General features: G+C 41.7%; 49 protein-coding genes, 2 rRNA genes and 1 pseudogene (1 of these 52 only partly in view). 20 read left to right on the top strand and 32 right to left on the bottom strand.

From position 1 onward, the window contains the following. The 4 genes from QE429_RS04345 to QE429_RS04330 form a co-directional block, all read right to left on the bottom strand. Positions 1–1000, bottom strand: a 23S ribosomal RNA gene (locus QE429_RS04345) (it extends 1936 nt beyond the left edge of the window). A gap of 200 nt (positions 1001–1200) precedes the next feature. Continuing rightward, positions 1201–2738 (bottom strand): 16S ribosomal RNA (locus QE429_RS04340). Together the 16S and 23S rRNA genes form the textbook arrangement of a ribosomal RNA operon. 377 nt (positions 2739–3115) lie before the next feature. Continuing rightward, complete coding sequence (locus QE429_RS04335) at positions 3116–3919, bottom strand: phosphotransferase family protein (protein WP_307284489.1); 804 nt, start codon at positions 3917–3919, stop codon at positions 3116–3118. A gap of 118 nt (positions 3920–4037) precedes the next feature. Then, positions 4038–4607: a cysteine hydrolase family protein gene (locus tag QE429_RS04330; protein WP_307284487.1), complete on the bottom strand. Its 570-nt coding sequence runs from the start codon at positions 4605–4607 to the stop codon at positions 4038–4040. Positions 4608–4729: 122 nt separating this feature from the next. Between QE429_RS04330 and QE429_RS04325 the strand changes: the two genes are divergently transcribed. Then, positions 4730–5257, top strand: a complete 528-nt coding sequence (locus tag QE429_RS04325) for an ECF transporter S component (RefSeq protein WP_307284485.1) — start codon at positions 4730–4732, stop codon at positions 5255–5257. A gap of 448 nt (positions 5258–5705) precedes the next feature. On the opposite strand, the gene QE429_RS04320 is transcribed toward QE429_RS04325, so the two are convergent. The 3 genes from QE429_RS04320 to QE429_RS04310 all read right to left on the bottom strand — a co-directional run bounded on the left by QE429_RS04320 (position 5706) and on the right by QE429_RS04310 (position 8335). Beyond that, complete coding sequence (locus QE429_RS04320; RefSeq protein ID WP_307284483.1) at positions 5706–6026, bottom strand: hypothetical protein; 321 nt, start codon at positions 6024–6026, stop codon at positions 5706–5708. A 156-nt stretch (positions 6027–6182) separates the two neighbouring features. Next, positions 6183–6371, bottom strand: a complete 189-nt coding sequence (locus QE429_RS04315; RefSeq protein WP_307284481.1) for a hypothetical protein — start codon at positions 6369–6371, stop codon at positions 6183–6185. Between the two features lie 1196 nt (positions 6372–7567). Beyond that, positions 7568–8335, bottom strand: coding sequence for an SDR family NAD(P)-dependent oxidoreductase (locus tag QE429_RS04310; RefSeq protein WP_307284479.1), 768 nt, complete (start codon positions 8333–8335; stop codon positions 7568–7570). A gap of 129 nt (positions 8336–8464) precedes the next feature. Here QE429_RS04310 and QE429_RS04305 point away from each other — a divergent pair, with 129 nt between their 5' ends. The 5 genes from QE429_RS04305 (at position 8465) to QE429_RS04285 (ending at position 11492) form a co-directional block, all read left to right on the top strand. Continuing rightward, positions 8465–8836: a MerR family transcriptional regulator gene (locus QE429_RS04305; RefSeq protein WP_307284477.1), complete on the top strand. Its 372-nt coding sequence runs from the start codon at positions 8465–8467 to the stop codon at positions 8834–8836. A gap of 4 nt (positions 8837–8840) precedes the next feature. Then, positions 8841–9278: a LytTR family DNA-binding domain-containing protein gene (locus QE429_RS04300; protein WP_307284475.1), complete on the top strand. Its 438-nt coding sequence runs from the start codon at positions 8841–8843 to the stop codon at positions 9276–9278. Positions 9279–9292: 14 nt separating this feature from the next. Next, the gene (locus tag QE429_RS04295) at positions 9293–9727 is read left to right on the top strand and encodes a DUF3021 family protein (protein ID WP_307284473.1); all 435 of its coding nucleotides are present in this window, start codon (positions 9293–9295) and stop codon (positions 9725–9727) included. A gap of 163 nt (positions 9728–9890) precedes the next feature. Continuing rightward, complete coding sequence (locus QE429_RS04290; protein ID WP_307284471.1) at positions 9891–11195, top strand: alpha/beta hydrolase; 1305 nt, start codon at positions 9891–9893, stop codon at positions 11193–11195. Positions 11196–11273: 78 nt separating this feature from the next. After that, on the top strand, positions 11274–11492 hold the full coding sequence (locus tag QE429_RS04285) for a spore germination protein GerPB (RefSeq protein WP_307284469.1): 219 nt from the start codon (positions 11274–11276) through the stop codon (positions 11490–11492). A gap of 90 nt (positions 11493–11582) precedes the next feature. Here the strand turns inward: QE429_RS04285 and QE429_RS04280 are convergent, their stop codons facing one another. From QE429_RS04280 to QE429_RS04245, 8 genes are all read right to left on the bottom strand, one after another. After that, a complete protein-coding gene (locus QE429_RS04280; RefSeq protein WP_307284467.1) occupies positions 11583–12590 on the bottom strand; it encodes a ketoacyl-ACP synthase III in 1008 nt (335 codons plus the stop codon). Positions 12591–12774: 184 nt separating this feature from the next. Further along, positions 12775–13173, bottom strand: coding sequence for a VOC family protein (locus QE429_RS04275; RefSeq protein ID WP_307284465.1), 399 nt, complete (start codon positions 13171–13173; stop codon positions 12775–12777). 131 nt (positions 13174–13304) lie between these two features. Then, positions 13305–13652, bottom strand: a complete 348-nt coding sequence (locus QE429_RS04270; RefSeq protein ID WP_307284463.1) for a VOC family protein — start codon at positions 13650–13652, stop codon at positions 13305–13307. A gap of 247 nt (positions 13653–13899) precedes the next feature. Beyond that, positions 13900–14118, bottom strand: a complete 219-nt coding sequence (locus QE429_RS04265) for a helix-turn-helix domain-containing protein (protein WP_307284461.1) — start codon at positions 14116–14118, stop codon at positions 13900–13902. A 10-nt stretch (positions 14119–14128) separates the two neighbouring features. After that, positions 14129–14608, bottom strand: a complete 480-nt coding sequence (locus QE429_RS04260; RefSeq protein WP_307284459.1) for a DUF2975 domain-containing protein — start codon at positions 14606–14608, stop codon at positions 14129–14131. A 29-nt stretch (positions 14609–14637) separates the two neighbouring features. Next, positions 14638–15120, bottom strand: coding sequence for a DUF2975 domain-containing protein (locus tag QE429_RS04255; RefSeq protein WP_307284457.1), 483 nt, complete (start codon positions 15118–15120; stop codon positions 14638–14640). A 207-nt stretch (positions 15121–15327) separates the two neighbouring features. Then, complete coding sequence (locus QE429_RS04250; RefSeq protein ID WP_307284455.1) at positions 15328–15687, bottom strand: YciI family protein; 360 nt, start codon at positions 15685–15687, stop codon at positions 15328–15330. Between the two features lie 677 nt (positions 15688–16364). Beyond that, positions 16365–17477: a glycosyl hydrolase family 18 protein gene (locus QE429_RS04245; protein WP_307284453.1), complete on the bottom strand. Its 1113-nt coding sequence runs from the start codon at positions 17475–17477 to the stop codon at positions 16365–16367. A 208-nt stretch (positions 17478–17685) separates the two neighbouring features. Here QE429_RS04245 and QE429_RS04240 point away from each other — a divergent pair, with 208 nt between their 5' ends. Beyond that, positions 17686–18480 carry an HAD family hydrolase gene (locus QE429_RS04240; RefSeq protein ID WP_307284451.1) on the top strand — a complete coding sequence of 265 codons (795 nt, stop codon included), beginning with the start codon at positions 17686–17688 and terminating at the stop codon, positions 18478–18480. 99 nt (positions 18481–18579) lie between these two features. On the opposite strand, the gene QE429_RS04235 is transcribed toward QE429_RS04240, so the two are convergent. From QE429_RS04235 to QE429_RS04220, 4 genes are all read right to left on the bottom strand, one after another. Beyond that, a complete protein-coding gene (locus QE429_RS04235; RefSeq protein WP_307284449.1) occupies positions 18580–20271 on the bottom strand; it encodes a metallophosphoesterase in 1692 nt (563 codons plus the stop codon). A gap of 254 nt (positions 20272–20525) precedes the next feature. Further along, positions 20526–22154, bottom strand: coding sequence for a glycosyltransferase family 2 protein (locus QE429_RS04230; RefSeq protein WP_307284448.1), 1629 nt, complete (start codon positions 22152–22154; stop codon positions 20526–20528). A gap of 196 nt (positions 22155–22350) precedes the next feature. Beyond that, positions 22351–23277 carry an AEC family transporter gene (locus QE429_RS04225; protein ID WP_307284446.1) on the bottom strand — a complete coding sequence of 309 codons (927 nt, stop codon included), beginning with the start codon at positions 23275–23277 and terminating at the stop codon, positions 22351–22353. Positions 23278–23415: 138 nt separating this feature from the next. Continuing rightward, positions 23416–24288 carry a LysR family transcriptional regulator gene (locus QE429_RS04220; protein WP_307290725.1) on the bottom strand — a complete coding sequence of 291 codons (873 nt, stop codon included), beginning with the start codon at positions 24286–24288 and terminating at the stop codon, positions 23416–23418. 188 nt (positions 24289–24476) lie between these two features. On the opposite strand from QE429_RS04220, the gene QE429_RS04215 reads away from it, so the two are divergent. Next, positions 24477–24791 carry a hypothetical protein gene (locus QE429_RS04215; RefSeq protein ID WP_307284443.1) on the top strand — a complete coding sequence of 105 codons (315 nt, stop codon included), beginning with the start codon at positions 24477–24479 and terminating at the stop codon, positions 24789–24791. Positions 24792–24947: 156 nt separating this feature from the next. After that, positions 24948–25232, top strand: coding sequence for a DUF3784 domain-containing protein (locus tag QE429_RS04210; RefSeq protein ID WP_307290724.1), 285 nt, complete (start codon positions 24948–24950; stop codon positions 25230–25232). A 429-nt stretch (positions 25233–25661) separates the two neighbouring features. On the opposite strand, the gene QE429_RS04205 is transcribed toward QE429_RS04210, so the two are convergent. Together QE429_RS04205 and QE429_RS04200 are read right to left on the bottom strand one after the other, a co-directional pair. After that, positions 25662–26204, bottom strand: coding sequence for an HXXEE domain-containing protein (locus QE429_RS04205; RefSeq protein ID WP_307284441.1), 543 nt, complete (start codon positions 26202–26204; stop codon positions 25662–25664). 52 nt (positions 26205–26256) lie between these two features. Beyond that, positions 26257–27210: a Gfo/Idh/MocA family protein gene (locus tag QE429_RS04200; RefSeq protein WP_307284440.1), complete on the bottom strand. Its 954-nt coding sequence runs from the start codon at positions 27208–27210 to the stop codon at positions 26257–26259. 187 nt (positions 27211–27397) lie between these two features. On the opposite strand from QE429_RS04200, the gene QE429_RS04195 reads away from it, so the two are divergent. Both QE429_RS04195 and QE429_RS04190 read left to right on the top strand, forming a co-directional pair. Then, complete coding sequence (locus QE429_RS04195) at positions 27398–27835, top strand: GNAT family N-acetyltransferase (protein ID WP_307284437.1); 438 nt, start codon at positions 27398–27400, stop codon at positions 27833–27835. Between the two features lie 561 nt (positions 27836–28396). Continuing rightward, positions 28397–29227, top strand: coding sequence for an STAS domain-containing protein (locus QE429_RS04190; protein ID WP_307284434.1), 831 nt, complete (start codon positions 28397–28399; stop codon positions 29225–29227). Positions 29228–29608: 381 nt separating this feature from the next. On the opposite strand, the gene paiA is transcribed toward QE429_RS04190, so the two are convergent. Then, positions 29609–30127: a spermidine/spermine N(1)-acetyltransferase gene (paiA, locus tag QE429_RS04185; protein WP_307284431.1), complete on the bottom strand. Its 519-nt coding sequence runs from the start codon at positions 30125–30127 to the stop codon at positions 29609–29611. A 128-nt stretch (positions 30128–30255) separates the two neighbouring features. Here paiA and QE429_RS04180 point away from each other — a divergent pair, with 128 nt between their 5' ends. Then, on the top strand, positions 30256–30438 hold the full coding sequence (locus QE429_RS04180) for a hypothetical protein (RefSeq protein ID WP_307284429.1): 183 nt from the start codon (positions 30256–30258) through the stop codon (positions 30436–30438). A gap of 196 nt (positions 30439–30634) precedes the next feature. On the opposite strand, the gene QE429_RS04175 is transcribed toward QE429_RS04180, so the two are convergent. The 3 genes from QE429_RS04175 to QE429_RS04165 form a co-directional block, all read right to left on the bottom strand. After that, positions 30635–31885 (bottom strand): M28 family peptidase, encoded by a 1251-nt coding sequence (locus tag QE429_RS04175; protein WP_307284426.1) that lies wholly within the window; start codon positions 31883–31885, stop codon positions 30635–30637. A 510-nt stretch (positions 31886–32395) separates the two neighbouring features. Next, entirely contained in the window at positions 32396–33181 is a 786-nt protein-coding gene (locus QE429_RS04170) for a putative protein N(5)-glutamine methyltransferase (RefSeq protein WP_307290723.1), read from the bottom strand. A gap of 100 nt (positions 33182–33281) precedes the next feature. Then, entirely contained in the window at positions 33282–34478 is a 1197-nt protein-coding gene (locus QE429_RS04165; RefSeq protein WP_307284424.1) for a YhgE/Pip domain-containing protein, read from the bottom strand. A 170-nt stretch (positions 34479–34648) separates the two neighbouring features. Between QE429_RS04165 and QE429_RS04160 the strand changes: the two genes are divergently transcribed. Then, positions 34649–35287 (top strand): TetR/AcrR family transcriptional regulator, encoded by a 639-nt coding sequence (locus tag QE429_RS04160; RefSeq protein WP_307284421.1) that lies wholly within the window; start codon positions 34649–34651, stop codon positions 35285–35287. On the opposite strand, the gene QE429_RS04155 is transcribed toward QE429_RS04160, so the two are convergent. Then, positions 35284–36543, bottom strand: coding sequence for an MDR family MFS transporter (locus tag QE429_RS04155; RefSeq protein WP_307284419.1), 1260 nt, complete (start codon positions 36541–36543; stop codon positions 35284–35286). The genes QE429_RS04160 and QE429_RS04155 overlap by 4 nt on opposite strands. A gap of 95 nt (positions 36544–36638) precedes the next feature. Here QE429_RS04155 and QE429_RS04150 point away from each other — a divergent pair, with 95 nt between their 5' ends. The 3 genes from QE429_RS04150 to QE429_RS04140 all read left to right on the top strand — a co-directional run bounded on the left by QE429_RS04150 (position 36639) and on the right by QE429_RS04140 (position 40307). After that, positions 36639–38363: an ABC transporter substrate-binding protein gene (locus tag QE429_RS04150; protein ID WP_307284416.1), complete on the top strand. Its 1725-nt coding sequence runs from the start codon at positions 36639–36641 to the stop codon at positions 38361–38363. 122 nt (positions 38364–38485) lie between these two features. Continuing rightward, a complete protein-coding gene (locus QE429_RS04145) occupies positions 38486–39040 on the top strand; it encodes an RNA polymerase sigma factor (protein WP_307284413.1) in 555 nt (184 codons plus the stop codon). Then, entirely contained in the window at positions 39027–40307 is a 1281-nt protein-coding gene (locus tag QE429_RS04140; protein WP_307284411.1) for a DUF4179 domain-containing protein, read from the top strand. The genes QE429_RS04145 and QE429_RS04140 overlap by 14 nt, the downstream gene beginning before the upstream one ends. Before the next feature lie 21 nt (positions 40308–40328). Here the strand turns inward: QE429_RS04140 and QE429_RS04135 are convergent, their stop codons facing one another. From QE429_RS04135 to QE429_RS04125, 3 genes are all read right to left on the bottom strand, one after another. Continuing rightward, positions 40329–41183 carry a MurR/RpiR family transcriptional regulator gene (locus QE429_RS04135; RefSeq protein ID WP_307284408.1) on the bottom strand — a complete coding sequence of 285 codons (855 nt, stop codon included), beginning with the start codon at positions 41181–41183 and terminating at the stop codon, positions 40329–40331. A gap of 602 nt (positions 41184–41785) precedes the next feature. Further along, positions 41786–42478 carry an N-acetylmannosamine-6-phosphate 2-epimerase gene (locus QE429_RS04130; protein WP_307284407.1) on the bottom strand — a complete coding sequence of 231 codons (693 nt, stop codon included), beginning with the start codon at positions 42476–42478 and terminating at the stop codon, positions 41786–41788. 739 nt (positions 42479–43217) lie between these two features. Next, positions 43218–44753, bottom strand: coding sequence for a maltose/glucose-specific PTS transporter subunit IIC (locus QE429_RS04125; protein ID WP_307284404.1), 1536 nt, complete (start codon positions 44751–44753; stop codon positions 43218–43220). A gap of 283 nt (positions 44754–45036) precedes the next feature. Here QE429_RS04125 and nagA point away from each other — a divergent pair, with 283 nt between their 5' ends. The 3 genes and pseudogenes from nagA to QE429_RS04110 all read left to right on the top strand — a co-directional run. Then, positions 45037–46236: an N-acetylglucosamine-6-phosphate deacetylase gene (nagA, locus tag QE429_RS04120; RefSeq protein WP_307284403.1), complete on the top strand. Its 1200-nt coding sequence runs from the start codon at positions 45037–45039 to the stop codon at positions 46234–46236. Further along, a complete protein-coding gene (gene nagB / locus QE429_RS04115) occupies positions 46233–46964 on the top strand; it encodes a glucosamine-6-phosphate deaminase (RefSeq protein ID WP_307284400.1) in 732 nt (243 codons plus the stop codon). The genes nagA and nagB overlap by 4 nt, the downstream gene beginning before the upstream one ends. A gap of 57 nt (positions 46965–47021) precedes the next feature. Then, positions 47022–47483, top strand: a pseudogene (locus tag QE429_RS04110) (PTS sugar transporter subunit IIA); the annotation flags it as partial. A 74-nt stretch (positions 47484–47557) separates the two neighbouring features. Here QE429_RS04110 and QE429_RS04105 read toward each other — a convergent pair. After that, complete coding sequence (locus QE429_RS04105) at positions 47558–50020, bottom strand: molybdopterin oxidoreductase family protein (protein ID WP_307284397.1); 2463 nt, start codon at positions 50018–50020, stop codon at positions 47558–47560. A gap of 16 nt (positions 50021–50036) precedes the next feature. Beyond that, complete coding sequence (locus QE429_RS04100; RefSeq protein WP_307284394.1) at positions 50037–50441, bottom strand: hypothetical protein; 405 nt, start codon at positions 50439–50441, stop codon at positions 50037–50039. Positions 50442–50627: 186 nt separating this feature from the next. Between QE429_RS04100 and QE429_RS04095 the strand changes: the two genes are divergently transcribed. Beyond that, positions 50628–50786, top strand: coding sequence for a hypothetical protein (locus tag QE429_RS04095; RefSeq protein WP_307284391.1), 159 nt, complete (start codon positions 50628–50630; stop codon positions 50784–50786). Between the two features lie 30 nt (positions 50787–50816). Here the strand turns inward: QE429_RS04095 and QE429_RS04090 are convergent, their stop codons facing one another. After that, positions 50817–51020, bottom strand: a complete 204-nt coding sequence (locus tag QE429_RS04090) for a hypothetical protein (protein WP_307284389.1) — start codon at positions 51018–51020, stop codon at positions 50817–50819. Positions 51021–51202: the final 182 nt, after the last annotated feature.

Genomic DNA, 51202 nt, shown 5'->3' with positions numbered 1-51202 from the left:
CGCAGTCTGACTCCCACGGATAAGTCTTTGGCATTCGGAGTTTGTCTGAATTCGGTAACCCGATGAGGGCCCCTAGTCCAAACAGTGCTCTACCTCCAAGACTCTAACAACGTGAGGCTAGCCCTAAAGCTATTTCGGAGAGAACCAGCTATCTCCAAGTTCGATTGGAATTTCTCCGCTACCCACACCTCATCCCCGCACTTTTCAACGTGCGTGGGTTCGGGCCTCCATCCAGTGTTACCTGGACTTCACCCTGGACATGGGTAGATCACCTGGTTTCGGGTCTACGACCACATACTCATTCGCCCTATTCAGACTCGCTTTCGCTGCGGCTCCGTCTCTTCAACTTAACCTTGCATGGGATCGTAACTCGCCGGTTCATTCTACAAAAGGCACGCTATCACCCATTAACGGGCTCTAACTACTTGTAGGCACACGGTTTCAGGAACTATTTCACTCCCCTTCCGGGGTGCTTTTCACCTTTCCCTCACGGTACTGGTTCACTATCGGTCACTAGGGAGTATTTAGCCTTGGGAGATGGTCCTCCCTGCTTCCGACCGGATTTCACGTGTCCGGCCGTACTCAGGATCCACTCAGGAGGGAACGAAGTTTCGACTACAGGGTTTTTACCTTCTCTGACGGGCCTTTCCAGGCCGCTTCATCTACCCCGTTCCTTTGTAACTCCATGTAGAGTGTCCTACAACCCCAAGAGGCAAGCCTCTTGGTTTGGGCTATGTCCCGTTTCGCTCGCCGCTACTCAGGGAATCGCGTTTGCTTTCTCTTCCTCCGGGTACTTAGATGTTTCAGTTCCCCGGGTATGCCTTCAATACCCTATGTATTCAGGTAAAGATACTGTTCCATTACGAACAGTGGGTTTCCCCATTCGGAAATCTCTGGATCAAAGCTTACTTACAGCTCCCCAAAGCATATCGGTGTTAGTCCCGTCCTTCATCGGCTCCTAGTGCCAAGGCATTCACCGTGCGCCCTTTCTAACTTAACCTAAAAGGTTTATTACTCTATATATAATAGAGAGAAAACTAAAATGGCGATTACTCGATGTTTCTTGACTTTCTTCTTTACGATTATCTAGTTTTCAAAGAACGAAGTTCTGAGAGAAATTGCACTCTCAAAACTAAACAAACAGAAAACAATCAAACAAACATGTTTTGTCTGGCTCATAGGTCCAGCTTATATCCTTAGAAAGGAGGTGATCCAGCCGCACCTTCCGATACGGCTACCTTGTTACGACTTCACCCCAATCATCTGTCCCACCTTAGGCGGCTGGCTCCTTACGGTTACCCCACCGACTTCGGGTGTTACAAACTCTCGTGGTGTGACGGGCGGTGTGTACAAGGCCCGGGAACGTATTCACCGCGGCATGCTGATCCGCGATTACTAGCGATTCCGGCTTCATGTAGGCGAGTTGCAGCCTACAATCCGAACTGAGAATGGTTTTATGGGATTGGCTAAACCTCGCGGTCTTGCAGCCCTTTGTACCATCCATTGTAGCACGTGTGTAGCCCAGGTCATAAGGGGCATGATGATTTGACGTCATCCCCACCTTCCTCCGGTTTGTCACCGGCAGTCACCTTAGAGTGCCCAACTGAATGCTGGCAACTAAGATCAAGGGTTGCGCTCGTTGCGGGACTTAACCCAACATCTCACGACACGAGCTGACGACAACCATGCACCACCTGTCACTCTGTCCCCCGAAGGGGAAAGTCCTATCTCTAGGAGTGTCAGAGGATGTCAAGACCTGGTAAGGTTCTTCGCGTTGCTTCGAATTAAACCACATGCTCCACCGCTTGTGCGGGCCCCCGTCAATTCCTTTGAGTTTCAGCCTTGCGGCCGTACTCCCCAGGCGGAGTGCTTAATGCGTTAGCTGCAGCACTAAGGGGCGGAAACCCCCTAACACTTAGCACTCATCGTTTACGGCGTGGACTACCAGGGTATCTAATCCTGTTTGCTCCCCACGCTTTCGCGCCTCAGCGTCAGTTACAGACCAGAAAGCCGCCTTCGCCACTGGTGTTCCTCCACATCTCTACGCATTTCACCGCTACACGTGGAATTCCGCTTTCCTCTTCTGCACTCAAGTCCCCCAGTTTCCAATGACCCTCCACGGTTGAGCCGTGGGCTTTCACATCAGACTTAAAGGACCGCCTGCGCGCGCTTTACGCCCAATAATTCCGGACAACGCTTGCCACCTACGTATTACCGCGGCTGCTGGCACGTAGTTAGCCGTGGCTTTCTGGTTAGGTACCGTCAAGGTACCGGCAGTTACTCCGGTACTTGTTCTTCCCTAACAACAGAGCTTTACGACCCGAAGGCCTTCATCGCTCACGCGGCGTTGCTCCATCAGACTTTCGTCCATTGTGGAAGATTCCCTACTGCTGCCTCCCGTAGGAGTCTGGGCCGTGTCTCAGTCCCAGTGTGGCCGATCACCCTCTCAGGTCGGCTACGCATCGTCGCCTTGGTGAGCCGTTACCTCACCAACTAGCTAATGCGCCGCGGGCCCATCTGTAAGTGTCAGCCGAAACCGACTTTCAGCTTTTCCACATGTGAGGAAAAGGATTATCCGGTATTAGCTCCGGTTTCCCGAAGTTATCCCAGTCTTACAGGCAGGTTGCCCACGTGTTACTCACCCGTCCGCCGCTAACCACCGAAGTGGTTCGCTCGACTTGCATGTATTAGGCACGCCGCCAGCGTTCGTCCTGAGCCAGGATCAAACTCTCCAAGAAAGTTGATTAGCTCATTTTGTTACGTTGGCTAACTTCAATTATGAAGTTAAATGTTATTGTTTGTTGACGTTTTGTTTGTTTAGTTTTCAAAGAACAATTCCAGTAATTCCAGCGTCGCTCAGAAGCGACTTCGTTATCTTATCAAGTTATCAACTCGAAGTCAACAACTTTTTTAAGATACTTTTTTCAGCGTCGCTGACTAGCAGCAACAGAAATTAATATTATACTATAATAATAATTTCGTCAACCCTGATTTTTATTTTTTTCGAAACAACCAAAATAATTAGTGTTGTCCGCATCAGGAATTACTATATTACTATCACCCATCCCTTATGTCAATAGCTTTTCAATTTTTCTCGGTTAAGCAAAGAATTGGCCTAAAAGAAATCATATAAACCATTAACAAAAAAATCATATTCCTTAGGAGTAATGATTTTGCCCCCATATCCTTCAAAGAAGATTTGTTGATCTACTTCATTCTCGAATGCACGAGGTTTAGGTCGAATAGCTAATGAAACATCATATCTTGGATCTCCATATGCACCGCCTCCCCAATCGATTACACCAGTAATGATTCCGTTATTCACTAAAACATTATCAATAGTATAGTCACCGTGGATGAGCGTCTGCTCGAATTTAGCAGGACGATTCATTTTTATTCTTTCTAATAACTTTTCCGTTCCATCCGCCCTCCCATATTTTAAATTAAATTCCGCCTGTTCTAGCATTTGATCCAACCACGGTTGTTCGTGTTTAAATTCTTTCGGCCACGGAGTTAAATGAATATGGGAAAGGGTCTTTCCAAAGTTAAAGATCATTTCCCTCCTTTTCTCCTCATTCTTCTCGTTGAATAAAGCCGTTCTTAACGTTTCCCCCTCCAAAAAATCTAATAGAGCCCATGATTGACACTTATTCTTATCCACAAGATATCTCCTCACTACCGGAAGTGGCAATGCGGTTTCCCTACTCAAAAGATTGATCACCGCGACTTCTTGATCTAGCCACAAACCAAAAAACTCTCCCTTCGTCCTTTTTAAGGCGTAAATCCCATTCGCTGTTTCAATAATTCCTACATTAGAGGTATAGCCTTGTCGTGGAAATCTTATCGAATAGATATGTCCCACATATTCTTTTATTTCAGTAGGGATTTCATTCATATGTATAGGTTCCAATTTGTTCACTCCAAAAATTGTATAAGATTTTACTATTAATTTCTGATGTCATTAGATAATCCCTTCTTTTTGATTAAAAAAATGTCTGCTCCACTCGAACAGACATTTTCCCTTTCCTATATTTAAATTAATTCAAGCTGCCAATCCAACTATCAACCGTTTGCACATCTGCTTGGCGTGGAAACACTTTTTCCATCAGCACGCTGTGAACTTCAGGGTCTGCATCTAGACAGGCATCAGATAGCACCGTAAGGGAATAATCTTTATCTGCCGCTTCCCTTACCGTTGATAAAACGACTCCACTAGTGGAGATACCGCTAATAACAAGGGTATCGATTTGTTGTGCACGAAGGATGACTTCAAGATTGCTGCCTGCAAATGCACTAATACGGTATTTTGTAATAATTGGTTCCTCCGGTCTAGGCTGAACCGATTCGTGGATTTGTGTGGATGAATCATTGAGAGTCATTCCGCCAGATTTAGAAATAGCAGAGAATATTTTGTTGGCTGGACTGACCTCTGGATACCCTTCACTGAACCCCACTCGAACAAAAATAACAGGCATTTGGTTTTGACGCGCAGCTTCTACAGCTTTTTGAAACGGCTGAAGGACTTCTTTATTTTCGGCGAAGCGTGATACAATTCCGTTTTGAAGGTCCATTACTAACAATGCCGCTTTTCCATTTTGTTTTTCCATATGCTAAAATCTCCTATTCATTAAGTTTTACACAAACTAAATCTATACCAATAAATAGATTTATGTATTTATTAAGTACCTGTTTATATGATATTATTTTAAAAAAAAGAAGAGGTTATCATATGAATACTACCATATCACAGACAGGAACAACTTCGAAAACAAGAACCATTGTCATCAATGCCCTTTTCATCGCGTTAACCCTGGTAGCCACGATGTTTATTAACATTCGGCTCCCATTAATGGGGAACGGAGGTCTCATCCATTTGGGGAATGTGCCTCTGTTTATCGCAGCCTTGGTTTACGGCAAGAGAACAGGATTCATCGCAGGCGCCTTCGGAATGGGATTGTTTGATGTCATCTCCGGTTGGGCCATCTGGTCACCTTTTACCTTTGTCATCGTAGGAACAATGGGCTTCTTAGTTGGCTTGATTTCTGAAAAGATGCCTGGCAATCGAGTTCTTGTCAACACACTAGCCATCGCAACAGCCCTAATCATCAAAGTGGTTGGCTACTATTTTGCGGAAGTAATCCTTTACGGCAACTGGGTCCAGCCGTTCGGCTCCGTCCCTGGTAACATCATGCAGGTAGCAATAGCGGGTATCATCGTCGTTCCTCTAGTAGGGCGCTTGAAAAAAAGAGCAAATTAGTAAGAAAAGCGCAAGCGCCTTGGTCAGCCCAGACAGGCAAATGTTCTTCGGCAAGAAAAGTCGCTCTTTGACTTTACTTGCCGAAAGTTATTTGACCCGAGGGGCTAGGCGCTGGAGCTGGTCAATTATCAAAGTCGAATCTATCGATTATTAAACGAAGAGAGGGTCACTCCCCTCTTTTTTTTGCGGCTTAAAATTTAGCTGTTTTGGATTAGCATGCATGAAGTTTGTCGAAAGAACCACTAGGCGTTCCCCGAAAATACTTCATAATAAGTGAAATTTCTTGGGAAATGACTTTTTTCGAAGTCATTTTGTCGAAGTTTTGTTCTATAAAAGGAGGCAATAATTAAAAGATTTTGTGGGATTTCATTAAATTGTGGTATGCCTAGTTTGCAAATTTCGGCGACTGAGGTAAATCATGATGATGAAAAAAGTAGTAAGCGATTCCTTAGAGTTGTAAATGACTTTTAAGTTTAGCTAATTCTCTTTCATTTTTCACAGCCTTCTCCCATATATGATCCTGGTTGGCTCGTATATCAATAAGTATACGATTAGTTGCTACCTGTTCTTTTTTAACTTCTTCCATATCATTTTTAACTGTTTGTATTTCATGCTTCATCTCTTTAATCTCTACCTTCATATCCTTAATGTCTACCTTCATCTCTCGCATTTCTTCTTTCATCACTTGAAACTCATTGCTTAAGGTACCTACAATTTTAATGAGGTTTGTAAGCATGTTTTCCATGCGATCAAGTTGCTTCAGCTCCATTCGTTACACCTCCTTTTTTTATGATTATACTACCCCCACCCACCAATATCCATCATATCTCGACTTTCTCCACAACGAACAATGGGGATTTTTATAAGGTCAAAAAAGCGCCAGCCCATTTAAGGCTGACGCTCTCCTATTATGGAACAACATTCCCTAGCGAGAACTTTGCTTTCTATCCAAATAAGACATATAAATCGTAAGTACCCCTGATAAAACCGCTCCTCCTGCAGCAATCAGGATTCGCCATACTAAGGGTACTTCCGAATGGAATTTCCCTAGCATCCATGTTGCTATGATGGCAACCAGAATCATGGTAGGAACGGCAATTTTCCATTGATTCATGAACACACCTCCTCCGTTCCATTTGTACGTGGCCAACGGGAACAACTTTTATATAAACCTCATTATACTAGAACTAAAAAGAATCCCAATCAGAAACTCACTGTATGGTCATTTTAACTTGTAAATAGCCAAGTGGGAAGATTTCTTGTCAAACTAAGTGATTTTTATCCAATATAAAAAGACCATCATTTAGACGGTCTTTAATAAAAATAATGGATACACTTAAACCTTCGGACAATGTTTCTAGTCTTATGACGTACTCTGTCAGAACTCCACCCGTCTTCTGACAATCTTTCTCCTTTTTCCGCCTACTCTGTCAGAACTTCGCTTACCTTCTGACAATGTTTATCTTTTTACGACCTACTCTGTCAGAACTTCACTTACCTTCTGACGGTCTTTCTCCTTTTCACACCTACTCTGTCAGAACTTCCCCTGCCTTCTGACAGTCTTTCTCCTTTTCACACCTACTCTGTCAGAACTTCTCCTGTCTTCTGACAATCTTTCTCCTTTTAACGCTTACTCTGTCAGAACTTCGCCTGCCTTCTGACAAACTTTCTCCTTTTCACGCCTACTCTGTCAGAACTTCTCCTGCCTTCTGACAATCTTTCTCCTTTTAGCGCCTACTCTGTCAGAACTTCGCCTGCCTTCTGACAATCTTTCTCCTTTTAACGCTTACTCTGTCAGAACTTCTCCTGTCTTCTGACAGTCTTTCTCCTTTTCACACCGACTCTGTCAGAACTTCTCCTGTCTTCTGACAGTCTTTCTCTTTTTTACACCTACTCTGTCAGAACTTCGCCTGTCTTCTGACAATCTTTCTCCTTTTCACACCTACTCTGTCAGAACTTCACTTACCTTCTGACAATCTTTCTCCTTTTCACGCCTATTCTGTCAGAACTTCTCCTGCCTTCTGACAGTCTTTCTCCTTTTCACGCCTACTCTGTCAGAACTTCTCCTGTCTTCTGACAGTCTTTCTCTTTTTTACACCTACTCTGTCAGAACTTCGCCTGCCTTCTGACAGTCTTTCTCCTTTTAACGCTTACTCTGTCAGAACTTCCCCTGTCTTCTGACAATCTTTCTCCTTTTCACGCCTACTCTGTCAGAACTCCACCCGTCTTCTGACAATCTTTCTCCTTTTTACACCTACTCTGTCAGAACTTCGCCTACCTTCTGACAATCTTTCTTCCATTCCACCTACTTTAACTTCTCAACCGTACAGCATAAGGATAAATCGGATCCCTTAATTGAAATTCATACGTTACCCCATCGACAAGTCCAACTACTTTTTCGCTGTCGTATAAATCCAGCATGAATCCAGCCATTTCTTTCGCTGTATGGTATTTCGGCAGAAGTCCTTCGAATTTTACATTTTCCTCTAGGTCATTCGAGACTTTGGCAAATTCCGTCTCTGTTGCGGCAGGAGCTAGTACTTTTGCTTGCAGGCTTGCCCCTTGTTCTTTTAATTCATGAGCAAGACCTTCAGTAAAAGCACTTACATAGAATTTAGTAGCACAATAGGTGATGGCGTTGCCGACAATCGTATATCCTCCACCCGACGAAACGTTTATCAATTGCGTACCTTCAACGGTAGCATAATCACGTACAAAAAGAGACGTTAATATCGTTAATGCTTCAATATTTAAATGAAGCATTGTCTCGATTTTAGTTAAATTTTGCTCACCAACGGAGGCGAAATTGCCAAACCCTGCGTTATTAATCCAGGTTTCAATTTCGTATTCCTTTAATCCTTCATATAAGGTATGGGCATTTTTCGCAAGAGATAAATCCACTGTTTTAATAACGACATCTAATTCAGCATTAATTTTCGCGATTTCCAACTTTAGTTTCTCAAGTTCCTCTGTTCTACGAGCCACAATCACTAAATTTTTTCCACGAGCCGCAAAAGCAAGAGCTGTCTCATAACCAATCCCAGAACTTGCACCTGTTATCACTGTATATTTCTTCATTTCAAATTCCTCCTCCTACTAGATAAAAATAAATGGTTTAATTGATTCGGATTTATTATATTGGTTAGAGTAAACTCTAAGGCAAACCTTTTTTACACCAAATAGCATTGGTTAATGATGGAGGTATTTATGTATACAATTGGAGAAGTGGCACAATTACTAGGCGTCAGTGCCCATACATTACGTTACTATGAAAAAGAGAACATCATTCTGCCAGATCGGAATGAATATGGAGAAAGAAAATATTCTGAATCCCATCTACAATGGCTAAAATTTGTATTAAAATTAAAAGAAACACAAATGCCTATTTCAAAAATTAAAGAATATGCCCACTTGTACACAGAAGGGGAACATACAGCATTTAACCGATTAAACCTATTAGAAGAACATAAACGTTCAATCGAAAATCAGCTAAAGGTACTCGAAGAAACAAATAAAATGTTGGAACATAAAATTACGTCCTATAAAGCAATGATTCTGAATTCAAAGGTTCGCGGGTGATGAGATGAAAATTTCAATAGAAGAAATAAACAAGGATCTGGCAGAAGAAATCCTTATTAGGTGCCATGAGGTCGATGACGAAGTATATGATATCGTAAGCAAGCTGAAATCCGAAGACCTCATTTTACTCGGCTATCAAAATGATAAGGTTCACCGTATGAAGCTGAGTGACATCTATTATTTCGAAGCCGTGGACGGAAAGGTTTTTAGCTACTGCAAGGACAATGTGTTTGAGGTCAAACAAAAGCTTTATGAACTAGAGGAACTAGGCAACGGAAGGAACTGCTTTCGTGCATCGAAATCGACGATTCTGAACATCACTAAAATCTCTTCTATCCATCCGTCCATAAGTGGCCGACTCGAAGCGGTCCTTGATAACGGGGAGCGCGCGGTTGTATCAAGGCAATATGTGCCTGTCCTTAAAAAGATGCTTGGATTATAACAGGAGGGATACATATGAAGCTGTCCGAATTTGTAAAAAAGATCATCAAGGATTTCCTACTCATCTTCGCACTCATTATTATTATCATTACTATTTTGCGACAAGTGTATTACCCTACTGAAGCCTTTGATTTGCAGTCGATTTATATCATTATGGCCTTTGCCTTTTTAAGTGCATTAATAGGATTTATTTTGTATTCTCCTACTGACGTAGGCGAAAAAAATATGCGTATTAGATTGATCCTTCATTTTTGCACGTTGGAGATTCTTTTGATTGCTCTTAGCAGTGTTTTGGGGATTGTGGAAAGTCCATCAGATGGAATCATTTTGGCTGTGCAAATAGCCGTCATCTATTTCATCGTTCGTTTCCTGTCATGGAAAAAGGATCAAAAGGAAGCCGAACAAATTAACGAAAAACTAAACGCATGGAAGAAAGACGTTCCTCAATAATCACATCTGCAATACATAATTAGGTGGTAAGCAAGAATGCTTACCGCCTTTTTGCATCTTATTGCCCCGTGGATACAACTTACTGTTTTTCTATATACTTCCTTTCATGATTTTTTTATGATGAGTTCATCAAGAATCATTTGAAAGAAAAGGGGTAACCAACATGGGAACTTTATTTTTATTAATTGCATTGGTGTTTGAAATTTCATTTGCCGTCTACTCAATCGTAACGAAACAAAACCATAAAAAACTTAAGAATAGAATAAGGGTCGGACTATTTGTCGCCTTCGTCCTTCTCACACTTACATCCGTGATTGTGTGGAGCTTACGCTGGGTCTTACCCGCTATTCTACTTTTTCTTTTAGCCATAAAGGGAACGATTTCTCTGGTCAGAAAAAATACAACTCCAAAAACATACAAAACTTCTAAAGTCGTCTGGAAAACCATTTTTATGGTCGTCACAACAGTCATTGCCTTTGTACCTGCCATTGTTTTTCCGCAGCATCCATCACCAAAAGTGACAGGCAAGTATAGTGTGGCGACCGCTACTTACACATACGTGGATAAAAATCGAATAGAGGAATTTACCGATAAGGGTGACAACCGATTTGTAAATGTGGAATTTTGGTATCCTAAAAATACTGATGGGAAGTACCCTCTAGTGGTGTTCTCACATGGCGCCACTGGGATTAAAGCAAGTAATTCTTCTACCTATACGGAGCTTGCCAGCCACGGTTATGTAGTGGTTTCGATCGACCATCCATACCACTCCTTTTATACGAAGTCAGATGATGGAACAGTGGCGACAATTAATTCGGACTATAACCGTGAAATCACCAATCTCAACATGGATGGTGTATATACCAATGAACAACTCAATGAGCTTATTAAAAAATGGATGAAGCTGCGAACAGACGATATGAACTTTGTTATTGATACCATCCTTGAAAAAGCAAAAAGTGATGCGAACCCCGTTTACCAACGTATTAATACAGACAAAATTGGTGTGTTCGGACACTCCATGGGCGGTGCCGCAAGTGTGTGGCTAGGCAGAGAACGGGATGATGTAGATGCAGTCGTTAATATTGATGCTCCCTTCTTTAGTGAGCTGGAATATAAAAAAGAAAACGATAGTTTTGTAGCAAGCAGCGAAGCCTACACCACCCCGATTTTTAACCTATATTCGGACGATGTGTGGGGGCAGCTTGATAGTACGCCGATTTATGTAGCGAACCAACTCAACAATAAACAATTTAAAGATGCCTATTCGACTCATTTCAAAGGGGCAAAGCATTTAAGCTTGACCGATTTACCACTGTTCTCACCTATACTCGCTAATATGCTGCAAGGCGGAAAAGCTGACATCGATCCGTATTACTGTATTGAAACCGAAAATGATCTGATTCGTCAGTTTTTCGACTATGAATTAAAGAGCGTTGGTCATTTTACTCCAAAAGCGGCCTATTGATTGCCTTCATTTACAAGGAAGATGGCGGTAACGAATGAGGAATGATCCGCATATACTCATTGTGGGTGGGTGATAGTTATGGATCAATATCTTGAGCAGGATTTTAAAATCAACCTTCTGAAAATTGGTATGATAACCAATGCGGGTGTTTTGCAGATTGGTGTGGGAGCTGGCAAGAGGAAATCTGGTACTAAAGCGGGTTATACAACAATTGGAGAGAAACCAGTTTCTATTTCAGCCCCTGCCGTGCCATTGCAAGCAGCAGTACGGGATGTTACAAAAAAAGAGATGGCTTAGTTCTTTGGAACCGGGCCATTTCTTTTTTTTATGTGATTCTTACACAAACAACACCGATAGTTTAATATAATTCTTCACAGACTTTTTGCGTTACAACGCATTAGGAGCATTAATCTGTTCATCAAAATTTATTTCTAAAAGTTGGCCAGCTTGAACCAAGCCTGCTCCAAAACCATACATAAGAACTTTGTCTCCATACTTAACTTTTCCCTCACGGATTCCAAGGTCAAGTGCCAAAGGAATTGTAGCAGCAGAAGTATTTCCAAAGTTGACCATACTGTAAAGGGTTTTTTCCATAGGGTATTCTAACTTTTCACAGATTGGCTCTATGATCCGTAAATTGGCACTATGAGGTACAAACCAATCAACCTTGTCTAAACTCAATTGCGTTTTATTCAAAATTTGTCTAACACCAGTAGGAACACTCCTTACAGCCCACCGAAAAACTTCCCTACCATTTTGTACAAGGCATTTCGTATCGATTAACTCAATCTCATTAACCTTGTTTGAAAGTCCAGTTTGATACACATTCTGTGCTCCACTTCCATCACTTCCCAAATGGAATCCAATGAAACCTTCTGATTGTTCATCCCTTTCAACCATTACAGCCCCTGCTCCATCACCAAATAAAACACATGTGCTTCGATCGGTATAATCAGTTATTTTTGAGATCGTATCGGCACCTATTACCAGAATCTTCTTGTGAAGTCCAGAGGCAATATACGTGTTTGCTGTATGCAGACCATATACAAATCCTGCACACGCCGCACTTAAATCAATGGCGCCTGTTTGTTTGATATTTAATCGTTCTTGTATGATGCTTGCGACAGATGGAAATGGAAAATCAGGAGTGCTTGTTGCCACGATGATCATATCTACATCATCGACTTTTTTATTATATCTGTGCATTAAATCCTCTACTGCAGCTACACATAAATCGCTGGTAAATTCATCGGGGCGACTAATTCTGCGTTCACGAATTCCTGTTCTTTGAATAATCCAATCATTAGTTGTTTCAACCATTTGTTCAAGATCGAAATTTGTTAGTTTTTTTTCGGGCACATATGTACCAATAGCAGTTATTCTCGAACCTATCATAGAATTCACCCCACATTTTATTATATCCTGGTATTAGTACCTGGTAATAATTATAGCGATTTATATTATTAAAAATCAACTTCTTTTCATAATAAAAAGGTTACTCCTTATTGAAGTAACCTTCTCATTCGTTTAAGTACATAACTTTAACAAAACCTACTTTTATATTGAAGACTCTAGATTTTCACGAAGGCAGATTCAGTTGCCATGAGACTCCAAAACGATCATTTAGCCAACCGAACCTCTGACTAAAACCATAATTTCCAATCGGCATAAGTGCTTGCCCACCCTCGAGAAGTTTCTCATAAAGATGGTTAATTTCTTCTTCCGTATCACAAGTAACAAAAATGGAGAATGAAGGAGTAAATGAAAACTGATGCTTCACATGACTGTCAATGCACATAAATTCCTGCCCTTTTAAGGAAAAAGTAGCCTGCATAACAGTTCCTTCGTCTCCAGCTGCATTGGCTCCATAGCGAACAATACTCGTAATTTCCGAATCGTCAATGATTGATAGGTAATAATTCATCGCTTCTTCTGCTTGACCATCTTGAAACATTAAGAATGGCGTAACTTTTCCCATAAAAAATCATCTCCTTTAGTAAAAACCACAGGGACGGTTCTCGTGGCTTTTCAAAAATACTTAATAAAAATACCGAAATGGTTCATTCGTGGACACATAAAAAGGACCAGCTGAACCGTCCCCTTGGTCCCTTATTTCTCCCAAAGCTCAACCAGTCTGCCTTCAGGGTCTTTAATCCAAATAAACTGACCAAATTCACTGGTCTCTTTTTCCTTTTCAAGAGGTACACCAATTTGTTCAAGATGCTTAATAACCTCGTCTAGATTATACACTTGGAAATTTAACATCACTTGCTGTTCTGTTGGGAAGTATTGGTCATCTTCCGTAAAGAAAGAAAAGATCGTTTCATTTCCTAAATCGGGTTTAATAATAGTCATATTCCAATTATTTATTTCAACCTTCAACACTTCACTGTACCATTTCTTTACCGCTTCCAGATTTTTTGTCCTCCAGAATATTCCACCGAATCCTTTTATCACTATAAGCAACTCCCTTACTTCTTTAAGACATCATTTTCCCAATAAAATTAGATATTCAAGAAATATGAACAAATTCCTGCTTTAATCAACCTTCACCCTTCAAAAAAAACTGACCGTCACTGCGGTCATTGAGTTAGCTAATCTATCTGTATTATTTTCATTATAGCTATTAACTATTTTAAGTAATTCGTTTGAGTTTTCGGCCTTTGTTTTACCTCTACCAATGATATATTTCATCTGTCTGTTATTATTGAGTTTCTTCGTCGCTTTTGTACTCCAAAATATCACCTGGCTGACAATCCAAAGTCTTACATATCGCTTCTAATGTTGAAAAACGAACCGCTTTTGCTTTCCCATTTTTCAGAATAGAAAGATTTGCCATGGTAATTCCAACCCTCTCCGAAAGTTCCGTTACGCTCATTTTTCGTTTTGCTAACATCACATCAATATTAATAATAATTCCCATATCCCCCACCTCAGACCGTCAAATCATTTTCTGATTTTATATTAATTGCTTCTTGCAAAATCCTTTGGAGAACAGCAGCAAAAACTGCGATAACCACCGAAGCAAAAGGAATGAGCATTCCAACAAATATGAGTCCTGGGGCATCGTCTTTATCTGCCACGAGATAATAGATCGGCAAACCTAAGACATGCAAACTACAGATGGAAATGGCGCAGTATTTGATTCTCATTAAAGTTCGAACAGATAACTCAGAGAAAGCAATGTTCTTGTCAATATAACTTAACAGTTTAAAAGCTTGATAAAGGGCGAAGTAAAAAGGTATTGCCCCTCCGTATAAAAGGATGAAAATGATATATTTTATGGAATGACCCCCTAAGTAATCCGCTACCGCATCTGCCAGTTCAGGAACCAGAAATATGCACAAAGCGAGAACTAGAATTCCAATGAGAATAACTGCTATCTTCAAAAATAATGTGGTTGCTATCTTCATAAAAAACACCTCTCGTATATTTCAATATGTTAATTGTTTTTTGGCTGTGAATCCAATACATTCTTAATAGGTTTTTGAAGTACGTCCACAATGGCTGCGATAATACTTGTTACTAAAATCCCTATTAGACCTATTGCTACCGGACCTGCTGCATCATCACCTGTGAATTGAGCATGCACCCTTATATAAACTATTGCTAACAAAATGAAGAAAATGACAGTGAAAGTGCATTTTTTTATTACCTCCAAAGATTGAAGAGATAACTCAGAGAAAGCATCTTTCTTTTCGATATTGGTTAAAAGTTTAAATAATTGATGCAATGCCACAGAAAACGTAATACATATTCCATAGGCACATACCAAAAGTGGATATAGCGAATAATCCCCCGGACGCTCTATCGCATCTCTTCTGCCTGCTTCAGGCAACAAAACTATACACACGGCAAGCACTGCAATTCCAAACAGAAAAATTATGACCTTTAAGAAAGTGCTAGAACCTCTTTTTACATTCATTTAAAACACCTCACTTATTAAATGATAATACGACATTAACATATTATTTATCGTTTTACAATAAATTAATATTGTTTTATATTATATTATTATTGATTCTTATTAAAATACCCGTTAAATTTTAAACAAAATAAAAAGCATTTCTCATTTATAAAGCACAATTCCTTCGTACTGGAATTGTGCTTTTTCTTTGCCAAGCAATTTATGTTATTCCTTTATAACTGCTTTCATCGGATAAAACTCCGTTGTCATCAGTCCTGCAATAACAGCGGGATCTTCTGCGATAAGTTTTGGGACTTGTTCTTCATTCTCGACTTCAATAATTGCCAGTCCATGTGGCTCTGCAGGATTTAGAACAGGGCCGAAAACCAAGGCAATCCCCTGATTCTGTTTGTCCGTCCAATAGTTGATGTGTTCTAGCATGATTTTCCTTTCTTCATCGGTCATGTCCTGATGAAAGGATACTCTAGGGGGAGTAGACTTTAACATGAAATGTATTTTTCCATGATTAGTACTTGAGCTGTTGTTCGCCATTGCAAATCTCTCCTTCCGTTGACTTGGAACCATCGGGACGGTTCTCCCGGTTTTTTTAGAGATTTTGAAAAAGAAAACCATCAGAACCGTCCCCACGGTTCATACAAAAATCGTTTTAACACATAATAATTACAGGGTGATTATTGTATGAAAGTACTGAAAATAATTGGGCTTGGAATTAGTTTCTCACTATGGGCAGCCATAACAGGTTTTGTTTTTATCAATGTATTTATACCTTTTATATTTAAGCTACTAAAGTGACTCGTAGGAACGTATCTTTAACTCTATCTCCTGTTAGTTCCCGTTAACCTTCCGTGCAAATGGGGTATAAAGAAAAGTAAAGGGATAGCCATTGCATGTTAAATATAGGAAGGTGGACTTTATGCAAAATTTCATTATTGGATTTATTCGAGGAATTGCACCAACTATACCTTTATGGGCAGGCTTCTTTATGTATTTTGTTTCCAATGCGAGAGAGAGTGATTAAATCATTAGACGCCCCAAACCAAAATAAATTGAAATTCAAAGGGAGGACAGGTTGGTTAAATAAATCTGTCCTTTTGTAATAAGGGTATACCGAATTTAAAGGATGACACCAGAAAAATTTCCTGTCCTCTATCCATCAAAAGATCATCGGGCAACTAGCGTTTTAATCAACCTCGTCAACGCCATTATTCATCCTCAAGTTCAGGATCTTGAGGGCATCCCCATCACTTTTTCACTTTTATTTTCTCAGGTATAGTTGTCCAGTAGTTTGGGTCTTCTAAGCCGAGCCGCCAAATCCCGAGCCCCTGTAAGTTATATTTTTCTACTAGATCTAGCTTAAATCGCAGACTATAGCTATTCTCAAACCAAGCCTCGTGGCTATGGTTTTTTTCATCCACATAACTGAAATGAGGGGTTTGCGAACGGGAGTCCCAGATCACTTTTGCTTTATATTTCTTTTTCTGATCCATTACCATGGCATACGAGCTGTAGAGGGCTTGGCCCGTTGTTGTATCCCAGTCCCATCCGTAGCCAGCGATGCCGAGTAAAATTTTTGATGGCTTCACTCCCTGTTTCAAGGCATAGCGAATCGTTGCTTCTGTCCAATCCACGGATGCGGATGCCCCTGGCTTTGTTCTTGGATTGTGTTCATCGTATGTCATAATCATGAGCCCATCAGAATTTTGACCCAGCTTTTCGTAGTCAAACCACGGGGACCAGGGATTCGCCCGGGAATCACCGCTGTTCGCAGGAACTGATACCGTGACTACTTTTCCATCACGATGCAGTGCATCAGACAATTCCTTTATCATAAGACTAAAGGAATCCCGGTCAGCCAAATGCAAATTTTCCATATCAATATTAATTCCGTCGTAGTTAAATTGCTTGATCTCATTGCGTAGGTTTTGAATGAAAGCCTGGCGGTTTGTATTGTTATCAAGCACCGTGCTCGCTACCTGCTTGCCCTTCTCCACCGTTTCGTAAAAAAGATTATGTACCACCATATATACCTTCATTTGTTTTTCATGAGCACTCTGAATGACCTGTTTCTTATGTTCGGCTGTAACGGAACCGATAAGACTGCCTGGTTCCTTATCATCAAGCTTGTACCAAAAAGGGGCAATGGTGCTCAAACTGGCGAATTGCGAATCAACTGTAGGTTGTGACCCAGGAAACGCTCCTTCCTGTTCTGTATAAAAACCTAACACTTCACGAGGAGTCTTTTCCTTATGAGATTCCTTTTTTCTTTGGGGCTTTTGAGGCTGACTACAGGATGACAGTACTAATGCCATGCTTAAAATAATGAGAGTGAAAACCCGATAACCATTTCGCGCCATACTACACCTTCTTTTACTTTATCTATTCCTTAAGTTGATAAGAAAAGAGGGAACTTATTCACAAATTAACGATAACCTATAAAACATGCATAGGAAAACAGCCTTCTTTTGCCCAATATAAACTTCATTTAATCTATACACTGAATTTACTAGGATTTAATATTCAGATGATATCATGGGCTTATCAACGAATGAGGAGGCAGTATAAATGAATGTGCGTGCGATATTTATTGATATGGATGGTACACTACTAACAGCCTCAAACACTATTTCCACTCGAAATATGGAAGCCCTTTATAGACTCATTCATCAGGGAGTTAAGGTATTTCTAGCTACTGGTCGACATTTTGAAGTAACCGCTCCCTATCATAAAGAAATTGGATTACAGACCCCCATGATCTGTCTAAATGGCGCTGCCATTCATGAAGCTGAGACTGGAAGGGTCCTGCAAATGAAAACGGTTCGACTGGACGAAGAACGGTTCCACCAAGTGACCGCTGAAAATTCTTGTAATGTAATTATTCATACAGCAAATGGGCTATATTGTAAGGAAACAAATGAAGAAATCAATTATTGGACAAATGTCGGGCAGATTCCGCCACAGTATATTGGAGATTTAAGGCAGGCAAATTTTCCAGATGTCCTTAAATATAGTGTTCGAACGGGTGCTCCAAGTCCTGAATTATCCGCTTTGTTTAAAAATGAAGCAGAAGTCATTAATTGGAATGACGGATTTGAGTTGATTGCTCCTAATGTTTCCAAGTGGTCTGCTATAAAAAGCATACTTCGTACCGATCGAATCAGTCCAAACGAAGTCGTTGCTATCGGTGACGGACCAAATGATATCGAGATGCTCCGTCATGCCGGTACGGGTGTTGCCATGGGGAACGCAAGCGAAGAGGTGAAAGCAGTAGCTGATTTTGTTACTGGACACCACGAAAATGATGGATTAGCAGAATTTATCGAACGTTACCTTCTTAAATCATACGAATCAGTGATATAGAGTTTGGAAAACGGGGACAGTCCCCCAGCGCTTTAAAGCGCCGGGGGACTGTCCCCGTTTTTTTCGTTTTTTTCGTTTTTTCCGTTTTTTTCGTTTCTTCTATAAGACTGTAAATGAAGCTGTAGCGACTGCGTCGTAACCACTGCCATAGAAGTAGACGAATTTATAGGTTCTGCCTTGTTTGTATCTCGCCGGGAATAGATTCGCTTTTGGATCATAAGTGAATGAAAATCTACCATCCGTCACTTTTGCGTAGATCCACCAGATAGAGCCTACATTGCCTGGGTTTTCGTTTACTTCATAAAGCCCAATCCAGTCCCCATTAGGCACTCGCACATGGTCAACCATAACATCTATTTTTTCCTCGGTGCCATTTACAGTGTTTTTCGAGAGAGTCACTGTGGGTCCTTCCGACGTTTTCCCCAGTACCTTTAACCCAGTTGGGCTTTCGTTTCCAAATGCATCAATTGCTATCACACTGATTTCGTACAATGTATTGGACTGTAACCCATGGATAGGAAGTGTAAGCGGATTGGGAACCGGGTCTTTATAAAACTCAGAAAACGCCAGTACTTCCTTATCCTTCTCACCAGTCGCTGCCTTCACAGCCGTTATTTTATAATCATGGACAAGCAAGTCATCTTTTGCCTGCGTCAGCATGATGGTAAGACTCGCCCCTGCCGTTTCCTCATGAACAATGGACATCATCGCATCCTTTGTAAAATAAGGAGCCTTTTTATCACGATCTGCCGTGTATGTAAATTTATTTGGCTTTGCCGGGTAGCTAATTTCAAACGGCTCTCCGGTCCAATCATTGTTATGGATATCCCGGCGCTTCAATAAGACTTTGTTTTGGTGCACTTCTACAATTAGCGCTTGATTTAAGACAGCTGCCCCCTCTGGAACCTCCCCTTGAATTCTTCCCGCTTCGAGCCATAAATAGGCACCGGTAGAGGTTCCGATGGAGGTGAAATCCTGTTGATGGATGATTCTTGGGTCGTCTAATGGATAATGGGTATGGCCAGAAAAAGAAATCACCTGCGGATATGGCTTTAAAGTATTGTAAAATAGATCTCTATTTTTCGAAAAGCCCCACTCACTGCCATAAATGGTCCCTTTAATAGGCTGGTGATGAAAAACAAAAATCGGTTTATGAGGATCATCAGCCACAGCCTCTTTAAGCTGCTCAGCCAACCAGGCAATTTGCTTCTCCGAATAGGTCCCTTCTGTTACGCCGTCTTCAGGTCCAAGGATGATAAAATGATATCCTTTAATGACTCTATGAAAATAGATTGCTTCCATTCCCGACTTCTCAAGGAACCGGTTCTGGGCTGCCGCAGCAGATAAACTATTCCAATAGTCATGATTACCAATCGAAAACATCGAAACAGCTTGGGCTTGTTTCCTCTGATTATACGCTGCAAAAAATTTATCATATTCTTCTAAATTTCCGTTATCCGTTAAATCTCCGACCACTACAAATGCATCCTGTTTAGGAACAACCCCATTTAATTGCTCTAGAGTAGTAACGAACTTGTCCAATGTTTGATTATCACTGGACTTAATATGTATATCACTAATTACCGGAAAAATAAGATCGGGCTTGCTTCCACTTGACTTCGTTACAGAAGAACCCGATGCCGCACTAACGGGTAACCCCGTTAAGGCATTCACGAGAGAGGCTCCAACCGCTGCACCAACAACCATTGTTGTTTTATGCAAAAAAGAGCGCCGGTTCATCTCCTTATATATAAACATATCTGCTGCTTCGTTATGTAAATCGTCTTTCATGTCTCAAACTCCCCCTTTGATATTAATTTCATTTTTTGAATATTTACATTATAAAACAATTCATATTTTGAATCTATTGTTTTTGCACAGTAGGGATTCAACTTCTCTACTAAAATATTACTTTATGTACATTGAGACTCTGTTAAGCAGGAGTATAAATTATGTAAAAATGGAGAACAAAATTGGGGGAAATACATCCTAAAAAAGACCATCTATTGTCATAAAAACAATTGATGGTCTTTCATTACGTCTGATTAATCCTTATTTTTTAATTCTTTTATAAATAACCAACCATCACTCGCTATCTCAAAAACTGGATCATAATCCCCCCATTCATTCAGTATTTTGGTAAAGATATAACGTTTCACTTCCGCATAGTATTTACGATTTTTGGGTTGCGTCGAGTTATCACCATGTGAAAGACAATTATATAGATCTTTATCGACCCAATGGAAATGACTAATCCCTATCAATTTCAGAAGAAGATATCGATCTTGTTCATATCGCCCTTGATAGGGGTCATCGTTTTCAAATCCACCTACCTGACGGACCGCTTCCGTACGGAAAAAACGCGGATACACCATGGGCCCGTACATAAGGTAATCGTATTTATCCTGAAAAGAACGGTGTTTTTGGACAGATAACCTTTTTAATTCTTCATCTATAACTCTCCAAATAACTGTGTTTGAATAAATCAATGAAGTCTCTTTTGGCTGTTTCTCCATTTCATCTAAAAGCACTTCTAATGCTTGTGGTTCAATCCAATCATCGGAGTCTACAATGACAAAATAAGGGGTATCAATCATACTTAATGCCATTTGTAACGATTTTCCCGTTCCTTGATTTTTTGAGAGGCTTACATATTGAATTCTTTTGTCGGATGTGAATTTCTCGATAATATCAGCTGATGAGTCCGATGAGCCGTCATTTATTATGATCATTTTCCATTCTATTAATGTTTGGTTTAAAACACTGGTAATCGCTTTTTCAACGTATTTTTCTCGATTATATACAGGCATGACTACTGTTACTTTCCCGTTAGGCATGTCTTCCATTCTAGCCTGTACAGGAATCAAATCTGTTATGGGGGATTCCATAGGCCTTAACTTTTTTATATACAACCAACCATTTTCATCGACTTCAAATTCTGGTTGATATTCGTCTCCCCATTCTTTTAACAGTTTCGTATACATATATCGTAAGACATCTGCAAAGTATATCCGATTTTTACCTTGTGTAATATTATTGTCATGGATTCTTAGGTTATAAAGATTGGCATCCACCCAATGAAATTGACTAATGGTAATCAATCGGAGCAGGAGATACCTATCCTCAGCATAACGTCCGTTATAAGGATCATTTGATTGGAATCCACCTACTTGACGAACAGCCTCTGTACGAAAAAAGCGCGGATACACCATGGGCCTATACATTAAAAAATCATATTTATCCTGAAAAGAACGGTGTCTTTCCATATGACCACGTTTTAATACCCCATTTCTCTCATGCCACCAAATGGTGTTAGAGTAAACCAGAGAAGTCTCCTTTGGTTGTCTCTCCATTTCATTTAAAAGAATCTCTAATGTTTGTGGTTGGATCCAATCATCGGAGTCCACAATAATAAAATAAGGAGTATCAACCATACCTAATGCCGTTTGTAGGGCATTTCCCGTTCCTTGATTGTTTGGAAGTTTTACATGTTCAATTCTTTTGTCGGATGTGAATTTCTCGATAATATCGGCTGTTCCGTCCGTTGAACCGTCATTAATGATCAGCATTTTCCACTTTTTTAAGGTTTGGTTTAAAACGCTGGTAATCGCATTTCCAACGTATTTTTCTCTATTATATACAGGCATGACTACTGTGACCTTTTTCTTAGACATATTCCGTTAACCTCCCTTCATATTAAAAAAAAAGACTCTCGGAAATTAAAATCTTTACAGAAATTTTCCCTATGTATATATACGTATTGGTGACAGAACTTGTACTAAACAGACGCCTACCCCTTTTAAAACGGGATGAAAAATGGGGACAGTCCCCCGGCGCTTTAAAGCGGCGGGGGACTGTCCCCAAATTAGATTAAGCAAACATCAACTGAGCTGAGAAAATTACTGTTGTTACGGTCATAATGCTGAATACAGTTGATACCAACACGGCTTGTGCGGCATATTCTGGATGGTTTCCATATTCCAATGCAAACAGGGAACTGTTTCTTGAGGTGGGAAAGGAGCTCGCAATGAACAATGATTGGGCAATCGTCCCGTCGAGCTTTAATGCGAATATGATGAGGAGCGCAATAAAGGGTGAAAGAATAAGCCGTCCAATCAGGCTTAGAACGAGAGGCCGCGAAAACCTACTTAATTTTAAGAATGCACATTGGGCACCTAATGTAACGAGTGCGACCGCCAAAAATGCATTGGAAGTATTTTTAACAGGGGTCCAGATGTAGTCTGGAACTCTGACAGAAATGACATGGAAAAGCACCCCTAACAAAAAAGCATAGATAACAGGATTTCTAAAAAACTCTCTTAGCGCTTGTAATTTTGCTTTATCAACAGAAACAGAATTAAATAATCCATAGGTATACGTAATGAGGTTTTGAAAAATCAGGACGACAATTTGGATGGATAGACCAAGAGGATTGTTCTGAAAAACAAATTGACTGACAGGTAATCCAAAATTTCCTGAATTAAATAGGACTACACTGTTTTTAAAGGTAGCGGAAAGGCTGCTTTCAAATTTGGCGATTTTCGATAATCCGGCACTTACAATCATTAAACAAAGGCTTTGTATGACAAGGAAACTAAGAATTTGCAGGAGCGTATCTCCTTTGATCTTACTCTGATAGACATTGGTAAAACACACTGCAGGCATGAATAAAAAGGTATTTAATTTAGATAAGGTTTTCATGTCAAAATGAAATTTTCTATGAAGAAAGGCTCCCACTCCGATAAGAGCAAATATAGGTAAAATAACGTTCAACGTAATTTGAAATAGTACGCTCATTCACAACTCCCCCCTAACACCTTCATTTTATAAACAATATCCAAACAGTTGAAATACGAATAAATTATCGACCACCATTCAAAAAAGGAATGACCATTTTGCACCAAATAAAAATGCCTGAGCATGTGCCCAGGCTACTTAAATAGTAGAGGTAAAATCCAGTTTTTTCACAAACTCTACAAACTCTCTAATCAATTTGGTTTCAAGCGATTTTTCATGATAAAACATCCATGTTCTCCTTACAATAGGATCCCCATTCTTATCTTTTAGTATGATGCGATGAAGATGTGGATGCTCTTGTAAGAGAACACTAGGAAGAATTCCGTATCCCAAACCGTTCAAGACCATTTCTGTGCATGTATCGGCTTTATCCACTTCCATCCCTATAAAAGGCGGCTTTGCAAATTCTCCACTCCACCAATGATCAATCATGGTTTTTAATAAGGCATCTGTTTCATAGTCAATTCTTGGTAGTGAAGGCAAATCACGTAGCTCCATTTTTTCTAACGATGCGACACAGAGGTTTTCTTCAAAAAGAAGGATTTTCGAATCGGCCCATTGATAGTCTCCGCGGACCATTCCAATATGAACATCGCCATTATAGACAAGTTGAAACGCATCCCTACTCCATCCCGTGGTCACTTTATAATTCACTTTCGGGAACTGTTCAAGAAAAAGCTTTAAAAGGGGTGGCAGCTTGTGCCTGGTTATGTAATTAGAAACGCCTAATCGTAAGGTCCCGCTAACCTCTTCACTCATATTAGAAACGGTATCTTTAATCTGTTGAAGGCGACTCAGCATTTCAACCGCACATTGAGCTAAATATTCTCCCACGGGCGTAAAATGGACCCCTTTCGTTCCCCGCTTAACAATTTCAACTTGGTACTCCGTCTCAATTTGCTGAATTTTTTTCGTTAAGGATGGTTGGGAGATATACAGACTCTCCGCTGTTTTCGTGATATTCTTTTTTTCGAAGAGTACCTTTAAGATGATCCAATCCTGTTCATCCAATTTCCTCATCCCCCCCTTATTTATCTATAGTGAAATTCTACGAACTCAAACGAAACACCTTTTTTGATTAAATGAACCCCCTATCTGTTACTTGCAATTTTGGGATTGCGCTATGTGACAGGCGAACTTGCATTTTCGTATAATGAACATGGATGGAAAACAGATTAAAATAAGATGGTGAAACTGATATGAGAATAGATTTATCAGAGAAACAAATGGAGGCAATCAAACAAATTGTTCAAAAGGAACTTTCGTTAAAAGGAATAGTACCGACAGATGAATATCTATTTATCCACTGTTTTTCTAAATTACACAAAGAAACCGTCTATTATCATTTGTTAAGAGAAAATGATACGTTGATCATCCGCTGCTATGCACGCGTGTTTGACAACTTACGTCTGAGCGGAATAATCAGAAGTGCAGCAAAAAATGTATTTGAATATCTGGTAAACCAAACTGGATTACAAAACACAATCTATATAGAAAACGGGAAAGAGATTTAAGTTTCATCGGCAGGAACAGCCAATCATTCTTGTGGGGACAGTCCCCCAGCGCTTTAAAGCGCCGGGGGACTGTCCCTAAAAAAGGAAACTTTTTCCCTTTTAATTCGTATAAAGTATTAAGAAATAAAGTTGCCTTTTGGGAGGTGGACAGTGATTATGGATTATGGACTATTGCTTATCGGCATTGCCCTTTTACTAGTGTCATACCTGGTAGCTGTAAAAAAACAAACCTGGTTGTTAGCTGGATTTAATGAAAAGATGATTAAAAATAAGTCTTTATTAGGTACAGTAACAGGTGGAGTCTTCTTTCTTCCCTTAGGATTATTAGCAATAATAAATAGTATCATTGATTATCCACATGAAATAAAGATTCTTATTATTGCGATGTTCGTTTTATTAACCATCGTGTATGTATTCATCAATAGAAAGTTACTCGATTAGTTTCAACTAGATGTGCAATAGTTGGACAAATGGTCATCAAAAATGAGGGACAGACCCCCGATGCTTTAAAGCATCGGGGGTCTGTCCCTCTCATTCACCATATTTTACCGAATATGAATTGTATCGCAATCCAAATGATCATAAATAAAAAAACAGTCAGGATCTTCTTTTTTAGAGTCATACCTTTTAGAATTGTCCACCATTCGGGATCTTCCAATGTCATTACAAATAAGATAATCAAAATGACAATGATTATAAATACAAATCCCAGAAGTAGATTGCTTAAAATCCCCAAAGGGTTTCCCTCCAACCAATTAACCTTCACTGAAGAATCAATATAGTTTCTCTTGCTTCTTTCTTAAATATACCAAACAGATTGGGGACAGTCCCCCGGCGCTTTAGCGCAGCGGGGGACTGTCCCCAATTAATTTAAATAAATTTTTTGCCAATCCAATGAGCCAGCAAGACAACCGGAACAGCTACAAGGACAAAAGGCAAGCATAGGAAAATAGTGTGCCAGGTTATCCAACCCTGTTGTAGCAACGAGCCAATCATCAAAGTGCTGTACGGTAGAACGATTATGACTGATGTGATGACCCCAGGTGTAACCGATTGAAAAAAGGTGGATTGAGCAATATGTGTAAATGCATGTAGAAAAAACACTAACATTATGACGAGGAAAATATGAATATTTCCAAAGGTCCCTGTCGTCACGTACTGGCTAGCCAGGAGCGTGGAACTAGCCACCAAAAGAAAGACAACCAATACCGCTACCGCAAATTGGGCGGTAGACATAGAAAACTGGTTCAGAATTCTATTCGCGAGCTTGGGTGGAAACTTCTCTTTTATCCGCTGAGAATGCTGTTGGACCCAGCGCTCAGCCATAATAATTTCCTCAAAATCATGCAGAATGAACATGACCAGAAACAACCAAATAAGTGTTTGAATATCGAACGCGAACCATTCTTTCATCGATTTCCTCTCCTATGAAACTGGTTGATTTTTGATTTTTGGGCCCTATTTTCTATTTTCCTAACAGATTTTCAAGAACCTTTTGCACCTCTAACCCCTCACGAAAGGTGATAACAGAGGACTCTTCATTATTAAGTTTTTTGATGATCTCATCAATAAAAATTTGTAGATGATTCCTTTCCGATAACGCAATCGTTTCAGAGGCTCTGTTCCTAGTTTTAATAGATAATGTACGCCAGTTCTCAAGGGCCATTACACCCTCACTTCCTATAATGGAAAATTTAATATCTTCCATCTGACCAATACCGGATATTCCATTAAATAGGACAGGGATATGACCTTTTACCTCTCCATGCGCGAGGAAGCTGGTCTCGCACTGTTCCGTGTCCTCCGGGAATTTTACCAATGAGTATTGAATGTCTATCTCACCAAACAACATTTGAACCATTTGGATATAGTGTGGAAAGACTTCCCGAATAAACCCACCTTGCTCTCTTGAACGAATCCAGCTATTCTGTTGCCATTGCCTTGGCCACTCTGGAAAATAACACTGAATTTCCACCCGTTGCAACTCGCCAATATCCCCCTTGGAGAGATACTCTTGTAAAGTTAAGAAACATTGTCTGTAGATGGTTGGGAAATTCATCACATGAATAATATTTCTCTCATTCGCTATTGAAAAAAGGTCCTCCGCTTCCTCGATGGAATTAGCTAGCGGTTTTTCACAAATAACATGTTTGTTTCTTTTCATGGCCTCTATCGCAATGGCGTGGTGGTACTTCGGCGGTACGGCAATATAGACAAAGTTAATTCTTGCATCTTCAATTAGATCGATATAATGCTCAAAGTTAGGCACATTATATTTCTCACTAATCTCATTCATTCTGGACGGATTGGTATCATAAATACCGACTACATTGCTTCCCGGATGGTTTAAAAATTCCTTTAACAGCAATTCCCCTACTCCACCAACACCAATAACTCCTACTCGAAGATTCATTTCCATTTTCTTCCCCTCACATTCTATGAAACATCGTTTAACCATATTCTTACATACCTGGGGTGCAATTAAAATCGAAAAAATCGTTTGGATTTTTCAGGTTTTCTTTTATTTAAAGTGGATTCCTTAGTCCAATTAAGTTCTTGCTATAATTACAAGTAGAACAAAATATTGGTAGAGGAGAACTCAATGTATGGAAATAAGAAAACCAAACGACGCGGAATATAAAACGATTTTATCACTTTCACCACAAGCTTTATTCGATGGTACATTAGGCGAGGCAAAGCTGTCAGATGAAAAGGTCAAACAAATTATTGAACCATTATTGCAAAAAGGAAGCTATTATTTAATAGCAACTGCAGGCGATCATCTAATGGGTTGGATTCTTATAGGAACAAGCAAAGACCCCTTTACTGAAAAGAAATTTGGATTTATTTATGAATTCTTTGTGTTAGAACAATTTAGAGGGAATGGAATTTCAAAACAATTAATGGAGACTGGTATCGAACATCTTAGACAAGATGAATTTTCAGAAGTTCGTTTAAGCGTATATGCAGGAAATAAAGCTATTAAACTATATGAAAAATTAGGATTCAAAGATAGAACCATTACAATGAGTATGACCATTTAAAACAACTATCTTTTTTTATATTTAATAGACTGGTTTATTAAGAATTGGGAAACCCCAAAATGGTTTCCCAACATTTTGTTGAAAAATCAGCAATTTTATTAAGCAGGAGGACCAGTTCTTTGTAAGCAAAAAGACAAAATCCCCCATCAATCCTTATGTGCTATACTATTCAAACGATTGATTAAACAGCCTAGAAATAGCTATTTAATCGCATTCTTACCGAAATATGCTTATTAAATTTGTCAAAGGGGTTAACTGTTATTTCCCTATTTTTCTACAAAACAAGTGAAATTTCTTGGGAAATGACATTTCTTTCTGTTTTTCCCCCTTATCCGACACTATCCAAACGTTTGGTTAGTTTGGCTAAACCAGGGTAAACAAAGAGAAAAAGCGCATAGACCCCAACAAAGGGGACAGTCCCCCGGCGCTTTAAAGCAGCGGGGGACTGTCCCCCACAACAAAAAAACTCACAAAGTTGCTAGTTTACAAGAAAAAATGTTAAATAGAAGTAGTACTTTTTATAGTGAATGATCTGAAATTAGAAATACCGAGGTGTTTAGAATGCACAGAAGCGAGACGTTACACTCTTTTCTATTAAGCAAGGCAAGCCAATTAACGGAAGATTGGTATAACTCTCTAGATAAAAGTGACCCAACGGGTGTTTATTCTTCAAATGATCCGAAAGTGATTGAGAATGTTAAAAGACAAAACTATGAGTTCCATTTACATCTATGCGAAATCTTTATCCTAGAGGAATGTGAGTTTTTTACGAAATTCCAATCTTGGATAGAGGAAATCGCACGTGATACTGAACATCAGAGAACGCCGATCCATTTCGTCATCAGGGAATTCATGAGAACACGTGAACAGTATTTAGATTTCTTAGATGAATTTGTTGAGTTGCATCAAGATGAAGTAACGCCAAGAGAAGTGAAAACGTGGAATCGATTAATCGTCAAGACCTTTGATACAGTCATTCTTCGCTTTGCAGAAGAAACGCACAATGCTTCTACTTCTCAGCTTATTGCACAACAAGAAATGATCAATGAATTAAGTTCACCCGTGATCACCTTATCAAAAGACTCTGCCCTACTTCCATTAGTAGGTGACATTGATACAGCTAGAGCAAAACTAATCCTAGAGAATACCCTTGAACAATGCGCAAGTAAAAATGTAAACCAGCTGTTTATCGATTTATCAGGTGTGATCATGATCGATACGATGGTCGCTCATCAAATCTTTCTATTAATCGATGCCCTGAACTTAATCGGCGTGGAAACCACCCTTTCAGGACTGCGCCCTGAAATCGCCCAAACAGCCGTACAACTGGGACTTAACTTCAACAAAGTCTCAATCAAATCAAATCTCTCAAAAGCACTATCACTTTCATAGACATATTTTAGGGACAGTCCCCCGTCGCGTTAAAGCGGCGGGGGACTGTCCCTAAACACCTATTCTCCAACAATTGAATGATTGATTTTTTCCTGTAGCTTTTGAAGATAGAGGTCACTATCAATCGGGAACTCTACTGTTCTTTTTAGCCAAGAGGATAACTAAATGGAATTTGCCAATTCTACCCCTTTTAACCCTTCTTCTCCTGGTGCAAGCAAGGGTGTTCCCTTCACAATAGTATCCGTCCAATTTTTAAGAATCCCTAAGTGTGCAGGGTTTTCCCCTTGTACCGGTATATCGATGGTCCAGCATTCGGGTTAAGGTCCACGATTTACGCTACTATTTTTTATAAACAATTTTCTATACCTTTTAAAAAGATAATTATTGAAGTGTTTTGGTCATTATAAAATCCGTTTGTTCCTCATCACCCATATAAAACGAATGGGATCCCGTTTGAACAAACCCCATTTTCTTATAAAAAGCAATCGCATTTTCATTCTTTTCCCATACGCCTAGCCAGATTTTCCTTTTATTCTGCTTCACTGCAATATCCATAGCTTGATTGAACAGATATTTGCCAAGCCCGTGTTTTTGAAATTTGCTTCTGATATAAATCCGCTCTATTTCAAGCGAATCGTCACCCATTTCTTCAGACTGTGCATCATTAGTATTGACCTTCAAATATCCAGCGACTTCATTATGAATAAAAACAAAAAAGAATGCAGAGGAAACATCAGACAATTCTTTTTCTAATTGTGGTAAGTTAAATGCCCTCTCCAAATAGGCATGGATATTTTCGGGTGAATTCTGATGTTTAAATGTCTCATTAAACGTTTCATAACTAATTTCTTGCAGCATGTGTAAATCGTCAAACGTGCACTTTTTTATAGTTATATTCATTTTATCTGTGACTCCTTCTTTTTAACTAACTATATCACATGATTTACTCTCTTCCTCAGATCTTGAAAGGATTTAATTCGCCGCTGTATGACTTATATTTTTTTACATAAAATACAGACAACTAGGAGGTGAACGAATTGTCTAACCAAGAAAAAAACAACAAAAATGTTTCAGAGAATATTAAAAATGGAGCTGGGGCTATGTTTCACTCGATCCATAAAGGACTAGAAGCCACGGAGAATGCGGCAATGAATGCTGTTGACGCAACGGCAAACGCAGTTGATAATCTAACAGACAACGATAAGCGTTAATAGCGAAAAGCAAGACTGACGCCAGTTTCTTGGCGTTTTTTTTCGTCCTCTTAGCGCTATGCGCAAAAAAACCCCGGAATCAACCGGGGTTTTCACTCAAGAACCCTTCAATGATACTAGTCCAACTAAACCGTCCACCCTAGAAGTACACTTGTCCACGAATGGGGTCAGGCACCATTACAATTTTTCTACTTCTTTAAGCCCCCGGTGGGCGATTTTCAAAATCATAGTCTACCGGTTGCGGTGCTACCCTAGAATGCTGTAATGCTGGAGTTTCCGGACGGGCAATTTGATAGACAGATGCACCGACAATTTCAGCCGTTTCCTGCAGTTTGTTTTTATCAATTTTGTCGATCGTATCAGCCGGTGAGTGATACCATGGCTCCAGCGGCGAGTGAATGAATAATGCCGCAGGGATCCCTAACTCATGGAATGGTTGGTGGTCGCTTCGTCCCAATTGACCATACGGAACCACTTCACCCAAGGCCGTCCTCGCCCCTGCCGCGGAAGCAAGATCCGTCACCAAGTTTTTCTGTCCATCAATGGTGTACATGATTAAACCGTTCGCCTTATTGTCCCCACCGGCATCCTTACTGCCGATCATATCCATTTGGAAGTGGGCAACGATGCGGTCCGCATCCTCATCACTTAAGGACTCTGCATAATGATAGGACCCCAATAGCCCCAGTTCCTCCGAGCCGAACGTCACGAAACGAAGCTCAGTGTCAATCGGCGCAGTAGCCATAACTCTAGCAAGCTCTAGCACCGCAGAAACACCAGAGGCATCATCATTCGCTCCCGGGCCGTTCGGAACGGAATCATGGTGTGCTCCAATCATGACTACTTGACCGGTGTCTTTGTTTTTCTTTGGCTTCATTTTGGCGATCACGTTGTAGGAGGTTTTTTTCTCAAGGCCAGACCCTGTGACCTTAATATGCGCCGTTACAGGTCCACTTTTCACTTGTTCAGCGAGCGCCAAACCTTGGGCCCTCGTAATCGCAACAGCAGGAACATTTTGTCCAAAACTAACTTGTCCAAACGTGTTCGATGTACCACTATTGTTGTACATAACGACCCCAACCGCGCCCATATCCACTACATTTTGCACTTTTTCAACAAAGGGGATATCCCCGCGTTCAATCAACGCAATTTTCCCTTTTACGGTATCAGGCACCGTGCCTTTCAGCGCCTTGCCCACATCCACCAATTCAGCGGTCACCTCTCCACTGTAGGAACCTGAGAAAACATAGGGCTTCAAATTCTCCCCGCCAATTTCCAATAAGCCGCTGACATTATTGCGAACAACAGTATAGATTGGGAAAGGCTGCACCTCCGTCTCATAGCCGTATTGTTTAAACTGGCTCTCTATGTACTGAACGCCTCTAAGCTCGCCATCCGTTCCAGCCTGACGAGGAACCCCTGATAAATAGGCAATGTGGTTATACATGTTGTCTGCACTGATTTTCTTGATAATCTTGTTGTCAAACGCGGACGCCGCATTAGCATTTGGCGCACCTGCATCCGGCTCTTTTGCATAAGCCCCATTCACACTTAAAATCAAACCTGCAGCTAACAAAGCTGACATTGTTTTTTTCCGCTTCATCTAACTCCCCCTTAGAAAAATTGTTAACCTTTTCCAGTAGATTATCAGCGATTTTAGTAGTCTAGTAAACTTCATTCCTTTTACAAAAATCTACTAATTCAAACATTTTGATGGACCTTTTTACTAGAAAGAGGATGGATTGATAGATAAGTATGTTGATTAATTTGGAAATATAGAAAAAAGATTGGACTAAGGTCTAGGTGGCTATAGACCTAAGCAGCTAAAAAAAAAGCCCCCAAGAAGATGGCGGCTGGATTATGTCTATCCTATTTCTATGATATTTTTTTAAAAGAGAAATTCCGCTGTCTACCTACTCAAGATACCGATTCAAGTAACAGGCTAAACAGGTTCTCTCTACTTTATACCAATAACAACCGTCGCATCCAATTCTTCATCTCTTGCAATTCGCGCAATTAGCCCCGCCTTAGAAAAAATTTTTAAGGTTTGAGCAGACTGCCTTTCACTCGTCTCGACTAATAGATGTCCTCCAGAAACCAGCCATTGTGGCGCTTCTTCCGCTACTCTACGCTGAAGGTCCAACCCGTCCTCTCCTCCATCAAGCGTAACTGTTGGCTCATATATGCGGGCCTCTTGGGGAAGCAGCCCAATGGCATTAGTTGGAACGTAAGGAACGTTGGCCACTATGGTGTTCACACGGCCCCGTAACGATTGAGGCAATGCACGATACAAGTCACCTTCATAAACCCCTCCACCAATATTCGAAAGGTTGCGAGATGCACATTGCACAGCAATGGAATCAATATCAACAGAGTGTAATTCAATTGGCTTCAATCCGGCTGCAATCGCTGCCCCAACAGCTCCACTCCCGCAACACAAATCAACTACAACGTCATCTGTGCGAATCAATGCTTGTGCCTGCCGAACCAGGAATTCCGTTCGTCTACGCGGAACAAAGACTCCCCGCTCTACCCCTATTCGCAACCCAAAAAAGTTTGTATATCCAAGTACGTATTCTAGCGGTAAGCCACTTGCCCGTGTTCCTACCATTCTCATTAACTCATCGATGCTGCCTGCTTCTGACATCAGTAACTGTGTTTCTTCTTCAGGAAAAACACAACCTGCTGCTCGTAAAATAACAATGATACTTTTTACCGTTTCATGATCTTTTAATAATCCTATTAATCTCACACCCCAGAATTTCTAGATTTTATATTATCTGTATTCTAGAGTTATGAGAAATATCCTTACTATCTTTCCCATTCATTAAAAAGAAGAAAAACTAGAAGGGATTAGAGGCACTTGCTTCCGTCCCGTGATTCTCACCTGCTGTTCGCTTTAAGAGGGCTTTACCTAAAATGACCACCATGCTTACTAAGCCAATCCACACCAGAGCAGAAACGGAAGTGCCCCAACTTAATCCCTTTCCAAAGAAGAGTAATTCCCGAAGGCCTTCTACCATAAATCGCATCGGTAGCCAGGAGTAGATCCAATCTCGGTAAAACGGCGACATCATTTCGGGGGCCATTGCAAGTAATGGCCCTCCGAAGAACAGTAATAGGACAAAAATGGGTATGCCTCGTAACCCCGTTAACGAAAGCACGGCCGAGATCAGTAAGATGAAACTAAAGGCAGCAATGGTTAAAAATAATGCAGTATCCGTGAAATCGTTGATATGCAATCCTACCATCCCGCTGGCGATCCAGGTAAAACCAAAGCCAATGACAACTGATACAACGGCTCCAAACAAAATTTGTCCGACCCTAGTCACGAGGGTATCTTTTCGCGTCCTGATCGGCATTTTGCTGGCGGCGATAAACAGAATGACAGCACCTGCCATACTGGCCATCCATAATGGTTGGAATAAAGAAACAGGCGCGTTCCCATTTGCACTATGTTTGCCAACCTCGTTTACATTGGTCACTTTCTTCGTAATTGGCGTCGCTAGATGGGCAGCCTGGTCCACGGTCAAAGAAGCCCCTTTTGCTTCAAATCCTTTTAGGAGTTGTGTACGAACCGTTTGGTTCATATTGTCCACTACTCCATTTAACAGTTGCCCCGCCATGGTGGATGCCGCCATGTTCATGCCTTGATTGATATAGATTTGTACTTCTGGTGAAGAAGGGGCCGGTGTCCGTAATGATGCTTGCTTGGCGCTAAAGTCTTCAGGGATGACTAATGCCGCATAATACTCTTGATGATTTAACCCCGTCAAGACCTCCTCTTTACTCTTTACTTTTACCCACTTAACCACAGGCTCTTCAGTGGTTTTAGAAGATTTTTGTATCATCTCAACAATTGTTTGGCCCATATTCAATGCGGGTTGATCCGGGATTTCCACTCCCTGATCCTCATTCACAATCGCAATGGGCAAATTTTTCGGTTGAGGCTGGACCGTTGGAAATAATGTTAATGAAAAAAGAAATATAACGGCCAGTGCAATGGTTGGGGACAGCCATGCTAGTTTGTTTTTTAACATAGAAGGGTTTTCCTCCTTTGAAATGAGTTATAATAATAAACATCGTGTTGTTTATTTAATTGGATTATATGTGGAGATACCGTGTTATACAATAATCAATAAACGTGGATGTGTCGGTTAGAAGACACCTTTTATCAATGTGTTGGATAAAACTTGAAGGGGGAATACGTTTGCGGGAAAGTAGCATGGATTTGCGCGTACTTCGGACAAAAGAGGCGATTCGAAAGGCATTAGTCGAGTTAATGGAGGAAAAGGGCTTTGACGCTATCACCGTGAAGGATATTACGAGTAGGGCAAAGATCAATAGAGGCACGTTTTATACTCACTATCAGGATAAGTTTGATTTAATGGTCAAATGTCAGGAAGAAATCATGGCTGAAATGGCCGGCATTGTCAAAAAGAACTTGCCAGAGGTGCTTGCCGAGCTTGAGACTACTTCTTCGCCCATCGTGCCATTTGCCTTCGCTGTTTCCATTTTCGAATATTTCAAGGAGAATAGTGGGTTTATGAAGGCGGTGTTAAGTCCCAAGGGGGATTTGTCTTTTATCATCAAATTGAAAGAGTTTATGTGGAAAACCCTGTTTGGTAACCACGCAAACGCCCTGATCAAAGAGGAAGATTTACTTGTACCAGGTCAATATTTAGTGTCGTACATATCGTCGGCACATTTAGGAGTGGTTCAGCAATGGCTGAATAGTGGCATGAAAGAATCTCCGCAAGAGATGGCGCGCATCCTTTCCACCATTACCATTAATGGCCCGTTCTTTGCAGCGGGATTGAAAAAGGGGGACAGTCCCCCGGCGCGTTAAAGCGCTGGGGGACTGTCCCTAAATTCTACCTCTGTTGGTCTCAATGCTAGCCTTGAAAAGACGATGCTGAGTACGACTAGTGCCAGGAATCCAGCTCCCATCGCTATTCCACCGATGATGTTGCCGATAATCAAACCTAATGCCCCAATCATTTTTCCCACTTGAAATACGAGGCCATTCATAGCCATATAGGTGCCCCTCTTGCTGTCATCCACAATATCCGCCAAGAGTGACTGCCTTGTCGGGACATAGAGCAGTTCGCCGATGGTTAAGACGACCACTGAGATAAAAAGCATAGGAATGCTGTTGCTGAAGGCCAAGAAGAAGTAGCCCAGACCGAAAAGAATAAAACCCACATACATAATCGGCTCTTCTTTCTTCCCTTTAATCCATTTTGCGGTAACCGCAGTAAAGAGAACAACCATCATGGTATTGACCACTGTCAGGAGGCTCAATAACTTGATTCCGTCTAAGTCAAAGGCGAAGCTGTTAAACAGATGAATTGTCTGTGGAATGATTTCTTTTTCAAGTCTGACGGAGATAAAATTATTCCGTTGAAATTCAATGGATAAGATAGCAATCCCACCCAGCGTAAACGCCATGAACGCCCAGTCCTTAATGACCAATCCGTAGCTTTTCACCATAGGCTTCAATCCATATGTCTTGTCGCCTGCCCCCTTCTTCACTTGATACGTATCGATGATGAAGGCTGCCGTAATCCAAAGCGTCACAAGGCTCATGAAGGTTAATACCCCTAACAATTCGAAAAAGTAATGTTCAAAAAACCAGCCCCCGATCATCAGGCCGATCATGATCGACAAGTTCACCGCCCAGTAATTGACCGAGTACATGAAGGCCCTTGTCTCCTTCGTACTCACATCAATCAGCATCGCTTCTGCTGCAGGGTTTACGATCCCAGATGAAACGCCGATTAACAGCATCATGATAAAAGTGATCCATGGTGACACAAATATCGGTGAATTCACAGCAAGCATACAGGCAAAGGCGCCTACCTTCATGACTTCCCCAGCCACCATCAGCCGTTTTCGTCCGATGATATCTGCCAGGTACCCACCATAAAGTCCAGCAATGAATTGAACACAAACTTGAATGAGAACGAGAATGCCTGCTGTGGATACATTGATTTCCTTCGTAAAATAGATCGCCATGAACGGGAATATGGCGGAACCAACCACTCGGCTTAAAAAAGATGTATAGATTCTGATTTTAATATTAGGATGTAACGTACGAAACATACTATCTCCTCCTTGCTTCCATTATGCTCTTGGAGAAAAGGGATAAAAAGGATATAATCTAGAAAAAAATGTACCCTTTTAGGAGGGAATTGCCAGTGAATGAACGCTATTTTGCCATGAGAGCCCACTTTCTTCAACGCGAAGTGAATGGGGAGTGCACCTTTAAATTAAATGAGCTAGAAGAACTTTGGTTTTGTTCGTTGCAGAACGTCAAACGAATACTCCACCAGTTCGAGGAGTCATGCAAGATTTCCTATCTGCCTGGTGTGGGGAGAGGAAACCCTTCGAGACTACGATTTTCCGAGCCTTTTCAGAGGGAAGTCGAAGAGTTTATGAAGGATTGTATGGAAAATGGCCAACTGGATCAGGCCGCACAGCTCCTAAGACTCCCTATCCCAAAGTCGTGGATTGCTAAGGTGTCGGCCGATATCCAGGAAATGTTCGGCTATCACCAGGGAACCGAATCCAAGGATGTTCTCCATGCTTTTATCTCAAGGGATATTACGACGTTAGATCCATTGAAAGTATCCATTTCTTTTGAATCTCATTTAATAGAATACCTGGGGGATACGCTCGTCAAATACGAGGCGGCAAATGACCGGATTCTCCCTCATATTGCGCACCATTTTGAATCGAGTGAAGACGGGACGAAGTGGACCTTTTACTTAAGGAAGGGAATTGTCTTTCACCACCATGAGCCCCTGACGAGCAAGGATGTTGCCTATACCGTTGAAAGAATGAAACACAGCACTGATTCTTCTTATCAATGGCTTGCGAGAGACATAGAAAGTGTGGAATGTTCAGGTCCCTATAAAGTTACGATTCTCTTGAAAAAGAAAAATCCATTTTTTTTAAGATACATAGCGTCACCTAATTTCTGCATCCTCCCTGCCAACCTGCCTTTCAACGAGGGAGAATGGATTGGTACCGGCCCCTTTCTGCTGAAGGAACGTTCACGAAATAAAGTAGTGTTGGAGGCATTCGACCGCTACTTCCTTGAACGGCCGCTCCTGGATGAACTTCATTTTTATAAGGTGACAGAGGAGGCTGCAGCAGTCGTGGATTTCACTTTGGAGAATCCACCATCGGAGGAAACCCTAAGCAAACATGAAATTGAAACAGGCTTCCGATTTATGATGTGCAACTTGAAACGAGAAACGATTGTCCAGCATCCTTCCTTCCGAAAAGCGCTGTACCATTTGATGGATGTGAATCTACTGGCGAAGGACCTCGGGTGGGAACAATGGATCGAAGCGAGTAGTTTTATCAACCAGCGATCATTTCCACAGTCGAAAGACCCTAAGGAGATCTTTCCACTTTTAGAAGAAGCGGGCTATACGGGGGAACCCATTCAGCTGTATCACATGGATTATCAGAAAGCTTTTGTGGTCGCAGAGTGGTATAGGAAACAAGGGGAACAGTATGGAATCAATTTTGTCCTGCAGAAATTTACCTTCGATGATTTCTATCGTCGAGAAATGGATAAGAACGCTGACTTGGTTTTCATCGGAGAGGTTTCATCCCTTGATCCCCATCTTTCGTTCTTGGGGGCCTTTTACAATGACACGCTTTTATTCCGGCGGATGTTCCCATTGGACTCTCTGGAGTGGATTGACGCAAAGCTGGAGGAATTCAAACAAGTGGATGCAGTGATTAGGGAAGCGATTATGGTTGAAATTGAAGCACATATACGGGAAAACAACCTGTTGATATTTCAGCATCACCCAATAAAAACAAGAACCTTCCACCCCATGATCAAAGACGTCAAATTCCACTCATTCGGACACTTTGACTTTTCTCGGCTATGGATTCCGAACTAGTAAAGGTGGGGACAGTCCCCCGGCGCGCTAAAGCGCTGGGGGACTGTCCCCACCAAATTATTTTTCGGTAAAGTGAACTTTATGCCCCTGTTGTTACTCTTATAAGGGAGAGAGGTGAAGAGATGAATGTGGTACGTTTAGTGAAGAAGGCAAAGAAGGGGAATAAGGAAGCGTTACTTGAATTAATCATGGCTGAAAAAGAGGCTTATTATAAACTTGCCCTTACGTATCTGGGTAACCAGCACGATGCGCTAGACGCGCTAGAGGAGATGATTGTGGTTTTATATGAAAAAATCATTCAACTCAAGAAAGATGAAGCATTTTATAGCTGGAGCAAAACCATTTTGGTAAACACATGCCGCTCCATGCTTCGAAAGCAAAAAAAGGTAGTCTCCATCGATGGATGGGAGACGGCGGCAAAAAATCAGGAGCCCCGTGATGATCGGTCCTATGACGCTTATAGGAGTAGTGAGCAACTTTTAGATATCCAAGAGTCTCTCAAACAGTTAAACCCTCATCAAAGGGAAGCCATTCAATTAAAATATTTTCACGACCTCGATTATGAAACCATCGCTACCGTTACAAATGTTTCAATCGGAACGGCTAAATCAAGGGTCTTTCAAGGATTAAAAAAGCTAAGAGAATATTATGGAGGGGAAATGGATGAAACGAGTTGAGGAACAGTTGATGGACGAGAAGAAACGCCTGGACTCCATCATCGTACCCGAAGATTTAGAAGCTAGATTAAGAAATGCGCTCACCCCTGTGCCTCAAAGGAGCAAACGAAAAGCGCCGATGTGGATGTTCATAGCGGTCGCCCTATTATTTATGTCCATCGTCAGCTATCAATACAATGCTTTTGCATACTACGGTAAGAAAATTTTCGGATTTGATGAAGTCATTTCCGGCCCATTAAAGCAACTCAATAATGAGGGCATGGGACAGATCATTGAGAAAAAAACAAAACTAAAAGATGGTACCGATTTTATCATCAATGGAATTATGACAGATGCCAATCAATTCATTTTGTATTATACATTAAAGAATCCAAATGGAATCGAGGAAGACATGTCGTTTCATCTTTCAAAATTGACCGGCTTTTTAACGAATTCCTATGCAGTGTCAGAGACAGCAATCTCGAATCCTGATCAAACAGAAGTGAAAGGAACCATGTCCTTCGAGCCGGTCAGTCCATTTTCAAAAACATTGACGCTGCATTATATTCAACAACTTGATAATAACAAAATGACTGCCGAAAGTATTTCATTCTCTTATAATCCAAACCAAGCATTACAAACGGAGATAAAACAATCGATTAAAAAGACGTTTAAAGTCGACAAAGGCACCATTACCTTTAACTCCATTACAGCTACACCAACAGCAACCGTCATTAAAGGGTCTCTAAATGTCGAGGACTTCGACAGGGTTGAATCTTCATGGGATGGAATAGAATTACTTGCAAATGGAAGGGCCATTCCAATGCAAGGCAGTGGTACCACAACTGGATTCACTGGCAGAACATTCGAGCTCCGATTTGATCCATTGCCCAAGCAGCTAGACTCCCTACAATTAGTTATTAAAGAGTTTGTAGGCTATAAAAAGCTGAATCAAAAAATCTCCCTAACTGCAATAGGGAATAAGCCCATTGCGATGGACAATAAAGAACTTTGGGTAAAGAATATGAAAACGACAGCACAAGGTGTTGAAATCACCATTGTGACTGAAGATGATGTGATGCTTGATGGGGTATCAGTTAAAACGCAGAACAAGGTCATTCCTTTACAAACAACAGTCAATCAAACCAAAACACAACTAGAAGACGGGCGACCCATGAAGGAACGTACATTATTATTTAAAACAACCAAAACGCCGGAATATCTTTTGATAAAAGGTATGCACTATATGGAACCATATCAGGTTACCTTGGATATTCCATTGGATTAGCGGGGACAGTCCCCCGGCGCTTTAAAGCGCTGGGGGACTGTCCCCACTCAATGCCTGCAATGTTCGATCGCGGATTTGAATCCGGTTGACGTAGTCTTTGGCGATAAGCTCTGTGTAAATTAGGTCAAAGAGCAAGAACAGCGGCAGGGTTGGGGAGATATTTTGTCCCATATGCATGCTACTTTTACTCATGACTAGAAGGGTGTAATCAGCTAACTGGGAGAGTTCCGATTTCTTATCACTGGTAATCGCCAGAATCTTTGCCCCTTGTTTCTTGGCGATTTTAACCGCATCGATCACTTCCTTGGTTTTCCCTGAAACAGAAATCCCAAGGACTAGACTCTTATCAGTGCATAAAGCCGCATCCATCACCGCTTGATGTGGGTCCGTAATCGAGTCGACTTGGACCCCGATTCGAAAAAACTTCCATTTAAACTCTTGCGCCGCAATGCCAGAGTTGCCAATCCCGTATACATGAACCTTCTGTGCCTCGTTTAAAAGAGATACAGCCTGCTGAATATCTGTATAGGTCATTTTTTGAAAAGTCGTTTCGATAATTTCTAAATGGTTTTGATAGAGATTCGAAAAGTAATCAATCTCCTTAATATCACTGGTCGTTGTCGGCTTGTTCCGTAAATCGATATATCGCTTTAGCTCGTGCTTAAATTCATTAAAGCCTGAAAAAGAAATCTTCTGACAAAAACGGGTAATCGTAGCCGGTGAAATATGAATTTTTTTCGCGATTTGACTGATCGATAGTTGGCTGGCCTCATCAGGATTTTCGATAATATATTTAGCTAAATCCGCCTCAGAGCTTGTAAATTTCCCCATTGTGCAGGCGATCCCATGAAGAAGGTTCTCACCGAGATATTCCATATGCGTTCTCCTCTAATAAATAATCGATATGTCCATTATACAAGATGATAACGTTATTCTTCGTAAAATGGTTGGAAACTATTATTATTTGCCAGGGGAGGAAAAGCGCAAGCGGCCTTGGTCATCCCCGATTAAGGAGACTGATTGATTTATCGGAGTGCAGAAATAGATAGTCGCACTTAAGAGTACAAAAGTTCATATTCTTTAGTAGTCAGGTAACAAGCTTGCATCTAGCATTAGAACCTTGTCTTATTTACTGGTCGACCACTTTTTCTCTTACCACGGGCAATAGAACCTTCCCCTATTTACCGGTCAGGCGCTTTTTGTTTGTTCACGGGCATTAGAACCTTACCCTTTTTACCGGTCAGGCACTTTTTGTCTGTTCACGGGCATTAGAACCTTACCCTATTTACCGCTAGACCACTTTTTCTTTTATCACAGGCATTAGAACCTACCCTATTTACCGCCAGACCACTTTTTCTCTTACCACGGGCATTAAGGACTGTGGCTGTGGCACATTTTATACTTCCCTACCTTTTCAAAAAAAAGCTGAAAACACCCCAGGCACACATCGTGCCGCCTGAGTTATTTTCAGCTCCTTCTTATTTTTGCATCGCCTCGACAAATCGTTTCGTGATCACCTGTGGTCTGGTAATCGCCCCGCCGACAACCACCGCGTGAACACCGATATCTAGTACTTTACGGGCAATTTCCGGCGTGGAAACATTCCCCTCTGCGATCACTTTTGCGTGCTTCACTTCTTTGACGATTTGCTTAATCACTTCATATTCTTGGTCATCGATTTTCAAGCCGTTTGTCTCTTCCGTGTATCCGTATAAGGTTGGGGCCACAATATCAAACCCTAACTCCTCTGCAAAAATTGCTTCTTCAACCGTAGAGACGTCCGCCATCAGGAGAAGTTCCGGATACTTCGCGCGAACTTCTTGGTAAAAAGTTGCTAAGTCTTTTCCATCGGGACGGATACGATTCGTTGCATCAGTCGCAATGATTTCAACACCGGTCTCAGCCAAAGCATCGATTTCTTTCATTGTCGGCGTAATGAAAACCGGTTGGTTATCGTATACTTGTTTGATAATGCCGATGACAGGCAGATTGACTTGTTTTTTAATTTCGAGAATATCAGAGACGGAGTTGGCACGAATGCCAACCGCGCCTCCTTCTCTTGCAGCTACTGCCATACGACCCATAATGTATGAACTATGCAGCGGCTCCCCTTCTAACGCTTGGCAGGAAACCACTAAACCATCCCTAATCTTCTCTAAAACTTCATGCATTCAAAACACGTCCTTATGATTTTTATGCTGTATTTGCAAAAATTGTTATTTTAATGTTCGCCTGGTCTTCTGACAATGTTATAAGGTTTTTCTCCTACTCTGTCAAAAGTTGTTCTAACTTCTGACAATCTTGTGGAGTTTTACTCCTACTCTGTCAAATGTTGCCCCGTCTTCTGACTATGTTAGGCAGTTTTACACCTTCTCTGTCAGAAGTTGCCCCGTCTTTGGACTATGTTGTGCGGTTTTTCTCCTACTCTGTCAGAAGTTGCTCTGTCTTCTGACTATGTTAAGCAGTTTTACACCTTCTCTGTCAGAAGTTGCCCCGTCTTTGGACTATGTTGTGCGGTTTTTCTCCTACTCTGTCAGAAGTTGCTCTGTCTTCTGACTATGTTAAGCAGTTTTACACCTTCTCTGTCAGAAGTTGCCCCGTCTTTGGACTATGTTGTGCGGTTTTACACCTTCTCTGTCAGAAGTTGCTCTGTCTTCTGACTATGTTACTGGGTTTTACACCTTCTCTGTCAGAAGTTGCCCCGTCTCCTGACTATGTTGTGCTGTTTTTCTCCTACTCTGTCAGAAGTTGCTCTGTCTTCTGACTATGTTATGAGGTTTTTCTCCTTCTCTGTCAGAAGTTGCTCTGTCTTTTGACAATGTTGTGCGGTTTTACACCTACTCTGTCCAAAGCTCCACCAACTTCTGACTATGTTCCAGGGTTCTCCCCCTGCTCTGTCCAGAGCTCCCTTTACTGCCCTAAATACTCCTCAACCTCGTTCTTCACAATCGTAACCTGTGGTCCGTAAATAATTTGTACGCCTGTTCCTTTTTTCACGATTCCTTTTGAACCCGTTTGTTTAATCACATCGTCCTTCACCAAAGCCTCGTCCTTAATGGTTACACGCAGACGAGTCGCGCAGCAATCGACTACCTCAATGTTTTTCGGACCGCCTAATCCCTCGACAATTGTCTTCGCCCGATCCGTAGCGGACACCTGCTCCGCAACTGCCTGTTCTTCGTCTTCTCGGCCAATCACTTTGAAATTCTTTTTCCTAATTAAGAACTTGAACGTAAAATAGTATAAGAAGAACCATGGAATCCCTACCACTAACACATATGGCCAGTTGGTTTTGTCAACACCTTGAAGTACCCCGAATAAAATGAAATCAATGAATCCGCCTGAGAACGTTTGTCCAACCGTAATATTGAAAAGATCGGCCATCATAAAAGCAAACCCGTCGAAAATCGCATGAACTACATATAGAAGCGGTGCCACGAATAAGAAACTGAATTCAAGTGGCTCGGTGATTCCTGTTAAAAAGGATGTTAACGCGGCAGATAACAAAATACCCGCTACGACTTTTCTATTCTTCTTTTTCGAGCAATGATAAATCGCCAATGCGGCACCTGGTAAACCAAACATCATCGTGATAAAACGACCCGACATGAATCGGGATACGCCTTCGTAATATTGAGTGGTCGAAGGGTCACCCAACTGAGCAAAGAAGATATTTTGTGTACCGCTTACAAGTTTCCCGCCAATTTCCATCGTGCCGCCAAGCGCGGTTTGCCAGAATGGAAGATAGAAAATATGATGTAAACCAAGCGGCCCAAGCATACGTAAAATAAATCCGTAGAAAAGAGTACCGACGGCCCCTGTGCTTGTCACAATTGAACCAAGCTGATTAATGAAAGCTTGGAAATAAGGCCAGATAACAAACAGAATCGCTCCTATAAAAATTGACGCAAACGAAACGACAATCGGAATAAAGCGAGAGCCCCCAAAGAATCCTAACACTTGAGGAAGCTGAATTTTATTGTATTTATTATGCAGCACGGCTGCGACAATCCCGACGATGATCCCGCCAAACACACCCGTTTCTAATGTCTGGATACCGACCGCCATCCCTTGTCCAGCTCCAGCCAGATTGTCTTTTGTCAGTTCACCAGTTAGGGAAAGTAGTGCATTAATGGTACTATTCATAACAAAGTACCCAATCATGGCAGCTAATCCGGCCGTCGCTTTATCGGACCGGGCTAACCCAATCGCTACCCCTACCGCAAAAATAATCGGTAGGTTACCGAATACAATCGAACCCGCTGCACTCATAATGGTGAAAATGGCCTGCAGCCAACTAATATCTAAAAATGGATATGCTGCAACCGTATTCGGATTCGACAGCGCTCCACCTATACCTAATAACAAACCCGCCGCTGGTAAAACCGCGATCGGAAGCATGAACGATTTACCAAATTGCTGCGCTTTTTCAAAAGCTTTTTTCATTACAGTTGACCTCCTTTGTCTTCATTAAAGTTTGTGGCACCAAAGCAGCTGAATCAGAGTTAGAAGCTTGTTGGTACCAAACCTTACACCGGTATCATATATCCGCAAGGAATGTCTTACAATGGGTTTGGAATCGGTTTCAACCATTTTCATTGTTTCCACTGTAACCATGAAAAACGGTTCAATTTAGAGTGCGGTACTATTTTTCAAGGACGCCGAGTAGTAGAATCTAGTTGAAAAGAACCTCCATTACATTTTTTCCATAGAAAGGGGTTGTTAATAGATGAATCATGAAAGTAAAGCTATTGTGCTGAAAGGCATGCAACTATATACAGAAGATCAAATCATTGAAAAAGGCTACATTCACTGGCAGGATCAAAAAATTATCGCGGTTGGACCGATTGCAGAATGTCCACATATAGAAGGTGCGGACGTGATTTACGTTCCTTCTACCTTTAAAGCCATCCCCGGTCTCATCGATATTCATATCCACGGTGTCAATGGTGCGGACGTGATGGATGCCACAACCGAAGCCTTGGAAACCATGGCAACGGCTCTGCCGAAAGAAGGAACAACCAGCTTCTTAGCTACCACCATGACCCAGAGCCATACTGCTATTGAAAAAGCACTACAAAATGCAGGGAATTTTATCCAGAACCAACAATCTTCCGGTCAGGCAGAAGTTCTTGGCGTCCATCTCGAAGGACCGTATGTCAACAAATCTAAAGCCGGTGCTCAGCCCATTGATTTCATTGTCGATGCGAACATCGAGCAATTGGAAAAGTGGAACACGTTAACGAAACAATCGATTAAAGTCGTCACTTTAGCACCGGAACAGCCAGGCGGCATGGAAATGGTGAAATACTTACACGAACACGATATCATTGCCTCGATTGGCCATTCGGACGCCACTTATGAAGAAGTGATGCAAGCCATCAAGGCAGGCGCAAAGCATGTCACTCATCTATATAATCAAATGCGCGGCTTGCACCATCGCGAACCCGGCGTCGTTGGCGCGGCATTTTTACAAGAGGAATTAACAGCAGAAATTATCGCAGATGGCGTCCATTCCAGACCGGAAATGGTGAAGTTGGCTTATCAACAAAAAGGAAAAACAGGATTAATCTTAATCACAGATTCCATGCGGGCCAAATGCTTGAAAAATGGCGTCTATGACCTTGGCGGCCAAGCGGTAACGGTAGCAGACGGACGAGCGCTTTTACACGACGGAACCCTTGCCGGCAGCATCCTAAAACTCGGTCATGCGATGAAAAACATGATTGATTTCACGAATTGCTCCTTGGAAGACACCATCCAAATGGCCTCCGTTAATCCTGCGAAACAACTGGATGTCTTTGATCGAAAAGGAAGCATCACGAGCGGTAAAGACGCGGACATCGTGCTATTGGATGAGGAATTGGAAGTTGCCCTGACCTTTTGCCGTGGGGAACTTGCTTATGATCGAGGGGGAGAACGTCAATGAAGATTATACATGTGAAAAATTATGAAGAAATGAGTCAAAAAGCCGCGGAGTATCTAATCGAAAAAATTCGCCGCAATCCTGCCATCACTCTTGGGTTAGCAACAGGCGGAACTCCGGTTGGCTTATATGATGAATTGGTGAAGGACCATCAAACTAACCAAACTTCCTATCAAGACGTCACCACGTTTAACTTGGATGAATACATGGGCCTTTCTGGTGAAGACCCTAACAGTTACCGTTATTTCATGAACCAGCAATTATTTAATCGGATTGATATCCCAAAGGCCAATACCCACGTTCCTTTAGGAGATACAAAGGATCCGCAGCAGCAATGCAGCGACTATGAAACCCTTTTGAAAAATCATGGCGGGATTGACCTGCAAATCCTTGGCATCGGCAGCAACGGTCATATTGGTTTTAATGAGCCAGGGACCTCCTTTCAATCCGAAACACATATTGTCGAACTAGCACCTACGACACGCGAGGCCAACGCCAGATTTTTCAACAGTCTGAATGAAGTGCCTACGCAAGCGATTACCATGGGGATTGCGAGCATTCTGCGCAGCAAAGAAATTCTATTGCTGATTTCAGGCGAGAACAAACAAGACGCGTTGGCAAAGCTAATACATGGTGAAGTGAGCGAAGACTTTCCTGCCTCGGTCTTGAGGAATCACCCACATGTGACCATTATCGCGGATGAGGCGGCGATCGGAACTATCGTTGTATAAGACTAAGCCATGGAGGTAATGAGGATGTTGAAGAAATTATTTGGAATAGGTAAAGATAATAAGGGGGATTCGGTCGTTTCTCCGATGAAAGGGCAACTGATACCCATCACAGACGTGCCTGACGCCGTCTTCTCCGGAAAAATGATGGGCGACGGCTTTGCCATTGTGCCATCAGAGGGTACGGTCGTTTCTCCCGTGGATGGAACCATTATGAATTTGTTTCCAACGAAGCATGCGATGGGGATCCAATCCGACTCAGGCCGCGAAATCTTACTTCACGTGGGAATCGATACCGTCAACTTGAAGGGCCAAGGCTTTGACGTGTTGGTTACCGAAGGCGCACATGTGAAAAAGGGACAACCGTTATTGAGGGTCGACCTGGATTATGTCAAAGAACATGCAACGTCAACCATCACACCGATTGTATTTACCAATCTGGGGGACGGTGAACGGGTCGAGATTCGAAAGAGTGGACAGGTTGATGTGCAGGAAGAAGATATTATTTCTATTTTAAAATAAACGAGAGAAGTTACATTCCAACGGAGTGTAACTTTTAAAATGCCCAAAAAAGGAGGGGACAGTCCCCCGCTGCTTTAAAGCAGTGGGGGACTGTCCCCAAAATGTGGCCATCTTTCAATGTTCCGATATGGCATATATGGGGGGATCTCTACATTCACTCTGGAAAGCGGGACTTCTACTTCACTTCCGATGTCCGCCCGATATGGTGGCATCATTCGGTTGATTCGGGCCAACTCCTCTAGCGTTAAGCGATTCTCAGCCGCAATCTGTTCTAACTTATCGGAAGAACTAACCCGGTACCGTTTCCTCAACGTCTCCACCCGGCAGGAGGACTGCTTGAAGGTTGGCTGTTTGGATAAAGGATCCGTAAAATCAACGGTTAATTCATTCGCCGCCTCATCGTTTTCCCATGTTCCGTAATGAAAAGGGACAAATACCACCCCCTGTTTCACGGTATCTACAATTCTAGCAGGAACCTTGATGCTGCCTCTCGGGGAAACAACCCGAACCACCTCTCCCGGAATCAGCCCCAAGTCCTCCGCATCCTTCACATGGATTTCCACATACCCTTGAGGGGCAATCATTTGCAGATAAGGCGACCGCCCCGTTTTTGTCCGCGTATGCCAATGCCAGACAAGACGACCCGTGGTTAACCAAAGCGGAAACTTCTCTCTTGGCTGCTCCGCCGGCGGAACATAATGGGTCGCATACATAATGGCTCTTCCATTGGCCTGGAGACGTTCAAACTCCTCCTTCGTCCGTGGCCTTCCAGTAAAAAGAACCTTGCCATAGCTTTGCGCATCATCCGCCGTCGTGTGAAACTTAAAATCACTATACAACCTCGGCGTACCAAGCGGATGCTCCTCATTGACCGGCCACCTCAGACCATTGTATTTCATTAATTTTTCATACGTAATACCCGACATATCACTCGGTCTTCCCCTAGAAATCCCCTTCCACTCTTCAAAGCATTCCTCTGGCGTCCGATACGAAATCAGCGGGCTGCCATCCTTATCCTTAAACTCCATGCGTTTAGCGAATTCCAGCAAAATGTCAAAATCAGATAATACCCCATTTGGCGGATCAACTGCCTTCGTTAAAAGGTTAATGGTCCGGTCGGTATTTTCCATCGTTCCTTCTTTTTCTCCCCAAATGGCAACAGGCAGCACGACATCAGCCACTTCCGTCGTCTCCGTTAAAAAGGCATCTTGCACGACCACAAATGTTTTTTCAAAAGCCTTCCTCGCTCGTTTGCGATTCGGAAGCGAAACCATGGGATTCGTATTGATGTTCCAAAACACGCCCACCTTCCCCTGCTCCATCAAATGGACAATCTCTTCAATCCCCTTCTCTGGCCCCACTTCAAGATGCGTCGGGTCGACATTCCATAAGCGAGCCATTTCTTCTATATGTTTCGGATTATCCGAATTTCGATTACCGGGATAGGTACCCACACCACCCACCGTTCGATTAGAAGAAGAACTCGGCTGGCCAGCCATATGGAACGGACCACATCCCGGTTTTCCAATTAATCCTCTCATTAGGTGCAAATTATTAATCGCGACACACGAACTGGTCGCGTCTACACTTTGATAGGCACCTTGAAGGGTGGTAGATACAAGGGTTGGTGTTCGCCCCAACACTTCCGCCGCTTTCCGAATCTGCTCCACCGGCACACCTGTGACTTGTGCAGTGAGCTCCGTCGTCCACGGCTCCACCGATTTTTTCATCTCATCGAAATGAATCGTATGGTTTCGAATAAATGGATGGTCAAGCACGCCTTCACGAATGATCAGATGAAGGATGCCATTTAACAGCGCCAAATTAGTTCCAGGATTTAATTGTAAAAATAAATCCGCTTCCTTTGCTGTTAATGTTTTTCTCACATCCACAACAATCAGATACGGCGACCCCGTCTCCCTCTTCCGTTTCATGATTCGTTCAAAAAGAACGGTTCCCGTCTCTGCAGGGTTATGCCCAAACAGCATGAGCGTATCCGCCATGTCCACATCGTCCATGGAAGCTGGTACGCCATCCGCACCAAAGGATTGCAAGAGCGCCCATTCAGTGGTAGACGTACACAATCGCGTATTGGCATCTAACAGATGGGAACGAAGCCCCGCTCTTCCGATTTTTCCAATCGTATAATAGGTTTCGATCGTGGACTGACCGGTAGAATAAATCGCGACTCCATTTCCCCCGAACGTGTCGAGGGTTTGTTTTGTTTTTTGAACAATGAGGGTTAACGCTTCGTCCCATGAGGCCGGAACCAGCGTGCCATGTTTCCGGATTAACGGTGTGAGCAACCGCTCAGGACTGTTATTGGCGTACCACTGATTTTCCCCTTTCGGTCCTAATCTCCCCCTGTTGATAGGGTGATCCGCATTCCCCTTTATCCCCACAATTTTGTTATCCTTCACAGCGATGTAGCAGCCGCAACCGATGGAACAAATATTGCAAGTGCTATACACCCATTTATCTACTTCTCCTTGGGAGTACACATTCATATCGACCCTGGATTCATCATTCCAAGACATCTACGTCACCTACTTCCTACCCTCTGAATAATGGAGGGATGATAAAACGAGCTTCTTCCTTACCAAAAATTTTTTCCACATAAGGAACCAAGCTTTTTAACTCCTCTCTCAAGAAGTGATAAAGTTCTCTTCTTTTCACTATTTCCGGGTATTCAGGACTTTCCATCCATTTGGCCGCCCTTTCCCAGCCATGGATTAACGGGTCCGCCGCCTCATCGGCACGATATAAAACGGAGATATATGGTTTAAGATGATCTTTGTGATTGGTTTGTTGTTGAAGGAGATGGTTGATGTGTTGGATCGCCCAGTCCATTTCCAATAAGAGCGGGGTTAGCCGAAATCCGATAGGGTTTTTATAAGCTGGAGAGGTTTCCGTTAGGGTCTGTAAAATTTGGGCAATCCGTTCGACATGCCGGTTCAAGCCTTCACCCCCTGAGTTGATTCCATTGTTATCATGTATATGAGCTGAAATGGGGAGAATGCCAGGTGCTTTCTCAGAAATACGTGTAAAATGGTGCGTTGTTAGTAACTGGGGATTCTTTTGCATATTTGGGGTGGTTATTTGTGAAAAATAATATTGTTTAATTATGATTGGAGGGGATTTTCTATGAAACAGAATCAACAAACTAATAAGAATGCGGGTTCCGTCATGCAACCGGAATTTGCCGGAACCGATGCACAACAAGTGAAGCAACAAATCCAAAAAGATGTAAACGCAGGACAAGGGGCAATGACATCCCGCGAAGCAGGAGCCATGAGAGATTAAAAAAACCACGATACGTGGTTTTTTAATTTTTTAATTTAACACCGGGCTAATATTGTATTTCTCTAGTAAAGCTAGTGTTGGACAACCTGGATCATCACAAGGCTCATCCGGATCCATACCATCGTGGTTAAATTCATAATGAAAGCACGTCCAGTGCATTTTTTCAAATACTTCATAGCTGTCTTGATTTACTCTGACCGGACTTTTACAACGTACACAAATTGGATATTCCATTCACATCTTTCTCCTATCATTACTTGAGTTCTACTCCTATGAGCATATTAACCCACTCTGCCCCGATGTATCAATATAGAAAAAAGCCAACAAAGCGAGGAATTCTACAAAGTTTTGATATTTGCTATAATGACCACTATGTAGATGTGATTTTAATTTTAGGCTGTGTTAAAGAACATTGT

This window comes from Bacillus sp. SORGH_AS_0510 (assembly GCF_030818775.1).
Lineage (GTDB): Bacteria > Bacillota > Bacilli > Bacillales > Cytobacillaceae > Neobacillus.
This window is presented reverse-complemented; position numbering and strand designations above follow the sequence as displayed.

What these genes read in the sequence shown, in the direction of transcription:
- QE429_RS04300 (WP_307284475.1), top strand. Translation starts at nt 8,841, where the DNA reads ATGAAAATTTCAATAGAAGAAATAAACAAGGATCTGGCAGAAGAAATC.
- QE429_RS04175 (WP_307284426.1), bottom strand. Translation starts at nt 31,885, where the DNA reads ATGTATAACCACATTGCCTATTTATCAGGGGTTCCTCGTCAGGCTGGA.
- QE429_RS04195 (WP_307284437.1), top strand. Translation starts at nt 27,398, where the DNA reads ATGGAAATAAGAAAACCAAACGACGCGGAATATAAAACGATTTTATCA.
- QE429_RS04210 (WP_307290724.1), top strand. Translation starts at nt 24,948, where the DNA reads ATGGATTATGGACTATTGCTTATCGGCATTGCCCTTTTACTAGTGTCA.
- QE429_RS04155 (WP_307284419.1), bottom strand. Translation starts at nt 36,543, where the DNA reads ATGTTTCGTACGTTACATCCTAATATTAAAATCAGAATCTATACATCT.
- QE429_RS04225 (WP_307284446.1), bottom strand. Translation starts at nt 23,277, where the DNA reads ATGAGCGTACTATTTCAAATTACGTTGAACGTTATTTTACCTATATTT.
- QE429_RS04140 (WP_307284411.1), top strand. Translation starts at nt 39,027, where the DNA reads ATGAAACGAGTTGAGGAACAGTTGATGGACGAGAAGAAACGCCTGGAC.
- QE429_RS04290 (WP_307284471.1), top strand. Translation starts at nt 9,891, where the DNA reads ATGGGAACTTTATTTTTATTAATTGCATTGGTGTTTGAAATTTCATTT.
- QE429_RS04215 (WP_307284443.1), top strand. Translation starts at nt 24,477, where the DNA reads ATGAGAATAGATTTATCAGAGAAACAAATGGAGGCAATCAAACAAATT.
- nagB (WP_307284400.1), top strand. Translation starts at nt 46,233, where the DNA reads ATGAAGATTATACATGTGAAAAATTATGAAGAAATGAGTCAAAAAGCC.
- QE429_RS04205 (WP_307284441.1), bottom strand. Translation starts at nt 26,204, where the DNA reads ATGAAAGAATGGTTCGCGTTCGATATTCAAACACTTATTTGGTTGTTT.
- QE429_RS04285 (WP_307284469.1), top strand. Translation starts at nt 11,274, where the DNA reads ATGGATCAATATCTTGAGCAGGATTTTAAAATCAACCTTCTGAAAATT.
- QE429_RS04280 (WP_307284467.1), bottom strand. Translation starts at nt 12,590, where the DNA reads ATGATAGGTTCGAGAATAACTGCTATTGGTACATATGTGCCCGAAAAA.
- QE429_RS04105 (WP_307284397.1), bottom strand. Translation starts at nt 50,020, where the DNA reads ATGTCTTGGAATGATGAATCCAGGGTCGATATGAATGTGTACTCCCAA.
- QE429_RS04275 (WP_307284465.1), bottom strand. Translation starts at nt 13,173, where the DNA reads ATGGGAAAAGTTACGCCATTCTTAATGTTTCAAGATGGTCAAGCAGAA.
- QE429_RS04250 (WP_307284455.1), bottom strand. Translation starts at nt 15,687, where the DNA reads ATGGTTCCAAGTCAACGGAAGGAGAGATTTGCAATGGCGAACAACAGC.
- QE429_RS04305 (WP_307284477.1), top strand. Translation starts at nt 8,465, where the DNA reads ATGTATACAATTGGAGAAGTGGCACAATTACTAGGCGTCAGTGCCCAT.
- QE429_RS04145 (WP_307284413.1), top strand. Translation starts at nt 38,486, where the DNA reads ATGAATGTGGTACGTTTAGTGAAGAAGGCAAAGAAGGGGAATAAGGAA.
- QE429_RS04320 (WP_307284483.1), bottom strand. Translation starts at nt 6,026, where the DNA reads ATGGAGCTGAAGCAACTTGATCGCATGGAAAACATGCTTACAAACCTC.
- QE429_RS04330 (WP_307284487.1), bottom strand. Translation starts at nt 4,607, where the DNA reads ATGGAAAAACAAAATGGAAAAGCGGCATTGTTAGTAATGGACCTTCAA.
- QE429_RS04165 (WP_307284424.1), bottom strand. Translation starts at nt 34,478, where the DNA reads ATGTTAAAAAACAAACTAGCATGGCTGTCCCCAACCATTGCACTGGCC.
- QE429_RS04325 (WP_307284485.1), top strand. Translation starts at nt 4,730, where the DNA reads ATGAATACTACCATATCACAGACAGGAACAACTTCGAAAACAAGAACC.
- QE429_RS04095 (WP_307284391.1), top strand. Translation starts at nt 50,628, where the DNA reads ATGAAACAGAATCAACAAACTAATAAGAATGCGGGTTCCGTCATGCAA.
- QE429_RS04265 (WP_307284461.1), bottom strand. Translation starts at nt 14,118, where the DNA reads ATGGGAATTATTATTAATATTGATGTGATGTTAGCAAAACGAAAAATG.
- QE429_RS04245 (WP_307284453.1), bottom strand. Translation starts at nt 17,477, where the DNA reads ATGGCGCGAAATGGTTATCGGGTTTTCACTCTCATTATTTTAAGCATG.
- QE429_RS04235 (WP_307284449.1), bottom strand. Translation starts at nt 20,271, where the DNA reads ATGAAAGACGATTTACATAACGAAGCAGCAGATATGTTTATATATAAG.
- QE429_RS04200 (WP_307284440.1), bottom strand. Translation starts at nt 27,210, where the DNA reads ATGGAAATGAATCTTCGAGTAGGAGTTATTGGTGTTGGTGGAGTAGGG.
- QE429_RS04310 (WP_307284479.1), bottom strand. Translation starts at nt 8,335, where the DNA reads ATGAAGAAATATACAGTGATAACAGGTGCAAGTTCTGGGATTGGTTAT.
- QE429_RS04125 (WP_307284404.1), bottom strand. Translation starts at nt 44,753, where the DNA reads ATGAAAAAAGCTTTTGAAAAAGCGCAGCAATTTGGTAAATCGTTCATG.
- QE429_RS04130 (WP_307284407.1), bottom strand. Translation starts at nt 42,478, where the DNA reads ATGCATGAAGTTTTAGAGAAGATTAGGGATGGTTTAGTGGTTTCCTGC.
- nagA (WP_307284403.1), top strand. Translation starts at nt 45,037, where the DNA reads ATGAATCATGAAAGTAAAGCTATTGTGCTGAAAGGCATGCAACTATAT.
- QE429_RS04240 (WP_307284451.1), top strand. Translation starts at nt 17,686, where the DNA reads ATGAATGTGCGTGCGATATTTATTGATATGGATGGTACACTACTAACA.
- QE429_RS04295 (WP_307284473.1), top strand. Translation starts at nt 9,293, where the DNA reads ATGAAGCTGTCCGAATTTGTAAAAAAGATCATCAAGGATTTCCTACTC.
- QE429_RS04135 (WP_307284408.1), bottom strand. Translation starts at nt 41,183, where the DNA reads ATGGAATATCTCGGTGAGAACCTTCTTCATGGGATCGCCTGCACAATG.
- QE429_RS04260 (WP_307284459.1), bottom strand. Translation starts at nt 14,608, where the DNA reads ATGAAGATAGCAACCACATTATTTTTGAAGATAGCAGTTATTCTCATT.
- QE429_RS04230 (WP_307284448.1), bottom strand. Translation starts at nt 22,154, where the DNA reads ATGTCTAAGAAAAAGGTCACAGTAGTCATGCCTGTATATAATAGAGAA.
- QE429_RS04315 (WP_307284481.1), bottom strand. Translation starts at nt 6,371, where the DNA reads ATGAATCAATGGAAAATTGCCGTTCCTACCATGATTCTGGTTGCCATC.
- QE429_RS04255 (WP_307284457.1), bottom strand. Translation starts at nt 15,120, where the DNA reads ATGAATGTAAAAAGAGGTTCTAGCACTTTCTTAAAGGTCATAATTTTT.
- QE429_RS04190 (WP_307284434.1), top strand. Translation starts at nt 28,397, where the DNA reads ATGCACAGAAGCGAGACGTTACACTCTTTTCTATTAAGCAAGGCAAGC.
- QE429_RS04090 (WP_307284389.1), bottom strand. Translation starts at nt 51,020, where the DNA reads ATGGAATATCCAATTTGTGTACGTTGTAAAAGTCCGGTCAGAGTAAAT.
- paiA (WP_307284431.1), bottom strand. Translation starts at nt 30,127, where the DNA reads ATGAATATAACTATAAAAAAGTGCACGTTTGACGATTTACACATGCTG.